Annotated in this window: 42 protein-coding genes; 28 read left to right on the forward strand and 14 right to left on the reverse strand. The window is 41.5% G+C overall.

All coding sequences use genetic code 11. The annotated features are described in order from the left end of the window. The coding region (locus tag E0485_RS20195; RefSeq protein WP_132419885.1) for an SDR family oxidoreductase at nucleotides 1-293 on the reverse strand (293 nt) is incomplete at its 3' end. Between the two features lie 138 nt (nucleotides 294-431). Here E0485_RS20195 and E0485_RS25745 point away from each other — a divergent pair. Further along, entirely contained in the window at nucleotides 432-557 is a 126-nt protein-coding gene (locus tag E0485_RS25745) for a hypothetical protein (RefSeq protein WP_268957619.1), read from the forward strand. An 18-nt stretch (nucleotides 558-575) separates the two neighbouring features. Further along, a complete protein-coding gene (locus E0485_RS20200; RefSeq protein WP_132419886.1) occupies nucleotides 576-830 on the forward strand; it encodes a VOC family protein in 255 nt (84 codons plus the stop codon). 184 nt (nucleotides 831-1,014) lie between these two features. Here the strand turns inward: E0485_RS20200 and E0485_RS20205 are convergent, their stop codons facing one another. The 4 genes from E0485_RS20205 to E0485_RS20225 form a co-directional block, all read right to left on the reverse strand. Then, nucleotides 1,015-1,728 carry an SDR family oxidoreductase gene (locus tag E0485_RS20205; protein ID WP_132419887.1) on the reverse strand — a complete coding sequence of 238 codons (714 nt, stop codon included), beginning with the start codon at nucleotides 1,726-1,728 and terminating at the stop codon, nucleotides 1,015-1,017. An 884-nt stretch (nucleotides 1,729-2,612) separates the two neighbouring features. After that, the gene (locus E0485_RS20215; protein ID WP_132419889.1) at nucleotides 2,613-3,713 is read right to left on the reverse strand and encodes a GerAB/ArcD/ProY family transporter; all 1,101 of its coding nucleotides are present in this window, start codon (nucleotides 3,711-3,713) and stop codon (nucleotides 2,613-2,615) included. After that, nucleotides 3,706-4,926, reverse strand: coding sequence for a Ger(x)C family spore germination protein (locus E0485_RS20220; RefSeq protein ID WP_132419890.1), 1,221 nt, complete (start codon nucleotides 4,924-4,926; stop codon nucleotides 3,706-3,708). Before E0485_RS20220 ends, E0485_RS20215 begins: the two co-directional genes overlap by 8 nt. A gap of 6 nt (nucleotides 4,927-4,932) precedes the next feature. Beyond that, nucleotides 4,933-6,537 (reverse strand): spore germination protein, encoded by a 1,605-nt coding sequence (locus E0485_RS20225; RefSeq protein WP_132419891.1) that lies wholly within the window; start codon nucleotides 6,535-6,537, stop codon nucleotides 4,933-4,935. Nucleotides 6,538-6,715: 178 nt separating this feature from the next. On the opposite strand from E0485_RS20225, the gene E0485_RS20230 reads away from it, so the two are divergent. From E0485_RS20230 to E0485_RS20250, 5 genes are all read left to right on the forward strand, one after another. Then, nucleotides 6,716-7,156: a LytTR family DNA-binding domain-containing protein gene (locus tag E0485_RS20230; RefSeq protein ID WP_132419892.1), complete on the forward strand. Its 441-nt coding sequence runs from the start codon at nucleotides 6,716-6,718 to the stop codon at nucleotides 7,154-7,156. Between the two features lie 12 nt (nucleotides 7,157-7,168). Further along, a complete protein-coding gene (locus tag E0485_RS20235; RefSeq protein WP_132419893.1) occupies nucleotides 7,169-7,639 on the forward strand; it encodes a DUF3021 domain-containing protein in 471 nt (156 codons plus the stop codon). After that, nucleotides 7,640-8,359 (forward strand): ABC transporter ATP-binding protein, encoded by a 720-nt coding sequence (locus E0485_RS20240; protein WP_132419894.1) that lies wholly within the window; start codon nucleotides 7,640-7,642, stop codon nucleotides 8,357-8,359. It abuts the gene before it with no gap. Nucleotides 8,360-8,361: 2 nt separating this feature from the next. Continuing rightward, nucleotides 8,362-9,087 carry an ABC transporter permease gene (locus E0485_RS20245; protein ID WP_132419895.1) on the forward strand — a complete coding sequence of 242 codons (726 nt, stop codon included), beginning with the start codon at nucleotides 8,362-8,364 and terminating at the stop codon, nucleotides 9,085-9,087. Nucleotides 9,088-9,166: 79 nt separating this feature from the next. Beyond that, the gene (locus E0485_RS20250) at nucleotides 9,167-9,565 is read left to right on the forward strand and encodes a VOC family protein (protein WP_132419896.1); all 399 of its coding nucleotides are present in this window, start codon (nucleotides 9,167-9,169) and stop codon (nucleotides 9,563-9,565) included. Here E0485_RS20250 and E0485_RS20255 read toward each other — a convergent pair. Both E0485_RS20255 and E0485_RS20260 read right to left on the reverse strand, forming a co-directional pair. Continuing rightward, nucleotides 9,560-9,796, reverse strand: a complete 237-nt coding sequence (locus E0485_RS20255) for a hypothetical protein (RefSeq protein ID WP_132419897.1) — start codon at nucleotides 9,794-9,796, stop codon at nucleotides 9,560-9,562. The genes E0485_RS20250 and E0485_RS20255 overlap by 6 nt on opposite strands. 107 nt (nucleotides 9,797-9,903) lie before the next feature. Next, entirely contained in the window at nucleotides 9,904-10,230 is a 327-nt protein-coding gene (locus E0485_RS20260) for a YnfA family protein (protein ID WP_132419921.1), read from the reverse strand. A gap of 162 nt (nucleotides 10,231-10,392) precedes the next feature. On the opposite strand from E0485_RS20260, the gene E0485_RS20265 reads away from it, so the two are divergent. From E0485_RS20265 to E0485_RS20275, 3 genes are all read left to right on the forward strand, one after another. Then, nucleotides 10,393-10,782: an SRPBCC family protein gene (locus tag E0485_RS20265; RefSeq protein ID WP_207911026.1), complete on the forward strand. Its 390-nt coding sequence runs from the start codon at nucleotides 10,393-10,395 to the stop codon at nucleotides 10,780-10,782. Next, nucleotides 10,779-11,087 (forward strand): hypothetical protein, encoded by a 309-nt coding sequence (locus tag E0485_RS20270; protein WP_132419899.1) that lies wholly within the window; start codon nucleotides 10,779-10,781, stop codon nucleotides 11,085-11,087. The genes E0485_RS20265 and E0485_RS20270 overlap by 4 nt, the downstream gene beginning before the upstream one ends. A gap of 124 nt (nucleotides 11,088-11,211) precedes the next feature. Further along, nucleotides 11,212-11,685, forward strand: a complete 474-nt coding sequence (locus tag E0485_RS20275) for a DinB family protein (protein ID WP_132419900.1) — start codon at nucleotides 11,212-11,214, stop codon at nucleotides 11,683-11,685. On the opposite strand, the gene E0485_RS20280 is transcribed toward E0485_RS20275, so the two are convergent. Further along, the gene (locus E0485_RS20280; protein WP_132419901.1) at nucleotides 11,682-12,911 is read right to left on the reverse strand and encodes an MFS transporter; all 1,230 of its coding nucleotides are present in this window, start codon (nucleotides 12,909-12,911) and stop codon (nucleotides 11,682-11,684) included. The two genes, E0485_RS20275 and E0485_RS20280, sit on opposite strands and share 4 nt — an antisense overlap. A gap of 270 nt (nucleotides 12,912-13,181) precedes the next feature. On the opposite strand from E0485_RS20280, the gene E0485_RS20285 reads away from it, so the two are divergent. Then, nucleotides 13,182-13,721: an NADPH-dependent FMN reductase gene (locus E0485_RS20285; protein WP_132419902.1), complete on the forward strand. Its 540-nt coding sequence runs from the start codon at nucleotides 13,182-13,184 to the stop codon at nucleotides 13,719-13,721. 64 nt (nucleotides 13,722-13,785) lie between these two features. On the opposite strand, the gene E0485_RS20290 is transcribed toward E0485_RS20285, so the two are convergent. Then, on the reverse strand, nucleotides 13,786-14,235 hold the full coding sequence (locus E0485_RS20290) for an AraC family transcriptional regulator (protein WP_132419903.1): 450 nt from the start codon (nucleotides 14,233-14,235) through the stop codon (nucleotides 13,786-13,788). A 131-nt stretch (nucleotides 14,236-14,366) separates the two neighbouring features. Here E0485_RS20290 and E0485_RS20295 point away from each other — a divergent pair, with 131 nt between their 5' ends. Both E0485_RS20295 and E0485_RS25200 read left to right on the forward strand, forming a co-directional pair. Then, a complete protein-coding gene (locus tag E0485_RS20295) occupies nucleotides 14,367-15,059 on the forward strand; it encodes a YjjG family noncanonical pyrimidine nucleotidase (RefSeq protein ID WP_132419904.1) in 693 nt (230 codons plus the stop codon). A 299-nt stretch (nucleotides 15,060-15,358) separates the two neighbouring features. Then, entirely contained in the window at nucleotides 15,359-15,517 is a 159-nt protein-coding gene (locus E0485_RS25200) for a hypothetical protein (protein ID WP_165921241.1), read from the forward strand. Between the two features lie 25 nt (nucleotides 15,518-15,542). Here E0485_RS25200 and E0485_RS20300 read toward each other — a convergent pair whose 3' ends face one another. Then, nucleotides 15,543-16,424 carry an aminoglycoside 6-adenylyltransferase gene (locus tag E0485_RS20300; protein WP_132419905.1) on the reverse strand — a complete coding sequence of 294 codons (882 nt, stop codon included), beginning with the start codon at nucleotides 16,422-16,424 and terminating at the stop codon, nucleotides 15,543-15,545. A 249-nt stretch (nucleotides 16,425-16,673) separates the two neighbouring features. On the opposite strand from E0485_RS20300, the gene murA reads away from it, so the two are divergent. The 5 genes from murA to E0485_RS20325 all read left to right on the forward strand — a co-directional run bounded on the left by murA (nucleotide 16,674) and on the right by E0485_RS20325 (nucleotide 24,808). Then, a complete protein-coding gene (gene murA, locus E0485_RS20305; RefSeq protein WP_132419906.1) occupies nucleotides 16,674-17,978 on the forward strand; it encodes a UDP-N-acetylglucosamine 1-carboxyvinyltransferase in 1,305 nt (434 codons plus the stop codon). A 42-nt stretch (nucleotides 17,979-18,020) separates the two neighbouring features. After that, nucleotides 18,021-18,824: a DeoR/GlpR family DNA-binding transcription regulator gene (locus E0485_RS20310; protein WP_132419907.1), complete on the forward strand. Its 804-nt coding sequence runs from the start codon at nucleotides 18,021-18,023 to the stop codon at nucleotides 18,822-18,824. 247 nt (nucleotides 18,825-19,071) lie between these two features. Then, a complete protein-coding gene (locus E0485_RS20315; protein ID WP_132419908.1) occupies nucleotides 19,072-23,457 on the forward strand; it encodes a helix-turn-helix transcriptional regulator in 4,386 nt (1,461 codons plus the stop codon). Between the two features lie 126 nt (nucleotides 23,458-23,583). Beyond that, nucleotides 23,584-24,093: a helix-hairpin-helix domain-containing protein gene (locus E0485_RS20320; protein WP_328591330.1), complete on the forward strand. Its 510-nt coding sequence runs from the start codon at nucleotides 23,584-23,586 to the stop codon at nucleotides 24,091-24,093. After that, nucleotides 24,068-24,808 (forward strand): spermidine synthase, encoded by a 741-nt coding sequence (locus E0485_RS20325; RefSeq protein ID WP_235857651.1) that lies wholly within the window; start codon nucleotides 24,068-24,070, stop codon nucleotides 24,806-24,808. Before E0485_RS20320 ends, E0485_RS20325 begins: the two co-directional genes overlap by 26 nt. 81 nt (nucleotides 24,809-24,889) lie before the next feature. Here E0485_RS20325 and E0485_RS20330 read toward each other — a convergent pair whose 3' ends face one another. Together E0485_RS20330 and E0485_RS20335 are read right to left on the reverse strand one after the other, a co-directional pair. Continuing rightward, nucleotides 24,890-25,324, reverse strand: coding sequence for a GNAT family N-acetyltransferase (locus E0485_RS20330; protein ID WP_132419910.1), 435 nt, complete (start codon nucleotides 25,322-25,324; stop codon nucleotides 24,890-24,892). 184 nt (nucleotides 25,325-25,508) lie between these two features. Beyond that, on the reverse strand, nucleotides 25,509-25,952 hold the full coding sequence (locus E0485_RS20335; RefSeq protein WP_132419911.1) for a cell wall hydrolase: 444 nt from the start codon (nucleotides 25,950-25,952) through the stop codon (nucleotides 25,509-25,511). Between the two features lie 684 nt (nucleotides 25,953-26,636). On the opposite strand from E0485_RS20335, the gene E0485_RS20340 reads away from it, so the two are divergent. The 5 genes from E0485_RS20340 (at nucleotide 26,637) to E0485_RS20360 (ending at nucleotide 32,800) form a co-directional block, all read left to right on the forward strand. Further along, nucleotides 26,637-27,650 carry a siderophore ABC transporter substrate-binding protein gene (locus E0485_RS20340; RefSeq protein WP_132419912.1) on the forward strand — a complete coding sequence of 338 codons (1,014 nt, stop codon included), beginning with the start codon at nucleotides 26,637-26,639 and terminating at the stop codon, nucleotides 27,648-27,650. A gap of 16 nt (nucleotides 27,651-27,666) precedes the next feature. Further along, nucleotides 27,667-28,695 (forward strand): ABC transporter permease, encoded by a 1,029-nt coding sequence (locus E0485_RS20345; protein ID WP_132419913.1) that lies wholly within the window; start codon nucleotides 27,667-27,669, stop codon nucleotides 28,693-28,695. After that, nucleotides 28,692-29,756 (forward strand): iron chelate uptake ABC transporter family permease subunit, encoded by a 1,065-nt coding sequence (locus E0485_RS20350; protein ID WP_132419914.1) that lies wholly within the window; start codon nucleotides 28,692-28,694, stop codon nucleotides 29,754-29,756. Before E0485_RS20345 ends, E0485_RS20350 begins: the two co-directional genes overlap by 4 nt. After that, nucleotides 29,753-30,505 carry an iron ABC transporter ATP-binding protein gene (locus tag E0485_RS20355; RefSeq protein ID WP_132419915.1) on the forward strand — a complete coding sequence of 251 codons (753 nt, stop codon included), beginning with the start codon at nucleotides 29,753-29,755 and terminating at the stop codon, nucleotides 30,503-30,505. Before E0485_RS20350 ends, E0485_RS20355 begins: the two co-directional genes overlap by 4 nt. A gap of 702 nt (nucleotides 30,506-31,207) precedes the next feature. Further along, nucleotides 31,208-32,800 carry a sigma-70 family RNA polymerase sigma factor gene (locus tag E0485_RS20360; protein WP_132419916.1) on the forward strand — a complete coding sequence of 531 codons (1,593 nt, stop codon included), beginning with the start codon at nucleotides 31,208-31,210 and terminating at the stop codon, nucleotides 32,798-32,800. A gap of 73 nt (nucleotides 32,801-32,873) precedes the next feature. On the opposite strand, the gene E0485_RS20365 is transcribed toward E0485_RS20360, so the two are convergent. Together E0485_RS20365 and E0485_RS20370 are read right to left on the reverse strand one after the other, a co-directional pair. Next, nucleotides 32,874-33,119, reverse strand: coding sequence for a hypothetical protein (locus tag E0485_RS20365; protein WP_132419917.1), 246 nt, complete (start codon nucleotides 33,117-33,119; stop codon nucleotides 32,874-32,876). A 13-nt stretch (nucleotides 33,120-33,132) separates the two neighbouring features. After that, the gene (locus tag E0485_RS20370; protein WP_235857652.1) at nucleotides 33,133-34,290 is read right to left on the reverse strand and encodes an FtsW/RodA/SpoVE family cell cycle protein; all 1,158 of its coding nucleotides are present in this window, start codon (nucleotides 34,288-34,290) and stop codon (nucleotides 33,133-33,135) included. 186 nt (nucleotides 34,291-34,476) lie between these two features. On the opposite strand from E0485_RS20370, the gene E0485_RS20375 reads away from it, so the two are divergent. The 5 genes from E0485_RS20375 to E0485_RS20395 all read left to right on the forward strand — a co-directional run. Next, the gene (locus E0485_RS20375; RefSeq protein ID WP_132419918.1) at nucleotides 34,477-35,202 is read left to right on the forward strand and encodes a DsbA family oxidoreductase; all 726 of its coding nucleotides are present in this window, start codon (nucleotides 34,477-34,479) and stop codon (nucleotides 35,200-35,202) included. Nucleotides 35,203-35,417: 215 nt separating this feature from the next. Next, on the forward strand, nucleotides 35,418-38,534 hold the full coding sequence (locus E0485_RS20380) for a hybrid sensor histidine kinase/response regulator (RefSeq protein WP_132419924.1): 3,117 nt from the start codon (nucleotides 35,418-35,420) through the stop codon (nucleotides 38,532-38,534). Continuing rightward, nucleotides 38,527-39,636, forward strand: a complete 1,110-nt coding sequence (locus E0485_RS20385; protein WP_132419919.1) for a response regulator — start codon at nucleotides 38,527-38,529, stop codon at nucleotides 39,634-39,636. The genes E0485_RS20380 and E0485_RS20385 overlap by 8 nt, the downstream gene beginning before the upstream one ends. A 135-nt stretch (nucleotides 39,637-39,771) precedes the next feature. Further along, nucleotides 39,772-40,443, forward strand: coding sequence for a carboxypeptidase-like regulatory domain-containing protein (locus E0485_RS20390; RefSeq protein ID WP_132419920.1), 672 nt, complete (start codon nucleotides 39,772-39,774; stop codon nucleotides 40,441-40,443). Between the two features lie 188 nt (nucleotides 40,444-40,631). After that, nucleotides 40,632-43,391 (forward strand): bacterial Ig-like domain-containing protein (locus E0485_RS20395; RefSeq protein WP_207911025.1); only part of this gene is annotated, 2,760 nt, incomplete at its 3' end.

Genomic DNA, 43,391 nt, shown 5'->3' on the forward strand with positions numbered 1-43,391 from the left:
AGATCTGCACTGTCTGTATCTAGAATAGCACCAAGTACAACGTGGGAAGCCGTGACAAAAACATGGTCTACACGATCAAGCTGGTCAAACATGGTTCTTACACTAGTTTCATCTGCAACTTCCACTTCAAAAGACCGCACACCAATTCCAATGGTTTTAACGGCTGTATTAAGTTTCTCCTGTGAACGACCTGCTATGACAACATGAGCTCCTTGATCGTGAACAGCTTTTGCAGTAGAGAGCCCTATACCTGAGCTTCCTCCAATAATGACCACTACTTTACCTGTAAGCATCTTTTCATCTCACTCCCATATGTTATTTGGTACTAGAATCAGGTGCTAATTTTAAATTAATCTTATTCTCATACCAGGCACGTGTCAATAAATTTATATGATATCAGAAGGAGCTTTATAACAAGGAGGAAGGTCACAATGATTAGATCTGTAGAAAGTAAGAATCCCATTCGGAGTCAGATCAGTTCCATCATTCTTTGGTCCAGAAATCTGGAAAAGTCGGCAGAGCAATACAGCAGGCTGTTTAACCTCTCGAGCGAGTAGCAGGATCGTTTCGGTCACATGCATATCCTGCATCTGCCGAACGGAACGGACGTTATGATCGATTCCAACGGAATGGACAATGTTCCAATTCCAGATAAAGCGCCACCGCTTTGCTTTGTGCCCGCTGATGATATAGATGAAGCGGCAGCTTTAATAGAAAGTTTGGGATTCCAAATCATTTATGGTGGGATCATCCGGAATGAGTTTGTATCTTTCTTCAACATGCGTGATGATGACTTCAATGTGATTACAGTATGCCAAAACCATAAATGAAGATTGGAACGATTACGGCGAAAAACTTAATATTGAGCTACAGTAGTTGATTATTTAATTACCTAAAAATGACCGAACGAGAATATTCTTGCTCGGTCATTTTGTGATCACCTCCCCTTCAAAGAAGGGACTGAAGGAAAGACTTCACTATTGGGTTACCATGCTATTCAATTTATAATTACAATTAGGTAAGCAAAATACCCCCATCAACAGAAATAACAGTTCCCGTAGAATATTTATTATTCATAAGATACAAAGCTGCTTCAGCGATATCTTGGGGTTCTCCCATTCGCTTTACAGGCAATGTTCTCGTTAGGTGATCTATGACAGCTGTTCGTTTCTCACCAAAAAAAGTATCGAGTAAAGGCGTATCGATCGCACCTGCGCTGATGGTGTTGACTCGAATAGGAGAAAGTTCAACAGCTAATGTTCTACCTAAAGATTCTACAGCTGCACCCGATGCTGCCGCGACAGCACCCCCAGGAGAAGGCTTCCAAGTGGAAGTTCCCGACATAAAAGTAATTGATCCTCCATCGTTCATCTTTGGCACAGCATGTTTGGCGGCAAAATACGAGCCCCAGAACCTGCTGTCTAATGTAGATTTCAGATCTGCACTGTCTGTATCTAGAATAGCACCAAGTACAACGTGGGAAGCCGTGACAAAAACATGGTCTACACGATCAAGCTGGTCAAACATGGTTCTTACACTAGTTTCATCTGCAACTTCCACTTCAAAAGACCGCACACCAATTCCAATGGTTTTAACGGCTGTATTAAGTTTCTCCTGTGAACGACCTGCTATGACAACATGAGCTCCTTGATCGTGAACAGCTTTTGCAGTAGAGAGCCCTATACCTGAGCTTCCTCCAATAATGACCACTACTTTACCTGTAAGCATCTTTTCATCTCACTCCCATATGTTATTTGGTACTAGAATCAGGTGCTAATTTTAAATTAATCTTATTCTCATACCAGGCACGTGTCAATAAATTTATATGATATCAGAAGGAGCTTTATAACAAGGAGGAAGGTCACAATGATTAGATCTGTAGAAAGTAAGAATCCCATTCGGAGTCAGATCAGTTCCATCATTCTTTTGGTCCAGAAATCTGGATAAGTCGGCAGAGCAATACAGCAGGCTGTTTAAACTCTCAAGCGAGCAGGAGGAGCGTTTCGGTCACATGCATATCCTGCATTTGCCGAACGGAACGGACGTTATGATTGATTCCAACGGAATGGATAATGTAATTACGGTATGCCAAAACCATAAATGAGAAGGGATTAAGGAGGAGTTGCCAGAAAGTCATTAAGATGACTTTTGACTTTTCGAAAATATCTTGAACGGTAATGGATGAAAAAGTCTTAGTCGTCAGCAGTTCCATAAATGCATGGGTAATATCGCGTTTTGTCCGTATATTCGAATTTGTGCTCGTAAATTTAGCTCAAATCGTGCAAAATCAAAATAGGCTTCTCATAAGTTCGTATTGAGCTTGATGAGAAGTCTATTTTATTTTTTCTCGTTATCACATAATCCATGTTTCAAAAAAATCATAAACCGGTTTGTATACGACAATCATCCAATCCATTGGGGTGGGGATCCATATATGGAGGGCTTCCGCAATACTTAATGCGGTCCCGAACAACAGAAGGACGGAAAACGCCCATAGCTCTTTTATCAATTGTCCTCTCAGAAGTCGGGGTACTTCCACTGCAATGATTACAATGACAACTGCAAGTATCCCTATAATCGCTAGCATAACATGACCCCACTTCATTAAAGTTTCATTTCAAGACGTTGAAGCTTTGCCTGATATAATAGACCCCGAGCAATAACAAAGGCAGAATGACCGCAAAGGTTAAGTCGAAAAACGGCCAGTACTGCGAAACCAGTATTCCAAAATAGGTCGTATTCGGAACAATAATCGAAGCAAGTGCGATGATGATCACGATTAAAGGAAAAATTAATACCCGATATTCAGAGAGTTTTAACAAATGTGCCAACCCTAGATTGACGATGTAAATATTTAAAACAATTTTAAAGAAAGTAGTTAGAATCCACATAATCGCTAAAATGATTTCAACCCGTTCCAAAAAGCTGCCGATACGCACCTTCATAGCTAGGGTATAACTGGAATACGTGCTTCTCGCAGTCAGATCTGGTCCAAGAACAAGGATGGAAATAACGATTAGGATAACTAATGTAATTCCTCCAATCAATGCACCTTGTATAAAGCCTTTCTGTATCTTATTAGGATGTTTAACATAAGGAAATATCATCAGAAAACCGACCAGTTCCATAAAAGAAAAGGCAGTAAAGGTAAGTGACCCGTGGATTACAGGCCGTAGTCCATTCTCAAGAAACGGCTTTATATTATCAATTTTGATTTCTGAAAGCAAAAAAACAATGAATATGAGGAAAAGAAACATGACCCAGGGAAAGAAAATTTCCCCTATACGTCCAATAACCTCAAGCCCCAGCTGTACTGCCATTGTAAAAACACATGACCATAAGATTAGAATAGCTTGGATTGGAGTCTCGGGCATGATTTCAGTGACTATAAAATCCCCCGTTTCCCTTATATGCGTAACCGCAGAGAGAAAGGGGTAGGTTAGGAATACGAACGATACGATTGTACCAACCCATTTGCCAAAGATTTGCTGAATAGATTCAATCAAATTTAATTGAGGATAGAGCTTACCTACCTTGCAGAATAGTGATATGATCACCAAACCTACTGCAAGTCCAATTAGTGCAGATATCCATCCATCTTGTTTGGCTGCAGAAACAGTTATCGCAGGTAATACCAAAATCGAATCACCGATTGTAATGAGCGCCACTAGGAGAATAAATTGGCGATTGCTAATTATTCCTTTCTCAAGAATCGTCTCCCCCCCCTTTCGATTTGTTCATCTGTTCCAGAAATGAGTTGTTTACATTTCCCGTATACTGAAATTTATGAGTTACCTTTGCGGTTACTGGAATACTTTTGAAAGTTTGATCCCAGTTTTTCTTTAGTTTTTTCCATTCTTTAGGATTTGAACGATGAATGACCTCACCAAATCCAAAAATATCAACTTGGTATTTGTCTTGTACTCTTTTAATATTGTCTTCAATGTATTTTTCTAACTTCTTATTTATCATTTCTTCCAATTTCGTAATCATTTCTGTCTTTGTCAGATCAAGCCCACATTGGTCCTCCCCTACATTCACTTCATGCCGTAAATCGATATGGATCCGTGGTTGTCCATCGATTATGCTGCCTTTGACTTTGGTCTTAGCGCGAATGACTTCGACCGTCAATATTCCGTCCCCTTGCGGACAGGTTACTGTACCAGTCGTACTTTTAAGCTTGTTAATAACCATCGTGTATGTGGCGCTTTCATCTTCGCTGAGCCAGCCAATTAGCTTATCACCCTTAAATACTGCCATTCCAGAATAGATTAGTTTCACAGGGGGATTGATGTTTTCCACATTTTTCTTGGCTCCGTTAGTGTCTTGTTGTCCCACGATCCGAAGACCTGTAAGTACGGGCTGAGTTCCTTCGCTTACGAGCTCGGATATTAGCTTATCCAATGTAACCGTCGTCGTAGGTGCCCATACTCTTTCTGATACCTTCAACGTTGAGTACAATTTGTAGGCGGGAATTTTATCAAGGTGAGACAATACGCTTAGCGTATTCTCTGCACTCGTTTGTCTTGCAACAACAATAAAAAAGTCTTGACGCATTTCAGGGTCCCTTGATAGGAAATCCAACACTTTGCCAATTCCTTCACGAGCCAATGACTCGCCAAAGACCAGTATGCGAAGATGGGACACATAAATTTTTCGTGAGCTAACCGTTGTTATTTTACGAAGAGCTTCAAATATGGTTCTTCCTGTTGCTTGTTTCAAGACTACTGGCGTCGAGATGCCTCCTTTTTTGCCTGCGACTTCATTCGGCACCACGATTTGCACGGAAACCTTGTATTGATCTCCAACTTTATCAATCCCCATACCTACAGCAATAGCCAGCGCATTCAATTCCCTGCTGTTCCAGCAACCACTTACAAATATCAGCAAGGTGACCATTAAGCAAAGCAAGGATCTTTTTAGCATAGCAAGTCAACCACCCGTATTATTCCGCGGTGGTTCAGGGGGATTATTGCGTCCGCGGATTCTATTATGCTGCGTGCCAAGCCAAGGACGGGTAGACATTGTCCAACGGGGGAGCCGGAAAATCGTATCCTTGTGTTCCTCGAGGTTGAAAGGAGCAAAAGGGCTCAAATACGGAATCCCAAAAGTACGCAGGCTGCACAAATGAAGAGTAATCATAATGATGGCGATGATAATTCCAAAAAAGCCGAAGGAAGCGGCAAGCGCCATTATGGGGAAACGGAGTATTCTAAGCGACATGGACATGTCGAAGGCTGGAAGTACAAAACTGCAAATAGCCGTGATCGAGACGACAACCACCATGGCAGCGGAAATAATTCCCGCCTCAACCGCCGCGGTACCAATCACCAATGTTCCCACAATGGAGACTGCTTGGGCTACGGCCTTGGGCATTCTTAAACCGGCCTCACGCAATATTTCAAATGTCACTTCCATCCCGAGCGCTTCGATGAACGCAGGAATCGGAACCCCTTCCCGTTGAGCAGCCAAACTGATTAACAAATCTGAGGGTAGCATTTCCTGATGAAATGTGGTGATGGCGATATATAGGGATGGTGCCAGCAAAGTAATAACAATAGAGAGAAAACGAAGCATACGGATAAGTGTGCTAATGTCTGAACGTTGATAATAATCCTCTGCTGCATGTACGAAGGAGATAAGCAATGCCGGGACAATCAAAACAATCGGTGTCCCATCTACCAAAATAGCAACTTTCCCCTCCAGAAGTTCAGCGGCAATTACATCCGGACGTTCTGAATGATAGATCGTTGGAAAAGGTGTGTACGTTTCATCCTGTATCAACTCCTCGATATAACCGCTTTCCAATATTCCGTCGATATCGATTCGATCCAAGCGTGTGTGCACTTCTTCCACAATTTTGTTATTTACAATACCGTTGATATACATAATCCCTACATCGGTTTTCGTTACTTTGCCGATTTGTTTGGTTTCCAGCCAAAGATTAGGGTTTTTTATTTTTCGACGGATTAATGAGGTATTGGTTCGCAAGCTTTCGCTAAAACCTTCCTTTGGTCCTCGAATGACGGTTTCTGTAGTAGATTCTGCTACACCACGATCCTTCCATCCACGCATACCGATGGTGATGCCTTGTGCATATCCATCCAATAAGAGAATGACATCTCCTGATAGCAGAGATGTAAACAAAGAATCGAACTCTGTTACATCTTTAACCTCTCCGGCTATAAGGATCTGATTTTTCAAGATATGGAAGGCTTGATCCTGTGACGATATCATTTGCTCTAGTTGGTTAGCCGAGATAGGAGCCATGAGTGAATCTAGAATAAAGTCCTGAACAGACTTGGTATCTGTCAATCCGTCTGTATAGAGAATGGCTGCTTGAATCTGATTTACGGTTCCAATCTGAATTTCTCTGAACACAATGTCGCTGCTGTTTCCAAGCTTATTGGTAATGTATTGGATATTTTCCTGGAGGCTTGATTGCAGTAATTCACCTTGGGATGCCGTGCATTGACTCTGTTCGGGGGTAGAGTGGGAATATGTTGCTTTCTTTAATAATCTGTTGAGATACCCCATCTATTGTGATCCCTCTCTTGTTCTAAAATATGGGCTAGATGTTATTGTCCCCCTTAATGGATTACATATACCAATTTTTTCGACCAGTTATTGCTCAAAAACGACCGATTGTCGAAAATTCATTTACAGGAGGTTCGATCCTTTTTATAGTTAGATCGAGTGAAAGGGATGTGATGAAGTGAAATGTGAAGTGTCAATTGATCCAGCTTATAAAGAACCGAAAATCATCATCCTGACGGATAAAATGACAGACGAGATATCGGAGATGATGAAGCGACTATCGGAAACCTATATGGATTCAATAGCTGTTTTTTCAGATAGAGGTGTCGAAATTATTGAGTGTAAGGATGTCGTCAGAATCTATGCGGAAAAACAGAAGGTACTGATCCAAACGGTGTCGGGTATCTATACCGTTCGCTCGCGGTTATATGAATTGGAAGAGAAACTAGACAGTAAGATTTTCGTTCGTATTTCAAATTCAGAGATCGTTAACAGTAAAAAAATTACGAGCATGGATATAAGCATGACGGGAACCATTGGTGTTTTATTAACGGGGAATATCAAAACATATACTTCCAGGCGCTATGTTTCAAAAATAAAGAAACTGTTCGGAATATGAGGTGATAGTATCATGAAGCATTTACTTAGACGAGTTGTTGGTGGATTTGTCATCGGTGTGATGATCGGACAAATTGTCCAAATTCTGATTTCGCTTAAATGGGGACAAGGGAAATATATGCCCGTTGTGGTTCATTTTCGCTCCTTCTTTGATAGTGAGATGACCGCAGTTATCCTGCAAAACCTGTTAACAGGGATTATTGGTGTCACATTTGCTACAAGTGCGCTTATTTTTGGGATTGTAAAGTGGAGTCCATTGAAACAGTACATCGTTCATTTTTGCATAACGGCATTTGTCTGGATTCCAATCGTGATGCTGCTTTGGATGCCCACAACGTCAATCAGCATACTGATATTTTTCATAAACTTTCTTGGAACATATGTGATTACATGGGTTATTCAATACCAGATTTCCAAGAATGACATTAAACAAATCAATGCTGCGATTAGGTCAAAGCAATTAGAAGGGAGATGTGAGGAATAAATGGCCATTGCGATTACCAATCTAACGAAACAATTTAATGAACGCATAGCTGTCGATCATCTTACGCTGACGATTGATCAGGGAGAATTCTTTGCACTCTTAGGACAGAATGCTGCTGGGAAAACAACAACGATCAAAATGCTTAGTTGCTTGTTAACACCTTCAAGTGGCGATGCCCTGATGTCAGGAGATAGTATTGTAGCGAATCCTACGGCAGTCAAACAGAAAATAAACATTTCACCCCAAGAAACTGCGGTAGCTCCGAATCTCTCTGTAAAGGAAAATTTAGAATTTATTGCGAGAATTTATGGGGGCAATAAGCTTGAGGCAAAGCACAAAGCTGTGGATATGATGACGAAGTTTGGACTTGCGGAGCGGGCACAAAGTAAAGCCAAGACATTGTCAGGCGGGTTGCAGCGTCGACTAAGTATTGCGATGGCACTCATTTCAGATCCCCAAATCATCTTTTTAGATGAACCAACACTCGGACTTGATATTCGTGCCAGACGTGATCTGTGGAAGATTTTACTTGAATTAAAGGGTAAAATCACGATTGTTCTAACGACGCACTATCTAGAAGAAGTAGAAGCGCTTGCTGATCGCGTCGGCATTATGCATAGTGGCAAGTTACATGCACTTGGAACGATTGATGAGTTAAAAGAAAATACGGGACAATCTTCATTAGAAGATATCTTCCTTACACTAACGGAGGAGGTCTGATTATGAAATATTTAGCATTTGCATCGCGTAATCATAAAGAGATTTTACGAGATCCTCTGACGCTCCTTTTGGGAATGGGTCTCCCCATTATTATGATGTATCTGTTTTCAATCATGCAGAAAAATATGCCATTTGATCTCTATAGCATAGAGAGCTTAACGCCAGGCGTGATCGTTTTCAGTTTTTCTTTCATTACCTTATTTTCAGGGATGCTGATTGGCAAGGATAAAAGCAGTTCGTTTTTAATGCGGATCTTTGCTTCTCCTTTGTCTGCGTCTGATTATATTGTTGGGTATGCTTTTCCCTTATTACCGATTGCCATTCTTCAAATTGTCGTTTGCTTTATTTCTGCGTCCTTCTTAGGCTTATCTATTAATGTGAATATACTAGTTGCCATTATTGTACTTATGATCATTGCAATGCTTTATATTGGATTTGGTCTGCTACTTGGTACATATTTTACAGACAAGCAAGTGGGTGGTATTTTTGCAATCTTTGTTAATCTGACGACATGGTTAAGTGGCACGTGGTTTAAGCTGGACATGATTGGTGGTGCGTTCAAAACAATCGGTTATGCATTGCCATTTGCTCATGCGGTTGATGCTACACGTTTTGCTTTATCTGGTGAATACGGCGAACTTATTATTCCTTTATTATGGGTTGTTGGCTACACGATTCTGATTTTTGTAGTTGCAGTTACGGGGTTCAAGAGGAAGATGAAGAGCTAGATTAGCAAGGAATATAAGAATACAACGTCGAATAGGAAGAATATGGGATAATTAACCTGAAACGAGAAGGAGTGTAAGTATGGGGACTTTAGGGTCGAGGAATGTCAATGTTATTACCTTGTTCGTCGAGGATCTGAAAGAAGCGATTTCGTTTTATCAAGAGGTCTTTGGTCTTTCAGTCGTTTTTGAAGACAATGATTCAGCAGTATTCAATTTCGGAAATATGAGCATTAATCTGCTGAAAACTTCTGAGGCGCAAGAGCTCATCGATCCTGCTACGGTCGCAAGTCGTGAGGCAGGGGCACGCTTCCAGTTCACAATTGGTGTGGACGATGTGGATGCAGTATGCAGCGAATTGAAGACACGTGGCGTTGCGCTTCTTAACGGTCCAATAAACCGTCCGTGGGGAGTACGAACCGCCAGCTTCACTGATCCAGGAGGGCATATCTGGGAGATCGCGCAGCAATTGACTTTATAAGTAACTGGTCAGAATAGAGATTGCAAATACAATTAATCCGATTCTTAACAGCCATGATTTAAAAAGTCTTCTTAGAGCATTATCCTGTTGTCCAATTACATCACTTTTGTTATCAATTGGAACTCCATCGTATCCTGTGATTGGTTTAGGCCCAGCTGAAACATTTGAGATGACGGAAATAACAATTAATCCTAAAGCAACAAAAAATAAAATATCGGAAACAGTTTTCAAATATAACACCAGCCTTCGTAGTAGTCTGATTATTTAATCTACTCAACTACCATGGTATCATAAGATCACTTTTATAAAAAGTGACGAAGTATGCATGGGCAAAGGGCTCAATTACGCGGAGCCCATAACATAATGGAGACTCCGACGATACAAATTAAGGCACCGATCCAGTCGTATAGATCAGGTGTCTTTTTGTCGACTAACCATCCCCATAGGACAGCAAGGACTATAAATACACCTCCGTATGCGGCGTATACTCTACCAAATGTAGGGAAGCTTTGAAAGGTCGGGATTATGCCATAAGCTATGAGAATCAAACTGCCAATAATTCCATACCACATAGGTTTAGCTTCTCTCAGCCATAACCAGACCAAATAGCCTCCTCCAATTTCTGCAACTCCAGCTAGTATGAATAAAACGATGGTAATGAACAGTGTAATCACTCCTTATGCTATCTAGTGGATTATAGACCACGAATTATTATATCTTATCATTAAGGATTTTTATAATGAATTGGAATGGAGGACTGCCCTGTGGGAACAGTTCGTATACCTGATCTGTCATCAAGACCGTTTCATTTGAAGACTGAACGTATGATGGAAGCCGCGCCAGAAGTGCTTTATAAGGCATGGACACAATTATTTGATCATTGGTTCGCAGCACCTGGGAGTGTTATTATGCAAGGGGAAGTGAATTCGGTCTTTTTCTTTGAAACTGAGTTTGAAGGAAGACGTCATCCCCACTACGGACGATTCTTGCGACTTGAAGAGGAACGTCTGATAGAACTAACATGGGTGACAGGGGCTGGTGGAACGAAAGGAGCCGAGACGATTGTTACCATTGAACTTGAACCTAATGGAACAGGTACATACTTATGTCTCACACATGCGGGCTTTCCCGATGAGGAATCGAGGGACGGGCATACGCAAGCTTGGCCATTCGTGCTGGAACAGTTAGATAATCGAATGAAGGAGATAGGACAATGAGCAAACGTTATCAAATTACAAGAGCATTACAGGAAAATAATACAGAGAAATCCATATCATTAGAGGAGTGTAAGCAGTATTTTGAAACTCAGCCTGATTTCACTTATACGACGGTATTTCGAGTAAAAGGTGAGGAAGCTACGATGGCTATTGATGGCGATTTCTTTATGTGGAGCTATGGAGAGGTATTGATTCCATTTCGATATTATGAAGGCGATATTTATGTATCTGGCGCCAATGACGCTGTCATCCCAAGAATGATGGAGATTGCAGGCGATTTGGCTGCGGATATAGTAGAGGGGTAAGGCGCTAGGCAAGGCGAAACAGTGGTAAAATGATTGGAATTTCTAAATTAATATGGATATAATTAATAGGTAAGCCATTAATTAGTGAATTTAATTCATGTGCAAATTGAGAGGAGAAGATCGCATGTATAGAACAGTTAGTGATTTTCTAGGTGAATGGGATCGTGCAGTTCAAGGGACTACAGCAGTTCTTAAATCAATGACCGATGATAAATTAGGTCAAGCTATCGTTGAAGGGCATAACACCCTAGGCTGGTTAGGCTGGCACTTGTCTGGCAGTCTCCTATTCTTTAGCGGTCAAGCAGGACTTACGATTGCGCCGATCGGCAATCTGAAAATCGTGCCAACGCATGCAAGCGAGATCGTTGATACATATGTGCAAATGGCGGAAAGCTTCAAACAAGCAGTAGAAGAGAATTTGACCGACGAGAAAATGGTTGAATTGGTCGATAGCTTTGGTGGACAGATGCCTCGCGGGGCGATCCTAAGATTTTTGATGGATCATCAAACTCATCACCGCGGTCAAATGATGGTTCTTCTTCGTCAAGCAGGCTTGCCTGTTCCTGGCGTTATGGGACCAACCAAAGAAGGTAATTAAGCAGTTAGCTTCATATCCTTTTGCTTGGGCATAGCTCTTAGCAGTTTAAATGATAGGATGGCTGAGATGAAGATGAGAATTGCGCTTAATATATAGACGTTTCGTACACCTAAATAATCGGCTATAAATCCCATCAGCGCGATGGATATGCCTGTGCTACTAGAAAGAATGATACTATGAGAAGCATATACTTTTGTAAGCTGACCACTCGGGATATTCATTTGAAAAGCAGTTTGCTGAGCAACATCTCTTATCTGATACGCGGGTCCCATTGCGATACATAGCAGCAGTGCCAGAATTGGTGAACTGGTCAGACCGTATATTAAGGTGAAAATACTGAATAATAGCGATCCAATTCCCATGCTGATGATCAGATGCTTTTGAATGTATTTAGCAATTAACAAGATTAAGAATCCACCCGCTATCGTGCCGATATAATAGCTTGAATTGATGAAGCCCCACCATTGTTCTTCTTGGTGCAGGGCTTCTTTGACGTAGACAAGCGTAATTGCCCCGATCCAGACAGAGCCTGCAATTCCCTCAATTACGTCCATTGTCGTCACGATTCGAAGCGTAGGATTGCGCCAGATGAGCAGCCAACCTTCTTTCATTACACCTAGTTTGGACTGATTCTTAGAAGAAGATGCCTCTTTATTTTCCTGATCAAATCCTTTGGATGCCATATAGAGACAGAATAGGGCAACCCAGAACAGCCCCATATTGAATGCTAATACAGGAGAATGCCCTAGATGAATAACAGCAAATGCTGTGAAGGAATAACCCGCAATTTCGGCAGATTGTGTGGCGATGGATAGAACACTGTTGCCTTTGACAAGTTGATGAGCAGGTACGAGCTTAGGAGTCGCGGATTGCAGCAATGGATTCCCCCATCCCTCCATGAATGAAATGAGCATCACCAATATTAGAAGCAATATGATATTCGAAGTTATGATTGTGAAACCAAGGAATAATGCCGTTAGGAAAATTGCCTTGACCAACTGCAAATGCACAAATAGCTTCCGATAAGCAAACTTATTGTATAAGAAGGGTGAAGTAAAACCAGCAATCAGATTGATCATAACTTTGAGCAGAGGAAATAATGCAGAAATGAGTGCAGAATTCGTTTTTTGATATATAAACGTTGTAATAACCATGATGTAAATAACATTAGCCAGTGCAATGCTCGTTCTAGCGAACCATAAATTCAGAAAAGGGGATGTCCACATAACTCCTCCAAGATTAAAGAATAAACTTATTATACATAAATATATAAAATATTTAAATAATATCTTACAAGAAGAACTATCGAAAAATATTTTCGATAGTTTTTTATTATTTTGCTTTACAATATCTTAAATTTAAGGTAATATCATAATATAGCCGCTTACGATAAATAAGTAAATTTCAATTAATTATTAATTTGTTTAAGGATTAATTGGGCTTACTTAAGCAAAAGATTAATAAATACAATATATTTGATCTGGAGGATGAGATTTATGTCTAAATTAAACATCGGTATTATTCTAGGAAGTACGCGTGAAGGTCGTTTAAGCCCTCAAGTGGGTGAATGGATTAAGAAGATCGCTGATCAACGCGGCGATGCTAATTATGAAATCGTGGATATTGCTGACTATAAACTTCCGTTTTTTGGAGAAGCAGATGCTTCTGAACAAGCAGCAGCATGGAATGCTAAGCTTGCAGGCTTAGACGGTTTCGTATTCATCGTTCAAGAATATAACCACAGCATTACAGCAGCGCTTAAGAACGCACTTGATTATGCTCGTGAAACTTGGAATAACAAAGCAGCAGGTATCGTAAGTTACGGTTCCGTTGGCGGCGCACGTGCTGCTGAACATTTACGTGGAATCTTAGGTGAATTGTCTGTCGCAGACGTTCGTGTACACCCAGCATTGTCGTTATTCACTGATTTCGAGAACGGTGCTGTGTTCAAACCAGCTGATCTACACCTGACTAACGTAAATGGTATGCTTGACCAAGTTATTTCTTGGAGTGGCGCACTTAAAACAATCCGTTAATTACAACAGCAAGAGTCGCTAAACAAAAAACTCTGCCTTGAGGGCAGAGTTTTTTGTTTTATATTTACTGTATAGGAACTAATATTTCACACAAATGATTATCAATCATTTGAGATGTATATCTTTCTATAATTGGCTGTTCTCTGATTAATAAATTGTTTTTTTCTATCTCAGAAAAAATATTGCCCCAAAATTCACTTACTGCCTCTTTTGTATGGTCAAGCACGAAAACAGCATATTTCCCACCAGTAAATTGACCAACATGAGCTGGCTTTGCCACATTAAAATCTTTATTAATAACAATGCAAACATCATAACGACATTCCTCTTTAGGAGTAACCTCTGGATTATCCTGTGGTATACCTAAAATTGTAGAATTATCAAATATACCATTCAACTGTGCCCATTTTTTAAAAGATTCCATTAGTTCTTTGTTTTGCTTTTCACCATACTCTCTAACGTTTCGGAAATAAGCAATCCTTGATTCAGCTAATTCTTCAATAGTTATTTTCATATTTTATTCCTCCTTTCTTAGATAAGGTAATATGATATAAAATGTTTCTCAAGCTCATTTTTAAAAGAAATTGGGACGTGATAAACAAAGGGTGTATACTGGATAATAAAACAGATAACGGAGAGATCATCATGAGCAAATATCGGACTTTATTATTTGATGTTGACGATACATTGCTAGACTTTGAGGCGGCAGAGGACTTGGCGCTGCGCCTGTTGTTTGAGGAGCATCATATTCCCCTAACACCTGAAATTAAGGCTAATTATCAAAGGATCAATCAAGGTCTATGGCGTTCCTTTGAAGAAGGTAAGCTAGCACGTGATCAAGTGATAAACACGCGGTTCTCGAATCTGTTCAGAGAATACGGTCATGAGGTTGATGGCATTCTGATGGATGAGAAGTATCGCAGTTATTTGGAACAAGGGGGTCAGCTAATCGATGGGGCCTTGGAGCTGATCACGGACCTTGAACATCAATATGATGTTTATATTGTGACCAATGGCGTATCCAAAACGCAATATAGTCGCTTACGCGTCGCAGGCTTACATTCATTAGTGAAGGATATTTTCGTATCGGAAGCTACGGGTTACCAGAAGCCGATGAAAGAATATTTTGACTATGTATTCGCACGAATTCCGAACTTTGATGTGAAGCAAGCATTAATCATTGGAGATTCCTTAAGCGCAGACATCAAAGGCGGTAACTTAGCAGGTTTGGATACCTGCTGGTTCAATCCTCGTATGAAGGTCAATAACACAGATATCAAGCCAACTTACGAAATTAAGAAGCTGGATGAATTGTATGGGATTTTGAATTCAATTTAATTATTTATTTTATTGTTAGTATCAAAGATCAAGAAATATTAAGGAGATGGTTTTTTGAAAAAAACTATCTGTAATATCTTAATTTTTTTATCAATTAATATAATTGTAACTGGTTGTTTCTCAAGTAATAAGAACACCGTTATTAACGAATTATTATCAAAGGAAAAGATACTTATGCAGGATATCTATTTTGGAATCTTGACTCTGATTTAAACGAACTAACGACAGAATCACTAAAAGTAATTAACTCTGATCAGGTGATGGAATCAATTCATTTTAGTAATTTTGAGATCATTAGTATGAATGATAAAACAAAAAATAATTATGTTAATGAATTCGATATTAATAAAAGTCCAACATTATTAATTTTTGATACCGAAAAACTGGTTTTGCAGACAAATGAGCTAAATGATTTATATAAGTTAGCAGATACCCTTATTAAGGAAAAGAAGAACTAATAGCTAATAACATGATGTAAAGTATTCAAAGAATCTCCTTCGCATCCTTAGGCAGTTCTCTAACATGCTTAAGATACTGCGTCATCCTAGCATCGTCTTCGATTGGATAAGTGAACGAACCGTATTCAGCCACATCTTGAGCCAACGTTCTGAATAGATCACAAGTGGTGACAATGGAGTCCCACATCTGCTCATAATGGCTGCCCGAATAGGTTCGTTCGTATAATTCCCAATAGGATGGCGGAAGGTATCTTTTGAAATACTTATTCATTTTGCCTGTGGAGATTTGATAATCATGCTTCATCCCGATCCACCACGCAATCATCTGATTTAGCTCCGATTTGGAAGTCTCTTCAAACATTTGCTTGGCATACGGCAGTTCGTCACGCCAGATTCCTTTGGCAACGTTCTGGAGACACCACCAGAAATCATTGGTACAGCTTATGTATGAAGGTTCCGTAGGCCTAGACACATGATAATCGACATCTGTAGCTTTAGGCAGCGGAGTCAGGCAGTTATCCTTATCCAGCAGCGGTATGGTTAGCTTGTCCTGACCATATTCCTCCTTCATGGTATCAAGAGATTGAAGTGTTAGATCGATCCGATTGCCATCTGTAAATAACATCAAATAAGCATAAGTACGTTCGAAATTCACCTTTCTACCCAAACCTTGATCTAGTCGATCAGGCTCTTGAATCATAATTAAATCCCCAAATTCAGCAATCCATTCTTGATCCTGGATGAATGAAGCTGTCTCTGTAACCACATAAACAATATCGTAGTCTTGGAAAATGTCTTTTGGCACGGTAGGATTCGTTCTTGAACCGTTCATGTAGACTGCCCGAATTCGTTCATCTTGCTCGGCTATCCCTAAGATGAGCTTCATCATTTCTTCCTCTTTTCTCAATTCAACACCTTCTCCTAATAACATTGGATTCTTATCCATATATTAACACATTCCAGCGATACTCGTTCAAATCCTAGAATCTTGTGCCATATATAATAAGGTTGGTTTTAGATTAATTTCATTCAATATCATGCACAATAATGAATAAAGCTGAAGTCCATACGCCTAATTTACATTGAAATATTGAATAACAATGAATATAATTGAAGAGCATGAATTATAGCAAATTTCGTATAGGGATGTGGCCATATGAGATGGTTAGAGGTTAAGCAGACATCGAATATTAGCGGACATGTATCTATTCCTGGTTCCAAGAACAGTAGTTTAGCATTACTGCCTGCAGCTATGCTTACTTCAGATAAAGTGATTATCGATGGAATACCTGATATATATGATGTAAGAGTGATTAGGAAGATTGCGGAATCGATCGGTGTAGAGATGCATTTGGACAGTGGGGAATCTTGCGTCATTAACGCTGCCAATGTAGAGAATGCCGAGCTGCCGATTGCTATGACATCGTCTTTTAGAGCTTCCTATTATTTTGTTGGGGCGCTGCTGCATAAGTGTAAGAGCGTGACTTTAGGTTACCCGGGAGGGGACAATTTTGTTGATAGACCGATTGATCAGCATATGAAGGTTTTTAGAAGCTTTGGAGCTGAAATCATTCAAGGTCATGATCGGTACACAGTGATCGCTGATAAATTAAGCGGCTGTGAGATTTACTTTGATATGATTACTTCCGGGGCAACGATGAATGCGGTTTTACTCGCTGTGCTAGCTGAAGGGACAACTAAACTACGCAATGCTGCAACAGATCCAGAAGTGGTCGATTTGTGCAACATGCTGAATTTAATGGGAGCCCAGATTGCTGGCGCTGGAACGGACGTCATCCGAATTCAAGGGGTAAAGAAGCTGCATGGCTGCACTTATAAAGTAATTCCAGATCGGCTCATTGCGAGTGCATTTCTCATGACGGTCGGTTTGACCAAAGGAACCATCACTGTTCATAACGTTATACCCGAACATATGAAATCCTGTTTGTACAAGCTCCAAGAAGTTGGAATCGAGATTGATGTTAAGGAAGATTCCATCACAGCTTCATGTAAGGGAATAATTCGAGCGACTAGAGTAAGGACGGGAATGTATCCCATCTTTTATACCGATATTCAGCAGCCGATGACGAGCTTGTTATTAATGGCCGAAGGCAAAAGTATCATCACTGATCCGGTTTATCCACACCGATTCTCACATGTTCCTGAGTTAAATAAACTCGGCGCCGATATTAAAGTGCGAAGTGGAACGGCACTAATTAAAGGTGGGAACATGCTGTATGGCGGTATTGTTCATGCGACTGATGTTAGAGCAGGAACATGCTTGATCATGGCAGGTCTAGCTGCTGAAGGCGTTACCCGAATCACAGGTATTGAACATGTTGAAAGAGGATATGCCGATATCGTTCGATTATATGAGAGTGCTGGAATATCGATTCGCAAATGTGAAGGCGACCTACATAGAACAATAGCAGATGATTGTGAGTTCACGCCAACTGCATAAGCGAACCTTGGAAGAAGCTTGGGATTAAACGGAGGTTATGGTGTGGTACAGGAAGAGTCGGGAATGTTTGCCGAGGAACGACGAGAGAAGATTCTTGCGTTATTGAATGAAGAGAATCGGGTAGTAGTAAAAGATTTAGCGGAGCGGTTCCAGATTTCAATTGATTCCATCCGAAGAGACCTGACGATCATGGAACAGAAGGGTTTGCTCAAAAAGACGCATGGCGGTGCGATTCCACCAATGAAGGTGCGGCAGCCGCGCACGCCGTCAGAGCGTAGACTTTGGCGGGGCAATGCGATTGGCAAGGCAATTGCTAAGGTTGCAGTTTCCTATCTAAGACCCAATGACACGGTATACATAGGGACGAGCACGTTGTCTTATGTCTTATTGCAGTTCTTGCCTGATCAAATGCCGCTTACGATTGTTACGAACAGCATCCAAGTTGCGGATGCACTTAAGGAACGGGAATGGATTGAAACTTACTTGATCGGCGGTCGGGTGAAGCGTTCCGGCGGTATGACAGATGTACTGGCACATGAATTTGTCCGACAGTTTAAGTTCGATATCAGTTTTATTGGAGGGGGTGGAATGTCGGAGAACGGCATTTATGTTACCACTCCTGAGGTAGCGGCTTTCATCCGCACGGTCTCCTCTCTATCACGTAGAAAAATTGGAATCATCACGTATCATTATGTCGGCAATGAAGGCTTTGCGAATGCGGGACGGATCGAAGATTTGGATGCTCTAATTACGAACGAAGATGCAGATCCAGAAGCGATTGAGCTCATTCGTGAGCGAGGGGTTAATGTGATATTAACGAAGGTTGAGCAAAGTGATGAGGAATAGTTAACGGCAGGAATTATTTAGGTAAAAGGAGTATCTCGACTATCATTCAAAATGATTTTCAGGATACTCTAACATTTTATGACAATTTATCTAAATATTCAGCCGGGTTTATTTATAAAAGGGCAATCGGTTCCATTTCCGACAGTGGTTGGATTAAAATCTATTCTTCATTTGACCGATATAGTATTCTGAATATATTCTGAATATTCCACGAATCAAAACGAAAAATAGAACTTTGAAGGTGTGCATGATCATCGGATATGACAAGATATTGAAAGAATATATAACAGTTCCCCCTATAGAGCTTGAGGTTTTCTTCGAACTCTCTGTGATGTTGACTGAAATGGTGTACCGCGAGCATCAACGGAATGCGGTGATCGGGTGTCTTAGCCCTGTTCATATAAGCATTCAATGGGAGAATAAGATGGCGCACCTGACCGAGTTCACGGAAGGAGATGCGACTTACCAGTCTCCCGAGCAGTCGGGGCGGATTAATCGTGTGCCGGATGGGCGTAGCGATCTATACGCATTGGGTGTCATCCTCTATGAGCTGTTGACCGGACGAATGCCTTTTTTCCCTAATAGCGAAGAGGACTGGGCTGCCGTGCATATTAATCGAACGCCGATGCCAATATCCAACATCCACCCGGATGGGGACGGACCGTTGCAAGCCGTTCTAATGAAGCTGCTGGCCAAATCGCCAGATGACCGTTATCAGAGCGCCTATGGGTTGCTTGACGATCTGAAGCAGTGCCTAGGGATATTGAATAGCGACGGTTTGCTGACGCCATTTGAAGCGGGTCGTTTGGACAGAATTCGATCGTTGCAACTATCCGATTCGTGGTATGGACGTAGCTCTGCGGTAAATCAACTGGAAGCAGGATTTGAACAGGCTGTTCAAGGTCTGAACGCATTCCGATGGGTGACGGGTCGGGAGGGCGTCGGCAAAACGACACTCGTCCGCGGGTTCCAATCGAGCGTTATTTGGCGTGGGGGCTCATTCGTGGAGGGGAACTGCGAACCCTTACAGCAAGCTGCGCAGTATGAGCCTTTTCTTCAAGCGATACGGCAATGGGTGTATCAGCTGTGGAGCGAACCTGCGGACGTCATTGCGAAACTGAAGGCTAAGCTACAAGCCGAGTTCGCACAAGAAGCGTTGACGATCGTCTCCTTATGGCCTGAAGCCAAGCCGCTTTTCGGATGCGAAACAGAGGAGAGGTCGGTTCCGGACGATGAGATGGCTTGGGAGCGTTTCGGAAAGCTGCTGCCGGGCTTGCTTCGTTGCATGGCCGAATGCAAACCTCCGCTAGTTGTGTTCATCGACAATCTGGAATGGGCAGACGAATATACCCATACCATAATTCAGTCGCTTGCGCGGGAGGAAACGGTGCCAGGGTTATTCCTGATCGGCGTATGCCAGACAGACGGAGAGATTGCTTCCGTATTGGGGGAGGGGAATCCGGGTCAAGTGCCAGGAGTTCCATGGTTAGCCGAAAGACTTCACGCCAATCCGGAGGAGCATGTAGCCCTCCAGCCAATGGCGTATGAAGACGTAAGGCAGTATGTCTCACATATTCTACATGAGGAATCGGCTCGTATTCGTCTGTTAGCCCGATCCGTCTATGATCAGACGGGCGGCAACCCTCATACGATAAGACTCTTGTTGGAAAGCTGGCTGAAGGAGAAAAGGCTTAGTTTCAACGAGAAACGGCGTCAATGGGCATGGAACCCGGAAGTCATTCGTCAGATGAGCGACTCAGAAGCCAATCTCCATCTGATGGAGGAGGGCTTTGCTAAGCTCCCGATCGATCGAAAGGAGCTTCTGGGCATGGCTGCAGCGATCGGTTCGGCTTTTCGCTTGTCGATCCTTGCTGAAGCATGCGACTTGGCGTCGGATGTCGTGTTCCGCGGGCTTCAAGAGGTAGAGTCGGCAGGCATGATCTACCGGGAGGATGAGGCGGAGTGCGAGAACGGAGAGGAAAGCATCTACCTGTTCGCGCATGATGCAGTCCATCGAATGGCGTATGCCTTCGATTCGGGACACAACGCGGATCGGCACCGTAAGATAGGTCAGCTGCTGCAGCGCCGTTCTCCGGACTGGAGCGACGATACGATGCTGGCTGCGATCGATCATTTGAATCTGGCCGTCACGATCATGTCGGAGCAAGAGAAGCGTCAACTGGCCGAGCATAATCTACAAGTGGGACAGAAGGCATTGGCTGAAGGGCGCTATGCCAAAGGGAAACAATACGCCGAGAACGGGCTGCTTCTGACGGGGGAAGAAAGGAAGATCGAATCGGGATCGCTCGATTTTGAACTGCGGTTGGCACTGGCATGGTTGGAGTATATGAACGGCCATCTCGAACGGGCAAGAGAGCTATTGCAGGATCTGAACAAAGATGTCGGGAAGCTGAGCCGGGCGGAGTCTTTGCGGATTTGGGCACCCTTGATCCAATTCCACGTGTTTGTGGACGATGAGAAGGCAATCCGATACGGTAGAGAGGCTTTAGCGGCTTATGGTTGGAAGCTTCGAGAGAAGCCTTCCCTATTGTCCATAGCCAAGGAAGTCATGCAGACGCAACTCTTTTTGTACCGAAAGCGCGGTTCGCTCCCTCCGCTGCCTGACCCTCTCGATGAAGAGTATGAAACATTATGCGGGCTGATGGCGCAGCTTTTTTTTCCGTTGCTTATGCACGATCCGGGAGCATTGATTGAACTGTATGCCCGGTTTATTCGTTACGGACTTCGGAAAGGGGTGAACATGCCGCTTGCCGTCATGATCGGCGCGTACGAGCTGATCTTGCAAAGGGTGCTTCCGAACTTTGCGCAAGCACCTCCGATCGCCGATCGGGCTTTCTTGCAAATCGCGAACGCCTCTGCGTTCGGGAACCGTTATATGTTCACTTTCGTGGGCGGGATGTCCAAGCAATTGGACAAGCCTATGGAAGCTTCCGATGCGCTGTACAAGGCAATGCGCCAAGGATTGGAATCCGGGGATAAAGACTTTGCCAACCTGGCCATAATTACCTGTCTCGTTACCTATAACGGAGATCTGTATGCATTAAAGGAGCTGCTCCGTTATTTTGCGGCACATATGCAGCAGAACGCCAACGCAAAAATACTGGACATGGTGCGGATTGCCGGAGGTTATGTAGCGGCGCTCCAAGACGAGCTTCAGACGGACATCTTCATTGCCATTCCGCAGGATCCGGACGGCGATTTGGAGCAGCCGGATGAGGATAATTACAGCTGCGGTTGCAGGCTTGAAGCGGCGTACTTGTCTGGCAAGTACCGGGAGGCGTTATACTGGGCGAAGCGAGGAAGGACCAATGAACTGCCACTCGATTGGACGCGAATCCGGAAGCAACGCTTGTATGAAACCTTATCGTTAGCCGCCTTATTCCCCGAGTCGAACGCGAAAGAACGCAAGCGGATTCGACAAGTGGTCCGCGCGCAATTGCGCAGGATGAAGAGCTGGCGTGGATTTCTCGGCTATCGGACTTCCGCGTATCTGCTGATGAGGGCGGAATGGGAACGAATAGCCGGGAACACGCTGGACGCAGTACGTGAGTATACGGCCGCGATTAAACAAGCGCGAGTCGAGAAATACAGCTTAATGGAAGGAATCGCTTGCGAACGACTTGCGATCTGTTACCGCAATGATATGATCAGCCGATCCGGGGCGACGATCGCCATGATGGACGCCTGCGCAGCTTATGCCGACTGGGGCGTCACTTCCAAAGTGACGCATATCAGAAGCCGACATGCCGAGCTGTTGAATCAAGCTTTCAAGCGGTACGAAGGGCCGATCTTGGAGGGTAAAATCGAAAGCGATCATACCCGTATCGATTTGCCACGGCAAAACGAACCGATGGAAAACAGGGGTTCGAAGAGTGAGGACGAAGAATATGAGCTTGTTCGACGGATCATCAATAGTACCGGTAAGCCTAACTGGTCGGTAAGCCTCCTTGAGGCGGGGCTTCGAGAAGCGGGAGCTGATAGGGGCTTCTTGCTAAGCTACCGAGATGACCGATTCATCATCGAAGCAGGCGGTTCGGACATAACGGAGAAGGAAGCGACAGGGTTATATGCAGAGAGCGTCTTGCGCCATACGACGATGACGAACGAACCGCTTATCCTCCATGACGCGATTCAGAGCTATTGGGTCAAGGATGCTTATATCGAGGCACAGCGCCCCCGATCAATCCTGTGCCTGCCGATCGCAGTTCCGGGAGAGCGTGCATCCTTTGTGCTCTACTTGGAAAATCGACAGATACCGGACGTATTTACGGATCGGGACGCGAAGGTGCTGGAGATTCTAGCGACGAGAATGATCTATATCAAGCTGCTAGAAGACGAAGCGGCGGCTACGCTGGCGACGAACCTATCGGAAGGTCTCGCTTCATCCGTTCCAAGATCCGTTCAAACGGAATTGACCGAGCCGCTGACAGAGCGGGAAATCGAAATTTTGATGGCAATCGCGGAAGGGTTGTCGAATAGAGATATTGCAGAGCGATTCAGCATTGCCGAATCAACGGTCAAGACGCATGTGTCCAGAATCATCGGCAAGCTGGGCGTGAAGCGGCGCGGACAAGCCGTCGTCCGGGCGAGGGAACTGCAATTAATAGATTAACAAGAGGGAAGCGTGCCTTAATGGCTGCTTCCTTTTTCTATGATAGGAACCTAAGACCAATATAGGATATGAAAAATAAATATGGTATTCTGAACTCATAACTTCATTTCAATAAGGAGTTGACTGATGATGCCATCCGCATCGCCTAAATTGCCAATAACGGATGCTGAAAGAACGAAGCTGCGAGCATGCAAATGGAAACTTAAAGATATCGCCTATAAATCAGTGGAAGAGCTATCACTTCATTTGGAGATCTCGAAGGATAGGGCAAAGTACTTGAGGGCGCTAGCTATTTTTCAGTCGATTCCTTCTATTGGTCCGATTATTGCGCAAGCTGTCGTTGAACTAGGCTATTATTCACTGGAAGATCTTGAACAGGTGTCGGGAGTGGAATTAATCGATCGTTTGGAGGAGTTCTATGGTTACTGGCATGATCCTTGCGTAGAAGACGCGATGCGCTGCATTACCTACCATGCCAAGCATCCGGGAAGTAATCAGAGCTGGTTCGACTTTACAGATGAGAGAAAAAAGTATCGTGCCGAGCATGGTTATCCGGCGACCAGACCGACGCTTGCGTGGCATGAGGTTAAATCAAAAGGGGAATCATCATTTGCACGTACTTACCCAAGAAAATAGCTTATACCAAGAAATTACCGTATATGAATCGAATGAATTGTATGGAGAGACCGGCAGATTCCGCTGCCTGCAATTTGCTGATGATGCTGTGCAAGGGGCAATGGATCTTAGAGACCGTAATCATATTGTACTGGAATATCCGCGTGTGATGATTCATCTCATGGAGAAGAACAATTCGTTTTTTGAGAGGGCTTTGATCATCGGTCATGGGATTGGGACGATTGCTAGCCAATATCCGAGCAAATCGATTACAGTAGCTGAGCTGGATGCGAAGGTAGTGGAGCTTAGCCGAGTATGGTTTGATTATCAGCTCGATAATGTTGTGGTAGGTGACGGGCGCGAAGTCCTTTCGGAAATAGAAGCAGATAGCCTGGATTATATTCTTGTCGATGCCTTTACCAAAGAGGGGACTCCGTCTCGTTTAACCTCGGTGGAGTTCTTTCAGCTTGCTCTGGTAAAATTGAACGCTAGTGGAGCCATTCTGCTTAACGTAACCGGCAGATTAAAGAATGATCGACTCATTAATGCGATTTACTCAACACTTGGTGAAATGGTTCCGTATACGAAAGCTTGGGCATTACCTGCTAAGGATGTCTCGGATATTCGTAATATCGTCATGATGGGGAGCCGTCATACGATCCAGTGTGAGCCGAAGCAGATGGAAGGGTTTTGTGAAATTGAATTAGTCCCAGGTCATATTATCCGAGATAAATAGCTGCTAGTATTAGACTAACCCCCGTAATAGAAACAACGGCAGCCATGGACGAGAAAATAAAGTCCTAGACTGCCGCTGCATTCAAAGCTCTTTTACAAAGCGATAACCAGTTATCTTGTATCCTAAATCCTGATAAAATTGATGGGCTTCTGCTTTTCGCCCAAAACCACTGATGAAGTATGTACCCTTGCATCCTAATTCTTTCGCAAGGTGTTCTGCAAAATCCATAAGTTGTCTTCCAATTCCATGTCGCTTTGCCGATGATCTAACTACAATTATACAAATTTCCCCATAACGACTTACTTCACGAATATTTTCTCTTATTCTAAATACAAGAGTTGCTTGAATCTCCGAATTTTTTTCATAAACAAAAATTGTATCTGTGCTGCTTTCTTCTACCATTTTTAGTCGATTATACATATCTTCTTGAGAGATAGGTTTACCACTCATTTCTTCCATCAGGTGTGAAAGAACAGTAATATCACTTTTTTTTGCTTTCCGAATGACATGGGTCATATGCATACACCTCAATTGTTTTATGCAATGAAAATATATCCCACTAAATGGAACATCTTTACAATAACACATATCACCAATATATTCCATATATCCTTTCGAAAAACTACCCGATAGCGAAACGCGGCTACCAATCGAGCTGGCAGCCGCATCTTAATTATTTTGAGATCCTGAGCATTTTCGTTTAAAACGTATTATATATATCTTCACATTCTTCCGCGCTCGGTTCATAAAAACAGTGCTTCTTCCATCGTCCTGCAAGCGGCTGATTATACCAAGTTTCCGGACATGGTCCGGGATTTTCGAACGTTCCTGGTCGGAAATACCATAGGGCGAATTTGGCTGGCCAACTCCGCTCCCCATTCACAGCCCGTTGCGCCAGACGGCGTTCCCTCTCTCTTGCGTTTTGATAGTACATACCATGTTGTAATGCTTCGAACGCATGCGGCTGGTTGATCATTTGGGGAATTGTCCGGATATCTTTAAAATCGGAGCAATCCACTCTTATTCGGTTAATGCCAACATTTCCAACATGGAGCATGCCCTGTTCGCCTTCGGTCTCAGCTTCAGCTCGAAGCAACCTTGCCAACATATTTATATCCTGTTCCCTGGCTTTTACGACTCCCATTAGCTCACCTCTTTATATTCCTAGACTCATCATATTATAGGCGAAGCGGATGTGTTACTCTGAAGTTCAAACTTGAAATGCGTCACTATTATCATGAAGAAGGTATTAGGAGATACAATTACACCCAAGGGATTATTACAGATAGTGATAATAATCCCATCGACATGGTTTGGGTAAAGATCTTTTGCACATTCAATATCCCCATATTGTTCTTTATTTTCAATTTAGTTCCACTAAGAATTTATCTTTAAACGGTCAAATTCTAAGGATACGTGAGCATTTAAGAGAAAAGCGTTTTTCCATAGAGGGAGAATAGTTTAAGGTCATTCGCGTTGGACCGTATCATAAGTAACTGCAAACCAATTACGGATAGAAGCGTATTGATACTGTTCATCTCATTTCTTAGTAGATTTAAAGATAATAAATCTTGAGTAATCTCGTTGTATTTGTTCCTGAATAGCTGGATTTTATCCAACTACTACGAGTTATTGTTAGCCTACTACTATTTATCCCTCCTATTTAAGTAGTCAAAAAATAGTTGACAATATAATTTAAATTGATATACTAAACATTGTATTGAAATTGATAATCATTATCAATGATAAAAACATAACATAGATAATAATTTCATCATTTCAATAATCTGTATGTTTATATAGCTTACATAAGGAGAGTGTATGAGAAATGAGGAAGTTTAAATTAACTGTTTTATTAACAATTTTTGTTTTGATGTTGGCAGCTTGCTCCAATTCAAGTAATGATAATGGTAAAACAGAAACTAATGGGCAAGAAAATCAATCTACTAAAGCTTCAACGGTTGAAATCACTGATGCTCATGGAACTGTTACTGTTCCTGTAAACCCTAAAAATGTAATTGCTCTGGATAGTAGAGCTTTTGAAACTTTAGCTGATTGGAATATTAAATTAGTGGCTGCTCCAAAGGATGTAATGCCTGCGGATTCAACATATGTAAAAGATGATTCGGTTAAAAATATTGGAAATCACCGTGAACCAAATCTTGAAATTATAGCAGCTGCAAACCCTGAACTTGTCATTATCGGTCAAAGATTTGCTAACCATTATGAAGCGATCAAAAAATTAGTGCCAAATGCAGCTGTTATTGATCTGAATTTTGATGTTTCTGAGAAAGCTGATAAACCAGGGGAAAACTTAGCAAATGGATTTAAGGATATTACAATTACTTTAGGACAAATTTTTGATAAAAATGAAGAAGCTAAACAATTGGTAGCTGATTTTGATAAAGCTATCGAAGATGTTAAGTCTGCCTATAATGGATCGGATACAGTTATGGGTGTTGAAGTTTCTGGTGGGAACATTGGCTTTTCAGCTCCAGGTTTTGGACGTGTTTGGGGACCGATGTTTGAAATTTTTGGATGGAAACCAGCTTTAGAAATTAAAAATGCTACTTCAGATCATAAAGGTGATGAGATTTCTGTTGAAGCTATTGCAAAAAGTAATCCTGATTGGCTTCTCGTAGTAGATCGTGATGCTGCAGTATCTTCTACAACTGATGCCGTTCCTGCACAAGATGTGATTAATAAATCACCTGCTCTTCAAAAAGTAACTGCTATTACTAAAGGGCAAATTGTTTATGCACCAAATGACACTTATACAAATGAATCAATCCAAACTTTCATAGAGATATTTAAAAACCTTGCAAAAACTTTAGCTAAGTAATCTAAAGGAGCATAACATGGTGCTGAAAGAGACAGTACAAAAAAATTCTGGGGTTGAGAAAAATTCTCAGCCCCGGCTTTATAACCACAACAAGGTATGGACAAAACCTTTTATATTCGCGATTATAGTTGTTATTATTTTGGGAATTATATCCCTATTTACGGGAGTTTATGATATACGTGGACAAGAGGATGGAATGGAAATGTTTTTCATTACTCGTGTTCCAAGAACAGCCGCATTAATGCTTACTGGGGCTGCTATGGCCATGTCAGGACTCGTAATGCAACTTATTACACAGAATCGTTTAGTTGAACCTACCACAACAGGAACTATTGAATGGGCGGGTTTGGGACTTCTTGTTGTTTACTTATTATTTCCTGCACCAACGTTAATTCTAAGAATGACTGGTGCAATTGTTTTTTCTTTTATAGGAACTATGATATTCTTTTTATTTTTAAGAAGAGTTAAACTCCGTTCGTCTTTAATTGTCCCAATTATTGGACTGATGCTTGGTGCAGTCATTTCTGCAGTTTCCACTTTTATGGGACTCCTTTTTCAAGTGACGCAAAATATTGAATCTTGGTTTGTAGGTTCTTTTGCGGCAGTTCAAGTTGGAAGATATGAATATTTATGGCTAATTGTTATCGTTACTTTTCTTATTTTTATTTATGCTAATAGACTGACTTTAGCAGGACTAGGGGAAGATGTTGCAACAAGTCTTGGAGTAAATTACAATAGGATCGTTCTTTTGGGTACTGGTCTTATTTCTTTAGCAGTTGGAATTGTTGCAGCTGTTATTGGAAACTTACCTTTTTTAGGATTAATTGTCCCAAATATTGTTTCAATGTTTAGGGGAGATGATCTTAGGAGCAATTTGCCTTGGGTATGTGTGATAGGAATGGGTACTATAACGGTTTGTGACATCATTTCTCGAACAATTATAATGCCTTTTGAAGTACCTGTTTCTTTAATACTTGGAACAGTGGGGGCAGTCGTATTTATTGCTATTTTATTGAGACAAAGAAAACCAAGGAGGCTAAGATGAACGCATTGGAATATAGAAATAAAGAAAATGTCGTAATCAATTCTAGCCTTCATAATGAGAATAGATCAGCTAGAGCTTTTCGCTCTAAGAAAGAAGAACAACGTTATTGGATTTTGCTGATAACATTGATTGTATTGGGTCTCCTTTCTTCATATGGACTTTTAGTTTATAACAATCCAGTTCCGGTAGATTCACCTTCTTTTATTCCAGTTGTTAAGAGAAGGTTAGTAGCTCTTGTTGCAATGCTTATTGCTGCTATTTGTCAAAGTTTGTCGACCGTTGCTTTCCAATCGATTACGAATAATAGAATTATAACCCCTTCACTTTTAGGCTTTGAATCACTTTACACAACAATTCATACGAGTACAATATTTTTCTTTGGTGTTGGTGCATTGATTAACTTTACTGGTATTGTACCATTTGCAATTCAAGTTATTGTTATGGTCTTGATGAGTTTGATACTTTATGGATGGTTGCTTTCTGGAAAGTATGGAAATTTGCAGCTTATGCTTTTGGTTGGAATTATTATTGGAACAGGTCTGAAATCTGTGTCATCTTTCATGAGGAGACTTCTTTCGCCTAATCAATTTGATATTTTACAGGCAAGATTGTTTGGTTCTGTTAATAATGCAGATTCTGCATATTTTCCTATTGTAATTCCTGTGGTAATAATTGTAGCATTATTACTTCTTGCTCATTCTAAGAAATTAAATATACTGTCACTTGGAAAGGATGTCTCTACTTCATTTGGAGTTAAACATCAATCTAGTATAATTTATACACTTATATTAGTTTCTGTTTTGATGTCAATTTCAACAGCTTTGATTGGACCACTTACTTTCTATGGATTTTTAGTTGCAACTTTGAGTTATCAAGCAGCGCCAACCTATGATCATAGATATATTTTTCCAATGGCTCTTGCTATAGGGTTTTTGATAATAACGAGTGCATACTTTTTAATGTATCATGTATTCAATGCGCAAGGCGTCGTTTCAGTTATTATTGAATTATTTGGTGGAATCATATTCTTAACTGTCATTTTAAGGAAGAGGGCGCTATGATAAAGATTAATAATGTTAGAAAATTGTATACGGATGAGGTAAAAATAGGACCTTTGAATATCGAAATACCAAAAGCTGGTCTTACTTCATTAATTGGACCAAATGGTGCTGGAAAGTCTACGGCACTTTTGATGATTGGAAGACTTCTGGATATCGATGAAGGCCAAATTCAGGTGGCAGATATGGATGTTTCTAAATCTGATTCAAAAGACTTAGCAAAAATTATTACTATTTTGCGTCAAGAAAATCATTTTGTCACGAGGCTTACGATTAGACAACTAGTTGGATTTGGACGTTTTCCTTATTCGAAAGGAAGATTAACTAAAGCGGATGAGGCTATTATCTCTAAATATATCGATTTTTTAGGTTTGACTGATCTAGAAAACAGATATTTAGATGAGCTTTCTGGTGGTCAAAGGCAAAGGGCATATGTAGCAATGGTTTTGTGCCAAGAGACTGAATATGTACTTTTGGACGAACCTTTGAACAATCTTGATGTTGCTCGTTCTGTTCAAATGATGGAGCATTTGAGGCATGCTGCTAATGAATTTGGAAGAACAATTCTGACTGTTATGCATGATATAAATTTTGCAGCCAAATACTCTGATAGAATTTGTGCTATGAAAGATGGACAAATTGCCGCTTTTGGAACAGTAGAAGAGGTTATGGATCCAGAAGTTTTGACAGATATTTTTGAAACGAAAATAGAAATTATCGATGGTCCTTATGGGCCAATAGCGATTTATTAATTACAAGATTTTCAAATAAAGGGGAGCATCTCAAAAAAATAAGTATGCCTAAGAAACCTATGTCTTGAAACGGGAGGTTTCGCACGTGCCAGCATGATCCCACGATTGACGGGATAAAAACGGTTGGACTCGTCCAGTTGCCTGCTATGATTTCCGTAACGAATGGTACCAAGAGATGGTTCAAGTCGGTGGTTCTGGATCAGTGGACCATCCGGCTGTAACTCATATATCGGAGAACAAGAACATAGTCTCATTAGAATCCGCGCTCAGCGCGTTTTTTTGTTTTTAGGGTTCAAGTTGCCAACCTTATTTTTGAACAGGCCAAGAGAAGTTTTGCTCTGCTCTCTACCTAAGCTAGATTTTGAAATAATAATTAGATTTTTTATAAAAATGTCAAAATACAGAATACGCGGATACAACTGAATTGGACTGGACCACATAGGATGAATTGAAAATTTGCTGCTCAGCAACTAGAGTTCGCGGGAGATTTTATTAGCCAAAAAGACCAAATTATTGAAGAAAATATAGGAATTAATCGATCAAACGTGACATTTGATTTCCTTAAGTTTAGGTCTTGATAATTTTCAGTCTAATGGTTTATTTTCTTTTAAAACAGCATTTTTTATTTTTTGCGATTAAAGTAACCTTTGCCCTCATAGATGGCACTTATCAGTAGTTCAGCACAGAGGAGATGTAACTAGCATGCAGTATTGGGTAGAAGAAGCGAGACGGGGCAATCAGTTAGCATTTGAACAGATAATGGGACAGTTTCAGGGGATGGCGTATGCCGTTGCTTATGCTAAATTGCAGGATGCTCATTTGGCTGAGGATGCCGTTCAGGAGGCTTTTGCAGAGGCATTCAAATCCTTGCACAAGCTTAAGGAATCTAACGCTTTTCCAGGATGGTTCAAGGTGATCGTGACCAGAGCGTGCAATCGCATGATACGCAACAAGAGGCCTAGTACCATTGCTTACGAACAGATGGTAGAGTCAGTCGCCCCTGTACCTGATATAGCTGATCTTGTGGTACAAAGAGATCTATATCAGTCTCTCTATGCTTCGATTGCTGGACTATCCTATAACTTGCGCGTGGCGGTACAATTGTTTTATTTTCAAGGCCACTCATTGAAAGAAATTGAGGCGTACTTAAACATACCAACAACCGTACTCAAAAAACGACTCTTCGATGCCCGCAAAAAACTGAAGGTTGCGCTCCCTATTGCTGATTTTGTATCTGTATGGAACGATTTATATGAAGGGGGAAGAAGCATGCTGCATATTGTAAATGGAGATGTAGTCGCGGATAAGCTGCGTAAAAGCGGGGTTCAAGGGGATATTCTTGTATGGAGAGAAATTTATTCGGAAGGACCGATATTCACAGATTTAATGGAGGATGGAAATCGGGCAATACGTGCAACGTATTTGGAACAACGACTGGGTATCCCAAGCCGTGAATATGAAAGCGGATGTCTATCGCAAGAGAAGGCATTAGCTGCTTTTCATCAGTATGAAGAAGTTGTCTTATGGTTCGAGCATGATCTTTTTGACCAGACGATGTTGAGTTTCTTATTGAATTGGTTTGCTGGACAATCTATGGGCACAACGAAGCTAAGCTTGCTGTGTATTGGAGATTATCCGGGGATCGAATTGTTTCGCGGGTTAGGTCAGCTATCTGTTCAGCAGTTAGAAGGTTTGTCAGGGACATGGCAATCGGTCGGAGACGAGGTGCTAGAGCTTGGGAGATTAGTATGGGACGCCTATTCCTCACCAGATCCTAGTAAGTTAGTTGAGCTGCTTCAAGGGAATTTGACGGCTTTGCCTTATGTTAATCGTGCGCTTCAATTCCATTTATCTAGATATCCTTCTATAAAAAATGGTCTTGGCATTGTACAGCAACTGACGTTGGAGATGGTGCGGGATGGTCTATCATCACCAGTGGATTTGTTTAAGCAAGTAGGTGACAAACTGCATGAACTAGGGATGGGGGACCTGCAATATTGGCAATGCTTAGCGGGAATGGTGCAAGGTAAGCATCCATTATTATCCCTGGATGGAACGAATCAAGTTCCGATGTATCAGGACGTTTCTACGGAATGGAAACATAGTAAGGTAGCGTTAACAGAATTAGGCAGCAAGATTCTGGATGGAGTGGAAGATTGGATAGCGATTAATGGCATTAATGAATGGTATGGCGGTGTTCATTTAGAGGGAAATCATGTTCCATGGCGCTGGGATTCGGTAAATAATCGGTTAGTTCAGGTACAATGTGGGAGGGAATGGAAGCTAATACAATAGGCTGACGTGATATAACAAGATAATTAGAAGTGAAGGACTGCCTGTTGCCTAAGCGGCTGCAAGGAGGCTCCCTTCACTTTTTTCTTAATGACGCATAGGCGAAAAATGCAAGTCCTATAATTAGAAAGGCGGGTACCACGATATTGTCGCCGAAGCCTGGCATTACAGTACTGGGGACAGTACCCGAAATATGGGCAGTATAAAAACCAGCGAGCTCTATACTCCCCGCTATCGTTGCTGCCATCCGTTCCAGTGTGTAGATCACTCCTGATGCAATGATAAAAACGATGCCCATAATGATAATAAATCTATCTTTCATACATCCTCACCCCTTATAGAACGCTATCTTCTTCTTGATGCAGATGCACGCTCATCGCTAAGCCGATGGCTACCATGTTAATTAATAGTGATGTTCCTCCGTAACTAATGAAGGGAAGCGTTATTCCCGTAAGCGGGATAATCCCGACCATCATGCCGATATTTTGGAAAATTTGATAGATATACATGGAGACAATTCCGACAATTATTAATGGTCCACTCGTAGATTTGGAGTTGATGGCGATTAGAATCAATCGATAGATCAGAATAAAGTACAGAATCAGGATGCCTGCTGCTCCAACAAAGCCAAATTCTTCACCAATGACGACAAAAATGGAATCTGAGTAGGAGTAAGGTATTTTACCCGAATGGATCATATCGCCCTTCATATAGCCTCTACCCAATAATTCACCTGAACCAATTGCTAGTCTAGCATTGTCCACATGGTAGGTTTGATCTTTGGAAGCGAATTCCGGTGCAAAATAAGTGTCTAATCGATCTGCCCAGTGCCCGAAACCTTTCTCTTTAAGGAATGTTCCGATAACTTCATGATTATGGCTATACAGATAATCGAACAGAAAGTAGCCGCCTACAAGTATAGCAATCCCAATAATGGCATGGGAATATTTGAGATTGCCTATCCAGAGCATGCCGATTAGGATCACAAGGTAGATGATGGCATTACCAAGATCGGGCTGCACGAGCACTAGCATGAAGGGTATAAATACGACAAATACAACAGGGACAACATCTCTAATTAGCAGTAAAGGCTCCTGATTTTTTCGGTAAAGAATATAGGTTAGGATGATGACCAGAATGATCTTCATGATTTCAGCAGGCTGCAAATCTAGCCCGCCTGGAATCTCATACCAGCCCCTAGCACCATTCTTCTCTGAACCAAAGAAGAAAATCCCGATTAGCAAAACAATACCGATAAGATAGATGTAGGGGGAGAATTTGAGCAGCGTTTTATAATTAAATAGACTGGCGAGTATAAAGGCAAAAATACAGACTGTATTGACGGTAATCAGTTTCTTGATACTGATCGGTTTGATATAGGTGTCATCGATCGTTGCACTATGAATAAGAAGGATGCTTAGAACAGAGAGGATCACGAGAATGCCAATGATTATATAATCCATTCTTTTGAGCTTGTCGAGAAGTATTTTCACGGCTTTCCCACTTTCTATAAGAAAACTTGAGCTATTTTGTTTAAAAAATCAATTAATATTTCTATTATACAATAGGGTGATTCACGACGGCAAAAGTGATTTGTTTGGGGTCATTTCTTGAATAGTTGCGTGATGAGGATTATACTGTGCTTGTTACCAATAGTCAGGGTAAAAGGAGGAAACAACATGAAAATTGAAGTATGGTCCGATGTGATGTGTCCGTTTTGCTATATAGGTAAGCGCCGTTTAGAACAGGGACTAGAACAATTTGCACATAACAATGAGATTGAAATCATATATCGCAGTTTTGAGCTTGATCCTCATGCTCCTAAGGATACCGAAGATGATATGCATGCAATGCTATCCAAGAAATATGGGATGAGTCATGAACAAGCAGTCGCGTCGGGTAAGCAGGTAGAAGGGATGGCTGCTAGTGTTGGGTTAGAGTATCATTTGGATAAGCTGATTTTGACCAATACATTCGATGCACACCGCTTGCTGCAATATGCGAATGATAAGGGTAAGGGAGCTGAAGTTAAGGAGCTGCTGCTCAAAGCACATTTTACAGATTCCAAGCATGTAGGTGAGCATGAAGTGTTAGCATCCATCGCGCAAGAAGCTGGCTTAAGCTATGATGAAACGCTTGCGATGTTAGCGACTGATCAGTATACAGCAGAAGTTCGCGCAGATGAAAGTGAAGCTAGAGCAATCGGCGTGCAAGGGGTCCCGTTCTATGTCATTGATCGCAAATATGCCATTTCTGGCGCACAGGCACCTGAGGCATTCCTAGAAGTGCTTAACAAAACTTGGCAAGAAGCGAATCCACTGATTATGCTCGATATGGATTCGGAAGGCTCTGATTCTGCGGATGGTTTCTGTGCAGACGGAATCTGCTCGGTAGAGAAGAAATAAAATCAATAACATCATATGTTTAACCACGAACTACAGTTTATGTAGCTCATGTTTTTAGGCTAGGATACCCCTTTGTGTAAAGGGGTACCTAGTCTTTTTTGGTTGGGAAATGATAGAATGGATTTGTTTGTCAGAAGATTTTTATTGAGAGATTTCTGAGAGATGATAATGATAGATTAATATTCTAAATACGAGGAGGGCAGGTTTTGAAGCGAATGAATTACCGCAGACTTGCTGGGATTATTGTCATCTTCGCTATAACGATTGCGACCTATGTAGGTTTATATATGCAAACGATTCCAAATTCCACAGCTCCCGTAGCTCGTCAAGGTATTCTGGATTTATCTAGTTGGGATTTTACGCAAGGAAGGATTGTCAATCTGGATGGTGAGTGGGAGTTCTATCGCAACACCTTACTGGAGCCAAACGATTTGCAGGCTGTATTAGAAGAGAAGCAAGAATATAAGGTGATTCCTGGAACATGGAAGGGTCAAGATGAGGACGATATGAGTAAGCATGGGTATGCTACCTATCGGTTGAAGGTGCTGTTGCCTGATAATTTGTCCAGTAGTGTTCTAGGGATGAAAATAAACAGTATTCGCATGTCTCATCTGCTGTATGTGAATGGGGAGTTGCTCGGGGAGAGCGGTCGTCCTGCTAGCGTTCAGGGGATGAGTGAACCAGGAAATACACCTTACAGTACCTATTTTCATACGGATAAGAGTGAAATTGAGATTGTCATTCAGATGGCTAACTATGTATTTATTGAGGGTGGGCTGAATACGATTCAATTCGGTCTGTCCCAGGACATCAGCATGCAAGATAGCGTTAAAATCGCGATTGATACGGCGGCGGTCCTATTATTAGGCATGTTCGGGGCGTATCATCTCAGTGTGTTTTTTTTGCGAGGTAAAGAGAAGCTGCATCTCTATGCTGGCTTATACCTGCTGTCTTTACTAATGAGCCAACTTGTTTTTGGAGAAAAAATATTGCTTCGTTTCGTACCTGATATTCCGTTCGATATCGCTTACCGGATGCAAGATGGGGGACTCATTGCAAGCTCAATTGCTTGTTTGTTGTTCTTCTGCTCGGTCGATCCTCGAATTATGTCCTTCAAGGTTCGGATGGCATGGATAATACCAATTGCTCTGTATTTGGTAGCCATATTTGTTCTTCCTTACCGGATATACAATGCACCCAAATATCTCTTTTTCATCTACTTAGGTATTATGATCGTTCACATTTTCACTAGGTTGGTCTATCTATCTGTTCGTAAACAAGATGCTGCTGAAAGAAAGGAATGGCTGCTCTTTATCGGGGCAAGCGTTGCTCTGAGCGTGTTCATGATACAAGGCTTACTTTACTATATGAACCTGCAGCAGACCGATCTGCTATCGAAGCTTGGCGCTATTTGCTTTGTAACACTAGTAAACCTGCTACTCGCAGTGAGATTCACGAACGCATATGAGAAATCAGAGAAGTTGGCGCATGAATTGCTTGTTTCCAATCAATTGAAAGATGAGTTTCTGACACAGACTTCCCACGAGATCAAAACGCCACTGCATGGCATTATGAATATGACCGCTCATTTATTAGAGAATGACGAAAGTAATTTGACTGCGGGGCAACGGCAAAATCTATGGCTTGTCAAAGATACAGCGGTTAAACTTTCGATGCTGATTCATGATCTGATCGATGTGACGCGCCTGAAGCATGGGGATCTGCGTTTAGAGGAGACGTTTGTTGACGTTAGGGTTGTGACACAAATTGTGTTCGATGTGCTCCAATTTGAACTACTAGGCAAGAAGGTCACACTAGATAATCAAGTTGGGCCGGGTGTAAGAGTGCTAGCTGACGAAAATCGATTAAGACAAGTAATGTACAATCTGGTACATAACGCAATCAAGCATACTGAACAAGGATTCATTCGAGTCGTATCCAGAGTAGGCTTGGAGCAAGTCACTATTGTCGTGCAGGATACGGGTATCGGCATACCTAGAGAGAGTTATGAGCCTATATTCGAGTATTTCGAGCATAGAGTGCCGCCTTCTAAGGAGGATGGTTATTCAGGGATGGGTGTGGGTTTATATATCAGTCGGAAATTAATCGAACGGATGGATGGCACGATAGGGGTCGAGTGGTCGGAGGTTGGCAAGGGGACGCACATGGCATTTACACTGCCACATGCTGTCACGCATAACGCATATGAGGAAGTAGCTGCTGTAATAGCTGAACAGTCAGAGCGAATCCCGCAGGAGCAGCCAGGAATCGAAATATTGGACAAGCAGAGACCTACGGTTCTAATTGTGGATGACGAGGCATCAAATATTTATATCATGGGCCAAATATTAAGTCGTCACCATTATAATGTATTGACTGCATATTCAGCTAAGGACGCGTTAAGAAAAATGAAAGAGCATAAGTATGTCGACCTTGCTATTCTTGATGTGATGATGCCAGAGATGTCTGGCTTTGAGCTATGCCGTACACTTCGTAAGTACCATTCTATTCTTGATCTTCCCATATTAATAGCGACAGTCAAGGATACAACACAGGATGTATCGCATGCCTTCAAAGTCGGTGCGAATGATTTTGTGACCAAGCCATTTGATGCGGATACGCTTATTGCCCGCATTCAAACTCTGATTGCGATGAAGAGCTCTATTCAAGAAGCCATGCGTAATGAGCAGGCGTTTCATCAGGCTCAGATTAAGCCGCATTTTCTATATAATGCACTTAGCAGTGTTATTTCATTTTGCTATTCAGATGGAGAGAAGGCGGCATATTTACTGTCTATGTTAAGTCAGTATTTGCGGTATATATTGGATATGGATCGATCGATAATGTTCGTTCCACTCTCTCAAGAGATGGAGCTGATCAAGGCTTATGTAGAGATTGAAAAGGCAAGATTTCGTGATCGATTCGAGTTCATATGCGATGTAGACGAAGAGCTGCTGCTTCGCTATATTCCTCCCTTATCGATTCAGCCATTCGTAGAGAATGCAATCCGTCATGGCTTGTTTGATAGAGGTGGATATGGGAAGATCCTACTTAAGATACATGAGTCTGAAGATTCACTTGAGGTGATTGTCGAGGATGATGGTGTTGGGATATCGAAGGAAATAGTTGAATCGCTTATGATGGGGGAACAAATAGGTGGTATTGCTATTGCGAATATCCGTAAGCGCTTGAAAGCTTTGTCTGATGCATCGTTCACTATTAGCTCAAAACCTGGTATTGGAACGAAGGTTTCGATGAGGCTACCAATTATGACTAACGAAATGAACATTAGGGTGCAGCAACAATATGAGGGGATGAACGCAGATGTTTAGTGCAGTTATTGTTGAAGATGAGGAACTGATCCTAGACTTGATGAAGCATATCATTGGACAGAGTAATCAATACGTTATCTTAGGAGCTTTCGTAGATCCCCATGAGGCACTTGCTGCTATTCCAATACTGAAGCCAGATGTCTTATTCCTCGATGTGGAAATGCCAAGAATGAACGGAATGGAACTTGCACGCCAGATTAATGAGGTTCTAGATGAGGTCAAGATTATTTTTACGACTGCCTATAAGCAATACGCACTGGAGGCCTTTCAGGTATACGCATTCGACTATATTCTCAAACCTGTTACACCAGCTGCGATCGAACGCATTACGAATCGATTATTGAAGCAACCACGTCCACCAAAGACAGCTGTCATAGAGCAAAGAAAAGCGGTAATTCGTTTATTTGGAGGTTTAGAAATTCGGAATATGGAGGGGGTGCTTGTTCATTTTCCTACACGCAAAGCGGAAGAACTCTTAGCATATTTTCTTTGTCACCCCGCAAAGGAAATCAGCAAATGGCAATTGATCGATAGGCTATGGCCGGAGATGGAGGAGGATCGAGCTACGGCTAATCTCCATAACACCGTCTATCGAGTAAAGAAAATGCTTAGAGAGCATTCATTAGAAATGGACATACTCAAGCTGAACGATGGTTATATGCTAGAACTGGGTACTCAACTGTACGATGTCTTGGAATATCAGCGTGCTACACTATCAATTATGGATGCTTCAATAGATGTCATATTGGCAGAACAACTATGTATGATGTACCAAGGAGCGCTACTAAATGGGAAGGATTACATCTGGAAGCTACCGCTTGAAGAAGCACTCTATAGGCAGTATTCAGCTATGATGTTGCATCTCTTGCAAATCGATTTGGCAACGAGATCTTGGGAGAATGCTGAGTTAAAGATAACTACGTTCCTACGTCAGTATCCTCTTCATGAGGAAATGAACCAAGCCTTAATCGAACTGTATGTGCAAACGGGTAAACGGGAGCGGGCCATGAAGCACTATAGTAAGTTCGAAGTGCTATATCGTGATGAATATGACTGTGATCCGCCTGAAGAGCTGCAACGATTGGCGGCTTTGGCGAAATAGGTAAGCTATGTAATAAGCAGGAGAGTGATCTCCTGCTTATTTGTATTTCGACAAAATACTGCGTTTTGAGAGAATTTTGAGAGAACCGATTGCTAGAATGCTGTCATAATAACTTAATTGTGAGGGGGAGAGTAAATGAAAAAAATAATATCTAGGAAATTCTTAACATTGTTTATGGTATTCACAATGGTGTTTGCTATGATTCCGAACACTATGACTTCTGTATTTGCCAGCGATGATGTAGCAATAACAAGTGAAGAAATAATCCCAGAACAGCCGAGCGATGAAGTAAATGAAAGTATTACAGAAAGTACCATAGAGAGAATGAATGCCCCTGATGTAATCATAGGCGGAACAGTGCATAACCAACAAATTCCATCATCCCCGATAGCTGGTGCAAAGATTATGCTAAAAAAAGGAAAAACAACTATTCAATCAGTCACTACAGCAGCTGATGGAACATTTGCATTTACGGGTGCGATAGCAGATGGTTACTATAACCTTTATGCAGAACAAAGTGTTTCAGGTTGGTATGGGAAGAAGTTCATCTCGACTCAGATGCTTGAAGTGAGAAATGGTGAGTTTTTCATTAAGGGAGCACAAGTGACTGAGATTCCGACCATTCATTTGGGCAGCAAGTCAAGTGTTTTGCAGATGAATGATTTTATCGTAGCTGCTGATGGGTTAAATGAATTATTTGACGGTAATGATTATACAGCGGAGGATGCTGCTTTTAATGGGATTGTTTCCTTCGAGCTGAGTGCGATGATGCATATTATATTAAGGATAATGAGCCTGAAAAAGTAGATGCAATAGATGCCGCACTTGATGGAAACAAAATAGGGAAGTATATACGATTTAGTCTTGTTAAGGGGAAGAATAATTCCGGAAATGCTATTCATAATGAGTTGCAAACATCCAATAGTAATATCACAATGATTTTACAAATTCCTACTGAGTTACAGAAACAGGACAGAACATTTGGTGTGATTCATTTGAATGCTCACAACATTCCTACACTTACAGAAGACACACTGAAAGACGGCAAAAATATTGAAATTATTACGAATAAATTTTCAATGTTCAATACTTACGCGCTTGTGTATAAAGACCCAAAAAAGACAGAGCAAGCTGCACCAACAGGCATTACAGGCATTCATGCTACTAAGCTTTTGACGATGACAGATGTGCAATCACAGGGTGCTCTTAGCGGGACTACTACCGCTATGGAATATCGTGCATATGGTAGTGATGTATGGATTGATGCAAAGCAGGAAAACATCGAAATCGCTGATAGTTTGCAGGATGGAGAATTCAAAAACATTTCTTCCACCGGCACAAAGGTTGATCCGACAGGTGCTTACTATGTGAGGTATAAAGAAACGCAAACCAAAGATGCCTCCCTGGAAGCAGGACCGTTCTATGTTCTGCAAGCTCTTGGCAATACGGATAATGACCACAAGAACTATCTAACCGACATAAACAGAAAAATGGCGTATGCTCCTAAAAGTTCAATTGATATTATCGGTTATGCAAACGGGAAATGGGTTTCCTCAAGTTACAATGATTATGGTTTCACGACAGTTGTGGGAGAGGAAAAGGACCGTCTAAATGACTTAACTAGCACTACTGGTGTTGATAAAAATAACATAAACTATAAACTGATTCCCGAGTTTATTGACAAAGGTACGCTGCTAAAGCTTAACTATGAAGTACAAAACAACTCTACTGAAGAATTTAGTACAAAATTCGGTGCATTTACGGATATTAAGGTTAATGATGACGATTTTGCACCTGTGAAGCATTTGAATGATCACAAGGGGTTTACCACAACAGGGGATGGCGTCACTTTTACTTTATTTGCAAAAGATTTATACGAAACAAATGCGAACACCTATTGGTTCGGTAGCTACGGTGGTATGATAAATAACCTGTATGTGCAATATGATGGTGAAGATATTACAGGTGTCGACTCCGGTATCGCCTACTCATTTAATGTTGATCATCTAGAAATGGGTGCGAAAACCACAAAATCAGTTGTAATGGGTATTGTACAAGAAATAATAGCAGAACTTGTAAGCATTCATGTTACAACCCCACCAACAAAAATAATCTACAACGTTGGCGAAAATCTTGACCTTACAGGGCTTGTAGTTACAGGAACTTATGATGATAAAACAACAGCGATCATGAATGTAACCCTAGCCGACATCACAGGCTTTGATAAAACAAAAGTTGGAAAGCAGACTCTCACAGTCACAATTGATGGAAAGACTACTACCTTTGAGGTGACTGTTGAGAAGAAACTTGTAAGCATCAAAGTTACAACCCCACCAACAAAAATGATTTACAATGTTGGTGAGAGCCTTGACCCTACAGGGCTTGTAGTTACAGGAACTTATGATGATGACACAACAGCGATTATGAATGTAACCCTTACTGATATCACGGGCTTTGATAAAACAAAACTTGGAAAACAGACTCTCACAGTCACAATTGATGGAAAAAGCACAACCTTCGAGGTGACTGTTGAGAAGAAACTTGTAAGCATCAAAGTTACAACCCCACCAACAAAAATAATTTACAATGTTGGTGAAAGCCTTGACCCTACAGGGCTTGTAGTTACAGGAACTTATGATGATGACACAACAGCGATTATGAATGTAACCCTTACTGATATCACGGGCTTTGATAAAACAAAACTTGGAAAACAGACTCTCACAGTCACAATTGATGGAAAAAGCACAACCTTCGAGGTGACTGTTGAGAAGAAACTTGTAAGCATCAAAGTTACAACCCCACCAACAAAAATAATTTACAATGTTGGTGAAAGCCTTGACCCTACAGGGCTTGTAGTTACAGGAACTTATGATGATGACACAACAGCGATTATGAATGTAACCCTTACTGATATCACGGGCTTTGATAAAACAAAACTTGGAAAACAGACTCTCACAGTCACAATTGATGGAAAAAGCACAACCTTCGAGGTGACTGTTGAGAAGAAACTTGTAAGCATCAAAGTTACAACCCCACCAACAAAAATAATTTACAATGTTGGTGAAAGCCTTGACCCTACAGGGCTTGTAGTTACAGGAACTTATGATGATGACACAACAGCGATTATGAATGTAACCCTTACTGATATCACGGGCTTTGATAAAACAAAACTTGGAAAACAGACTCTCACAGTCACAATTGATGGAAAAAGCACAACCTTCGAGGTGACTGTTGAGAAGAAACTTGTAAGCATCAAAGTTACAACCCCACCAACAAAAATAATTTACAATGTTGGTGAAAGCCTTGACCCTACAGGGCTTGTAGTTACAGGAACTTATGATGATGACACAACAGCGATTATGAATGTAACCCTTACTGATATCACGGGCTTTGATAAAACAAAACTTGGAAAACAGACTCTCACAGTCACAATTGATGGAAAAAGCACAACCTTCGAGGTGACTGTTGAGAAGAAACTTGTAAGCATCAAAGTTACAACCCCACCAACAAAAATAATTTACAATGTTGGTGAAAGCCTTGACCCTACAGGGCTTGTAGTTACAGGAACTTATGATGATGACACAACAGCGATTATGAATGTAACCCTTACTGATATCACGGGCTTTGATAAAACAAAACTTGGAAAACAGACTCTCACAGTCACAATTGATGGAAAAAGCACAACCTTCGAGGTGACTGTTGAGAAGAAACTTGTAAGCATCAAAGTTACAACCCCACCAACAAAAATAATTTAC

Source organism: Paenibacillus albiflavus (assembly GCF_004344915.1).
Taxonomy (GTDB): Bacteria; Bacillota; Bacilli; order Paenibacillales; family NBRC-103111; genus Paenibacillus_AM; species Paenibacillus_AM albiflavus.

Excerpts from the sequence above, each read along its gene's own strand:
- E0485_RS20200 (WP_132419886.1), top strand. The coding sequence starts at position 576 with ATGCATATCCTGCATCTGCCGAACGGAACGGACGTTATGATCGATTCC.
- E0485_RS20350 (WP_132419914.1), top strand. The coding sequence starts at position 28,692 with ATGAACGCATTGGAATATAGAAATAAAGAAAATGTCGTAATCAATTCT.
- E0485_RS20235 (WP_132419893.1), top strand. The coding sequence starts at position 7,169 with ATGAAGCATTTACTTAGACGAGTTGTTGGTGGATTTGTCATCGGTGTG.
- E0485_RS20345 (WP_132419913.1), top strand. The coding sequence starts at position 27,667 with ATGGTGCTGAAAGAGACAGTACAAAAAAATTCTGGGGTTGAGAAAAAT.
- E0485_RS20390 (WP_132419920.1), top strand. The coding sequence starts at position 39,772 with ATGAAAAAAATAATATCTAGGAAATTCTTAACATTGTTTATGGTATTC.
- E0485_RS20205 (WP_132419887.1), bottom strand. The coding sequence starts at position 1,728 with ATGCTTACAGGTAAAGTAGTGGTCATTATTGGAGGAAGCTCAGGTATA.
- E0485_RS20335 (WP_132419911.1), bottom strand. The coding sequence starts at position 25,952 with ATGGGAGTCGTAAAAGCCAGGGAACAGGATATAAATATGTTGGCAAGG.
- E0485_RS20295 (WP_132419904.1), top strand. The coding sequence starts at position 14,367 with ATGAGCAAATATCGGACTTTATTATTTGATGTTGACGATACATTGCTA.
- E0485_RS20355 (WP_132419915.1), top strand. The coding sequence starts at position 29,753 with ATGATAAAGATTAATAATGTTAGAAAATTGTATACGGATGAGGTAAAA.
- E0485_RS20220 (WP_132419890.1), bottom strand. The coding sequence starts at position 4,926 with ATGCTAAAAAGATCCTTGCTTTGCTTAATGGTCACCTTGCTGATATTT.
- E0485_RS20360 (WP_132419916.1), top strand. The coding sequence starts at position 31,208 with ATGCAGTATTGGGTAGAAGAAGCGAGACGGGGCAATCAGTTAGCATTT.
- E0485_RS20375 (WP_132419918.1), top strand. The coding sequence starts at position 34,477 with ATGAAAATTGAAGTATGGTCCGATGTGATGTGTCCGTTTTGCTATATA.
- E0485_RS20330 (WP_132419910.1), bottom strand. The coding sequence starts at position 25,324 with ATGACCCATGTCATTCGGAAAGCAAAAAAAAGTGATATTACTGTTCTT.
- murA (WP_132419906.1), top strand. The coding sequence starts at position 16,674 with ATGAGATGGTTAGAGGTTAAGCAGACATCGAATATTAGCGGACATGTA.
- E0485_RS20270 (WP_132419899.1), top strand. The coding sequence starts at position 10,779 with ATGAGCAAACGTTATCAAATTACAAGAGCATTACAGGAAAATAATACA.
- E0485_RS20280 (WP_132419901.1), bottom strand. The coding sequence starts at position 12,911 with ATGTGGACATCCCCTTTTCTGAATTTATGGTTCGCTAGAACGAGCATT.
- E0485_RS20290 (WP_132419903.1), bottom strand. The coding sequence starts at position 14,235 with ATGAAAATAACTATTGAAGAATTAGCTGAATCAAGGATTGCTTATTTC.
- E0485_RS20265 (WP_207911026.1), top strand. The coding sequence starts at position 10,393 with ATGGAAGCCGCGCCAGAAGTGCTTTATAAGGCATGGACACAATTATTT.
- E0485_RS20250 (WP_132419896.1), top strand. The coding sequence starts at position 9,167 with ATGGGGACTTTAGGGTCGAGGAATGTCAATGTTATTACCTTGTTCGTC.
- E0485_RS20245 (WP_132419895.1), top strand. The coding sequence starts at position 8,362 with ATGAAATATTTAGCATTTGCATCGCGTAATCATAAAGAGATTTTACGA.
- E0485_RS20365 (WP_132419917.1), bottom strand. The coding sequence starts at position 33,119 with ATGAAAGATAGATTTATTATCATTATGGGCATCGTTTTTATCATTGCA.
- E0485_RS25745 (WP_268957619.1), top strand. The coding sequence starts at position 432 with ATGATTAGATCTGTAGAAAGTAAGAATCCCATTCGGAGTCAGATCAGT.
- E0485_RS20320 (WP_328591330.1), top strand. The coding sequence starts at position 23,584 with ATGATGCCATCCGCATCGCCTAAATTGCCAATAACGGATGCTGAAAGA.
- E0485_RS20380 (WP_132419924.1), top strand. The coding sequence starts at position 35,418 with ATGAATTACCGCAGACTTGCTGGGATTATTGTCATCTTCGCTATAACG.
- E0485_RS20285 (WP_132419902.1), top strand. The coding sequence starts at position 13,182 with ATGTCTAAATTAAACATCGGTATTATTCTAGGAAGTACGCGTGAAGGT.
- E0485_RS20225 (WP_132419891.1), bottom strand. The coding sequence starts at position 6,537 with ATGGGGTATCTCAACAGATTATTAAAGAAAGCAACATATTCCCACTCT.
- E0485_RS20385 (WP_132419919.1), top strand. The coding sequence starts at position 38,527 with ATGTTTAGTGCAGTTATTGTTGAAGATGAGGAACTGATCCTAGACTTG.
- E0485_RS20275 (WP_132419900.1), top strand. The coding sequence starts at position 11,212 with ATGTATAGAACAGTTAGTGATTTTCTAGGTGAATGGGATCGTGCAGTT.
- E0485_RS20240 (WP_132419894.1), top strand. The coding sequence starts at position 7,640 with ATGGCCATTGCGATTACCAATCTAACGAAACAATTTAATGAACGCATA.
- E0485_RS20315 (WP_132419908.1), top strand. The coding sequence starts at position 19,072 with ATGATCATCGGATATGACAAGATATTGAAAGAATATATAACAGTTCCC.
- E0485_RS20340 (WP_132419912.1), top strand. The coding sequence starts at position 26,637 with ATGAGGAAGTTTAAATTAACTGTTTTATTAACAATTTTTGTTTTGATG.
- E0485_RS25200 (WP_165921241.1), top strand. The coding sequence starts at position 15,359 with ATGAATGATAAAACAAAAAATAATTATGTTAATGAATTCGATATTAAT.